The sequence below is a fragment of the Salinimicrobium oceani genome (genome assembly GCF_012037645.1).
Window position 1 is genome coordinate 1 of record NZ_JAAVJR010000009.1, and the last position, 57,671, is coordinate 57,671.

The 57,671-nt window shown below is 42.1% G+C and carries 40 protein-coding genes, 2 tRNA genes and 1 rRNA gene (1 of these 43 running past the window's edge); 27 read left to right on the plus strand and 16 right to left on the minus strand.

Features of this window, described 5'->3' with window-relative positions:
- The 4 genes from rrf to HC175_RS13315 form a co-directional block, all read left to right on the plus strand.
- Positions 1 to 102 (plus strand): 5S ribosomal RNA (gene rrf / locus HC175_RS13300); the annotation flags it as partial.
- 807 nt (positions 103 to 909) lie between these two features.
- A complete protein-coding gene (locus HC175_RS13305) occupies positions 910 to 4,638 on the plus strand; it encodes a T9SS type A sorting domain-containing protein (protein ID WP_168138997.1) in 3,729 nt (1,242 codons plus the stop codon).
- 487 nt (positions 4,639 to 5,125) lie between these two features.
- Positions 5,126 to 10,840, plus strand: a complete 5,715-nt coding sequence (locus HC175_RS13310; protein WP_168138998.1) for a hypothetical protein — start codon at positions 5,126 to 5,128, stop codon at positions 10,838 to 10,840.
- Positions 10,841 to 11,352: 512 nt separating this feature from the next.
- Positions 11,353 to 14,328, plus strand: a complete 2,976-nt coding sequence (locus HC175_RS13315) for a T9SS type A sorting domain-containing protein (protein WP_168138999.1) — start codon at positions 11,353 to 11,355, stop codon at positions 14,326 to 14,328.
- A 118-nt stretch (positions 14,329 to 14,446) separates the two neighbouring features.
- On the opposite strand, the gene HC175_RS13320 is transcribed toward HC175_RS13315, so the two are convergent.
- Complete coding sequence (locus tag HC175_RS13320) at positions 14,447 to 15,589, minus strand: acyl-CoA dehydrogenase (RefSeq protein WP_168139000.1); 1,143 nt, start codon at positions 15,587 to 15,589, stop codon at positions 14,447 to 14,449.
- 90 nt (positions 15,590 to 15,679) lie between these two features.
- On the opposite strand from HC175_RS13320, the gene HC175_RS13325 reads away from it, so the two are divergent.
- From HC175_RS13325 to HC175_RS13365, 9 genes are all read left to right on the plus strand, one after another.
- Entirely contained in the window at positions 15,680 to 16,750 is a 1,071-nt protein-coding gene (locus HC175_RS13325) for an anhydro-N-acetylmuramic acid kinase (RefSeq protein WP_168139001.1), read from the plus strand.
- 83 nt (positions 16,751 to 16,833) lie between these two features.
- Positions 16,834 to 18,060, plus strand: coding sequence for a Glu/Leu/Phe/Val dehydrogenase dimerization domain-containing protein (locus HC175_RS13330; RefSeq protein WP_168139002.1), 1,227 nt, complete (start codon positions 16,834 to 16,836; stop codon positions 18,058 to 18,060).
- 279 nt (positions 18,061 to 18,339) lie between these two features.
- Positions 18,340 to 19,041, plus strand: coding sequence for a MotA/TolQ/ExbB proton channel family protein (locus HC175_RS13335; RefSeq protein ID WP_168139003.1), 702 nt, complete (start codon positions 18,340 to 18,342; stop codon positions 19,039 to 19,041).
- Position 19,042: 1 nt separating this feature from the next.
- Positions 19,043 to 19,435 carry an ExbD/TolR family protein gene (locus HC175_RS13340; protein WP_168139004.1) on the plus strand — a complete coding sequence of 131 codons (393 nt, stop codon included), beginning with the start codon at positions 19,043 to 19,045 and terminating at the stop codon, positions 19,433 to 19,435.
- Positions 19,436 to 19,498: 63 nt separating this feature from the next.
- A complete protein-coding gene (locus HC175_RS13345; RefSeq protein ID WP_168139005.1) occupies positions 19,499 to 20,317 on the plus strand; it encodes an energy transducer TonB in 819 nt (272 codons plus the stop codon).
- Positions 20,318 to 20,322: 5 nt separating this feature from the next.
- Complete coding sequence (locus HC175_RS13350) at positions 20,323 to 21,540, plus strand: bifunctional folylpolyglutamate synthase/dihydrofolate synthase (protein ID WP_168139006.1); 1,218 nt, start codon at positions 20,323 to 20,325, stop codon at positions 21,538 to 21,540.
- 105 nt (positions 21,541 to 21,645) lie between these two features.
- Positions 21,646 to 21,720: transfer RNA gene (locus HC175_RS13355), tRNA-Val, on the plus strand.
- Between the two features lie 46 nt (positions 21,721 to 21,766).
- Positions 21,767 to 21,841: transfer RNA gene (locus HC175_RS13360), tRNA-Val, on the plus strand.
- Between the two features lie 276 nt (positions 21,842 to 22,117).
- Positions 22,118 to 22,825, plus strand: coding sequence for a hypothetical protein (locus HC175_RS13365; protein ID WP_168139007.1), 708 nt, complete (start codon positions 22,118 to 22,120; stop codon positions 22,823 to 22,825).
- A 363-nt stretch (positions 22,826 to 23,188) separates the two neighbouring features.
- Here HC175_RS13365 and HC175_RS13370 read toward each other — a convergent pair whose 3' ends face one another.
- On the minus strand, positions 23,189 to 24,469 hold the full coding sequence (locus tag HC175_RS13370; protein ID WP_168139008.1) for a UDP-N-acetylmuramoyl-tripeptide--D-alanyl-D-alanine ligase: 1,281 nt from the start codon (positions 24,467 to 24,469) through the stop codon (positions 23,189 to 23,191).
- A gap of 62 nt (positions 24,470 to 24,531) precedes the next feature.
- Positions 24,532 to 26,193 carry a gliding motility lipoprotein GldJ gene (gene gldJ, locus HC175_RS13375; protein WP_168139009.1) on the minus strand — a complete coding sequence of 554 codons (1,662 nt, stop codon included), beginning with the start codon at positions 26,191 to 26,193 and terminating at the stop codon, positions 24,532 to 24,534.
- A 422-nt stretch (positions 26,194 to 26,615) separates the two neighbouring features.
- On the opposite strand from gldJ, the gene porV reads away from it, so the two are divergent.
- The 9 genes from porV (at position 26,616) to HC175_RS13420 (ending at position 35,998) form a co-directional block, all read left to right on the plus strand.
- Positions 26,616 to 27,773, plus strand: coding sequence for a type IX secretion system outer membrane channel protein PorV (gene porV, locus HC175_RS13380; protein WP_168139010.1), 1,158 nt, complete (start codon positions 26,616 to 26,618; stop codon positions 27,771 to 27,773).
- 121 nt (positions 27,774 to 27,894) lie between these two features.
- Entirely contained in the window at positions 27,895 to 28,377 is a 483-nt protein-coding gene (gene cdd / locus HC175_RS13385; protein ID WP_168139011.1) for a cytidine deaminase, read from the plus strand.
- Between the two features lie 107 nt (positions 28,378 to 28,484).
- Positions 28,485 to 29,483: a pyruvate dehydrogenase (acetyl-transferring) E1 component subunit alpha gene (pdhA, locus tag HC175_RS13390; RefSeq protein WP_168139012.1), complete on the plus strand. Its 999-nt coding sequence runs from the start codon at positions 28,485 to 28,487 to the stop codon at positions 29,481 to 29,483.
- A 6-nt stretch (positions 29,484 to 29,489) separates the two neighbouring features.
- Positions 29,490 to 31,145, plus strand: a complete 1,656-nt coding sequence (locus tag HC175_RS13395) for a pyruvate dehydrogenase complex dihydrolipoamide acetyltransferase (RefSeq protein ID WP_168139013.1) — start codon at positions 29,490 to 29,492, stop codon at positions 31,143 to 31,145.
- Positions 31,146 to 31,211: 66 nt separating this feature from the next.
- Positions 31,212 to 32,195, plus strand: a complete 984-nt coding sequence (locus tag HC175_RS13400) for a M20/M25/M40 family metallo-hydrolase (protein WP_168139067.1) — start codon at positions 31,212 to 31,214, stop codon at positions 32,193 to 32,195.
- Between the two features lies 1 nt (position 32,196).
- Complete coding sequence (locus HC175_RS13405) at positions 32,197 to 32,877, plus strand: SDR family NAD(P)-dependent oxidoreductase (protein WP_168139014.1); 681 nt, start codon at positions 32,197 to 32,199, stop codon at positions 32,875 to 32,877.
- Positions 32,878 to 32,880: 3 nt separating this feature from the next.
- Positions 32,881 to 33,486 (plus strand): SprT-like domain-containing protein, encoded by a 606-nt coding sequence (locus HC175_RS13410; protein WP_168139015.1) that lies wholly within the window; start codon positions 32,881 to 32,883, stop codon positions 33,484 to 33,486.
- Between the two features lies 1 nt (position 33,487).
- Entirely contained in the window at positions 33,488 to 34,570 is a 1,083-nt protein-coding gene (locus HC175_RS13415; RefSeq protein ID WP_168139016.1) for a mannose-1-phosphate guanylyltransferase, read from the plus strand.
- A gap of 3 nt (positions 34,571 to 34,573) precedes the next feature.
- Positions 34,574 to 35,998, plus strand: coding sequence for a DUF389 domain-containing protein (locus HC175_RS13420; RefSeq protein ID WP_168139017.1), 1,425 nt, complete (start codon positions 34,574 to 34,576; stop codon positions 35,996 to 35,998).
- Here the strand turns inward: HC175_RS13420 and HC175_RS13425 are convergent.
- Together HC175_RS13425 and HC175_RS13430 are read right to left on the minus strand one after the other, a co-directional pair.
- Positions 35,995 to 36,762, minus strand: a complete 768-nt coding sequence (locus HC175_RS13425) for an ABC transporter ATP-binding protein (RefSeq protein WP_168139018.1) — start codon at positions 36,760 to 36,762, stop codon at positions 35,995 to 35,997. The genes HC175_RS13420 and HC175_RS13425 overlap by 4 nt on opposite strands.
- Complete coding sequence (locus tag HC175_RS13430; protein WP_168139019.1) at positions 36,762 to 37,499, minus strand: MlaE family ABC transporter permease; 738 nt, start codon at positions 37,497 to 37,499, stop codon at positions 36,762 to 36,764. Before HC175_RS13430 ends, HC175_RS13425 begins: the two co-directional genes overlap by 1 nt.
- A 107-nt stretch (positions 37,500 to 37,606) precedes the next feature.
- Here HC175_RS13430 and pafA point away from each other — a divergent pair, with 107 nt between their 5' ends.
- Positions 37,607 to 39,271 carry an alkaline phosphatase PafA gene (gene pafA / locus HC175_RS13435; protein ID WP_168139020.1) on the plus strand — a complete coding sequence of 555 codons (1,665 nt, stop codon included), beginning with the start codon at positions 37,607 to 37,609 and terminating at the stop codon, positions 39,269 to 39,271.
- Position 39,272: 1 nt separating this feature from the next.
- Here the strand turns inward: pafA and HC175_RS13440 are convergent, their stop codons facing one another.
- From HC175_RS13440 to gcvP, 4 genes are all read right to left on the minus strand, one after another.
- A complete protein-coding gene (locus HC175_RS13440; RefSeq protein ID WP_168139021.1) occupies positions 39,273 to 40,121 on the minus strand; it encodes a glycosyltransferase family 2 protein in 849 nt (282 codons plus the stop codon).
- A gap of 121 nt (positions 40,122 to 40,242) precedes the next feature.
- Positions 40,243 to 40,770, minus strand: coding sequence for a class I SAM-dependent methyltransferase (locus tag HC175_RS13445; protein ID WP_168139022.1), 528 nt, complete (start codon positions 40,768 to 40,770; stop codon positions 40,243 to 40,245).
- A gap of 1 nt (position 40,771) precedes the next feature.
- Positions 40,772 to 41,830 carry a 3-oxoacyl-ACP synthase III family protein gene (locus HC175_RS13450; protein WP_168139023.1) on the minus strand — a complete coding sequence of 353 codons (1,059 nt, stop codon included), beginning with the start codon at positions 41,828 to 41,830 and terminating at the stop codon, positions 40,772 to 40,774.
- Between the two features lie 230 nt (positions 41,831 to 42,060).
- Entirely contained in the window at positions 42,061 to 44,910 is a 2,850-nt protein-coding gene (gene gcvP / locus HC175_RS13455; RefSeq protein WP_168139024.1) for an aminomethyl-transferring glycine dehydrogenase, read from the minus strand.
- A gap of 107 nt (positions 44,911 to 45,017) precedes the next feature.
- On the opposite strand from gcvP, the gene HC175_RS13460 reads away from it, so the two are divergent.
- Entirely contained in the window at positions 45,018 to 45,839 is an 822-nt protein-coding gene (locus HC175_RS13460; RefSeq protein WP_235942621.1) for a UbiA prenyltransferase family protein, read from the plus strand.
- Positions 45,840 to 46,087: 248 nt separating this feature from the next.
- On the opposite strand, the gene HC175_RS13465 is transcribed toward HC175_RS13460, so the two are convergent.
- The 4 genes from HC175_RS13465 to HC175_RS13480 form a co-directional block, all read right to left on the minus strand.
- On the minus strand, positions 46,088 to 46,636 hold the full coding sequence (locus HC175_RS13465; protein WP_168139025.1) for a sigma-70 family RNA polymerase sigma factor: 549 nt from the start codon (positions 46,634 to 46,636) through the stop codon (positions 46,088 to 46,090).
- A 107-nt stretch (positions 46,637 to 46,743) separates the two neighbouring features.
- Complete coding sequence (locus tag HC175_RS13470) at positions 46,744 to 48,777, minus strand: M3 family metallopeptidase (protein ID WP_168139026.1); 2,034 nt, start codon at positions 48,775 to 48,777, stop codon at positions 46,744 to 46,746.
- A 205-nt stretch (positions 48,778 to 48,982) separates the two neighbouring features.
- Entirely contained in the window at positions 48,983 to 49,468 is a 486-nt protein-coding gene (gene purE / locus HC175_RS13475; protein WP_168139027.1) for a 5-(carboxyamino)imidazole ribonucleotide mutase, read from the minus strand.
- 51 nt (positions 49,469 to 49,519) lie between these two features.
- Positions 49,520 to 50,677 (minus strand): 5-(carboxyamino)imidazole ribonucleotide synthase, encoded by a 1,158-nt coding sequence (locus tag HC175_RS13480; RefSeq protein WP_168139028.1) that lies wholly within the window; start codon positions 50,675 to 50,677, stop codon positions 49,520 to 49,522.
- Between the two features lie 128 nt (positions 50,678 to 50,805).
- On the opposite strand from HC175_RS13480, the gene HC175_RS13485 reads away from it, so the two are divergent.
- Genes HC175_RS13485 through HC175_RS13495 form a run of 3 tightly spaced genes read left to right on the plus strand, consistent with a single transcriptional unit; the run spans position 50,806 to position 53,536 of the window.
- Positions 50,806 to 51,915: an adenylate kinase gene (locus tag HC175_RS13485; RefSeq protein ID WP_168139029.1), complete on the plus strand. Its 1,110-nt coding sequence runs from the start codon at positions 50,806 to 50,808 to the stop codon at positions 51,913 to 51,915.
- A gap of 31 nt (positions 51,916 to 51,946) precedes the next feature.
- On the plus strand, positions 51,947 to 52,954 hold the full coding sequence (obgE, locus tag HC175_RS13490) for a GTPase ObgE (protein WP_168139030.1): 1,008 nt from the start codon (positions 51,947 to 51,949) through the stop codon (positions 52,952 to 52,954).
- A 60-nt stretch (positions 52,955 to 53,014) separates the two neighbouring features.
- Positions 53,015 to 53,536, plus strand: a complete 522-nt coding sequence (locus tag HC175_RS13495; protein ID WP_168139031.1) for a DUF4136 domain-containing protein — start codon at positions 53,015 to 53,017, stop codon at positions 53,534 to 53,536.
- Positions 53,537 to 53,636: 100 nt separating this feature from the next.
- Here the strand turns inward: HC175_RS13495 and HC175_RS13500 are convergent, their stop codons facing one another.
- The 3 genes in view from HC175_RS13500 to HC175_RS13510 are tightly spaced (at most 20 nt apart) and all read right to left on the minus strand, a layout consistent with a single transcriptional unit that may run on beyond the window.
- Positions 53,637 to 55,310: an OmpA family protein gene (locus HC175_RS13500; RefSeq protein WP_168139032.1), complete on the minus strand. Its 1,674-nt coding sequence runs from the start codon at positions 55,308 to 55,310 to the stop codon at positions 53,637 to 53,639.
- 12 nt (positions 55,311 to 55,322) lie between these two features.
- Positions 55,323 to 56,261, minus strand: coding sequence for a PorP/SprF family type IX secretion system membrane protein (locus HC175_RS13505; protein WP_168139033.1), 939 nt, complete (start codon positions 56,259 to 56,261; stop codon positions 55,323 to 55,325).
- Between the two features lie 20 nt (positions 56,262 to 56,281).
- On the minus strand, positions 56,282 to 57,671 hold the 3' portion of the coding sequence (locus HC175_RS13510) for a T9SS type B sorting domain-containing protein (RefSeq protein WP_168139034.1). It continues 3,425 nt past the right edge of the window; 1,390 of the gene's 4,815 nt are visible here — the last part of the coding sequence; its start codon lies off the right edge, out of view; its stop codon occupies positions 56,282 to 56,284.

Below are 57,671 nucleotides of genomic sequence, written 5' to 3' on the forward strand. Positions count from 1 at the left end.
GTTATAGCAACGGGGCTCACCTCTTCCCTTTCCGAACAGAGAAGTTAAGCCCGTTAGCGCAGATGGTACTGCATCTCGTGGGAGAGTATGTCGCCGCCTTTCTTTTAAAGCCTCAACAGCAATGTTGAGGCTTTTTTTATGCGCTAAAGTTAAACCTGGAAACACACCTCAGCTCCCCTCCCTGAAAGGGAGGGGAGCTATTCGTTTGAAAGTTTCACGTGTAAAAAGATGGTGCGGATTTGTAATCCGTGCCGCTCAAAAAAATTAGATCCTACTTCAAAGCACCACCCCGGCCTGCGTCCAGGGCTGGTTAAAGAAGCAGACAATTTTAATAAGCAGTAGTTCGGAAAAGTCTTTGTTCGAATGACAATCAAAATCTCTATCAATTTTGGCTGTCACGTTTAAGTCAGAATTTATTCACATTAAATTTGATGAAGGCAGATTAAAGGCAGGCTAATAGCTTTATCTTAGTATAGTTTTAGGATCCTATGTTAATGTTTCCTGCAGATTTCCCCATTTACGTTTCCCCTTTTAGTTTTTTTCATTTTTAACAACACTCCCTAAGTTGTTCTGACGGTTATCTTCTCACCCCCGGAAAAGCTTTTTCTCTTTCTTTTTAATTTCCCTTATTCAACGATTCGCCCGGATCTGCTATTTTTTTTCCACCTGTTCTGGTTTTTATTAACCAAAACATTATTAATTATGAAAAGTTTTTATTTTTTGGAAAAAGGGCTCAGCAAAGGCTTGCGCAGTCCCGTGGTCTTTAATGTCAGAAATAGATTCAAGATTCAATTTTGGCTGATTTCGATGATTTTTGCATTGGGATTTTTTTTAATTCCATCTAAGTTATCCTCTCAGACACCACCCTTACCCGATGAGAAGAGTTGTGTTTCAAAAGATTTAACGGTTTTGGGAGCTACACTCGAAATTGACGAATGTTTCACGTGTGAAATAGGTGATCCGGGTACACCCCTTCCTTTAGTTTTAACCATTTATAATAAAACGGGATCATTTAGACCTACCTTTGCATTTTTTGGGACGCTGGAAGTTACCGATGCTGAAGGAGATGTGACTACGTCCCAAATTTCTGGATGTGATGATCAGGAGGGGATACAGCCAATGTCAGCAGCCGAATTAACATTTCAAGACATTCTTTATGTTTGCGGTAGCACGTACAAATTAACGAATGTTTTTCTTGCCTGGACGGACGCCTCTAAACCGGAAGATAATAAAGGAAATTATGACCCTACCCACCCCAATAGTTGTCCTATATTAACAACAAAACCGAATTCAAAAGGTGTTCTTAATATCACTCCAAAATGTGGAACTGATGATGAAATAATAATTGACACACCTATTAATGTAATCATTGATGAACCCTTTATTATTTGCGAAGGAGAAACTGTTACTTTAACAGCTAATGCAACTGGTGGTGATGGTGCCTATAGTTATGAATGGAGTCCAGGAGGGGCAACTGGTCCAAGTATTGAGGTATCACCAACGGAAACTACTGATTATACTGTTACAGTATCCGCACCATCTATTTTTAATCCTAATATAAGATGTCACGATTCTTATACGGCTACAGTAACAGTAAACCCACCAAATGATGCCGGAGACGATGGTGAACTAACTGTTTGTTCCGATGATGTAACTGTTTATAATTTGTTTGATGAATTAACAGGCCTTCCCCAAACAGAGGGATCTTGGACAGATCCTGCGGGAGATCCATTTGATGGAAGTTTTAATGCTTCGGAAGATGGAGAAGGAACCTACACCTATACAGTAGATGCTGATGGAGCTGATGGCCCATGTGCTGCAGATTCAGCAGAAGTAGAAGTAACGATATCTCCTGCCAATAATGCAGGAATTGATGGTGAACTAACTGTTTGTTCCGATGATGTGACTGATTATAGCTTATTTGATGAATTAACAGGCAATCCACAAACAGGTGGATCCTGGACAGATCCTGCGGGAGATCCATTTGATGGAACCTTTAATGCTTCAGAAGATGGAGAAGGAACCTACACCTATACAGTAGATGCTGATGGAGCTGATGGTCCATGTGCTGCAGATTCAGCAGAAGTAGAAGTAACGATTTCTCCTGCCAATAATGCCGGAATTGATGGTGAACTAACTGTTTGTTCCGATGATGTGACTGATTATAGCTTATTTGATGAATTAACAGGCAATCCACAAACAGGTGGATCTTGGACAGATCCTGCGGGAGATCCATTTGATGGAACCTTTAATGCTTCAGAAGATGGAGAAGGAACCTACACGTATACAGTAGATGCTGATGGAGCTGAGGGTCCATGTCTTGCAGATTCAGCAGATGTGGAAGTATCGATCAATACTGCGAACTATGCCGGAGTAGACGGAGATCTTGCAGTTTGTTCAAACGATACTTCAGATTATAACTTGTTCTCTGAACTAACTGGAAGCCCACAAACCGGCGGAACCTGGACGGCACCTGGAGGAGGTGAGTTTGATGGCTCATTCAATGCTTCGTCAGATTCAGAAGGAACTTATACCTATACTGTAGACTCTGATGGCGAGGGTCCATGTCTTGCAGATTCAGCAGATGTGGAAGTAACGATCAATACTGCGAACTATGCCGGCGTAGACGGAGATCTTGCAGTTTGTTCGAATGACACTTCAGATTATAACTTGTTCTCTGAACTAACAGGAAGCCCACAAACCGGCGGAAGCTGGAGGGCACCTGGAGGAGGTGAGTTTGATGGCTCATTCAATGCTTCGTCAGATGCAGAAGGGACCTACACCTATACAGTAGATGCTGATGGAGCTGATGGCCCATGTGCTGCAGATTCAGCAGAAGTTGAAGTAACGATATCTCCTTCCAATAATGCAGGAATTGATGGTGAACTAACTGTTTGTTCCGATGATGTGACTGATTATAGCTTATTTGATGAATTAACAGGCAATCCACAAACAGGTGGATCCTGGACAGATCCTGCGGGAGATCCATTTGATGGAACCTTTAATGCTTCAGAAGATGGAGAAGGAACCTACACGTATACAGTAGATGCTGATGGAGCTGAGGGTCCATGTCTTGCAGATTCAGCAGATGTGGAAGTATCGATCAATACTGCGAACTATGCCGGAGTAGACGGAGATCTTGCAGTTTGTTCAAACGATACTTCAGATTATAACTTGTTCTCTGAACTAACTGGAAGCCCACAAACCGGCGGAACCTGGACGGCACCTGGAGGAGGTGAGTTTGATGGCTCATTCAATGCTTCGTCAGATTCAGAAGGAACTTATACCTATACTGTAGACTCTGATGACGAGGGTCCATGTCTTGCAGATTCAGCAGATGTGGAAGTAACGATCAATACTGCGAACTATGCCGGAGTAGACGGAGATCTTGCAGTTTGTTCGAACGATACTTCAGATTATAATTTGTTCTCTGAACTAACTGGAAGCCCACAAACCGGCGGAAAGTGGACGGCACCTGGAGGACGTGAGTTTGATGGCTCATTCAATGCTTCGTCAGATGCAGAAGGAACTTATACCTATACTGTAGACTCTGATGGCGAGGGTCCATGTCTTGCAGATTCAGCAGATGTGGAAGTATCGATCAATACTGCGAACTATGCCGGAGTAGACGGAGATCTTGCAGTTTGTTCAAACGATACTTCAGATTATAATTTGTTCTCTGAACTAACTGGAAGCCCACAAACCGGCGGAAGCTGGACGGCACCTGGAGGAGGTGAATTTGATGGCTCATTCAATGCTTCGTCAGATGCAGAAGGAACTTATACCTATACTGTAGATTCTGATGGTGAAGGACCATGTCTTGCAGATTCAGCAAATGTAGTTGTAACAGTTGAAAACTGTATCGTCGACCAGGGTTGTACTCCGGGCTACTGGAAGAATCACCTTGATGCATGGGCAGCTGCCGGGGTAGATCCAATGGCCGATTTCTTTGTCTTCTTTGATATTACAAATAAGAGAGGCTTGGATGCTTATGATCCCAACGGTGGTAATTTCACCTTACTGGATGCAATTTCTTCTGAGGTCAAAACCAGTGATAACAACGGTTGGTTTGCTGAATTGGCAAGACATGCAGTAGCAGCATATCTCAACGCCGCTCATCCTGGAGTTGGTTACGCCATGTCTCCGTCAGCAATTAAAGAGTTGACTGCCGACACTTTCAACTATAATTACGGCAACGGTAAGAAAGGCACTACCGCGGCTAACAATGAAGCCAAAAGAGTGGCTACGATCCTTAAAGGTTATAATGAATTGTATTGTCCTCTAGGAAATGAAATTCAATTAGCAAGCGCAAGCGTAATCTCCACAGACTCTATATCAGAACCTGTTGAAGTTCAACTTGTGGAAGCAATTGTAGAAAACGACGTGGCACTATATCCTAATCCCTTCCGTGATGTGATCCATGTGAAATATGATATCAATTATACCTCAGATGTGGTGATCGAGATCTTTAATTTAAGTGGAAATCTATTGAGAACAATTTCTGATCGTGGAGTTTCTTCCGGATCTGTGACCTCAATAAATGTCGACTTTTCGATAGGTACAAATCAAATGTATATTGTGAGGGTGAGCACAGACAGAGAAACATTTGTTAAACAAACTGTTTCTTCTAAAAGATAAAATCTAATTAACTTTTAAAGTAAAAGCAGCCGGGAACGGCTGCTTTTTTTATTGCACATACCAATAATCCTGGTATCGCTAATCTTTATGGTATTTATCCCTTCCTTCTAGGAAAGCTAGAAATTTAAAACGGAAAACCAAATTTTAACAAAAAGTTTGGATAATGTATGTAGTATGACTTCATTTTTGTTTTACATTTATTAAAAGGAGTTCCGGTTTTTTTCGTTCCAACTCTTTCCCTACGTGATCCATCCTCCAGGATCAGGACGTGTAACGGTAATTTCCTCCACCACCGTAATTTTATTTTCCCTTTTAGTAAGTAGGCCAGTTGTCTGCTCTTTATGTATTCTTTCTCCCATTCCCCTGTTGGAGAAACTTCCCTCATTTGTTTTCAGGATTCCCTCGTCTGAATGATTCGCCCGAATCTATTTTGTAGGACCTCTTCTTGTGTTTTGGTTAGTATTTATTAACCAAAAACTATTTAATTATGGAGAATTGTACATTGTCTGAGTCCACGAACAGCTGGTCTCAAATCGATCGAAAATGGTCGAGCCTGAAAGGAAATTCTTGGAAGATCTATCTTCTATTTCTTTTTTTTGGTCTTTTAAGTAGTCCGGGAATTTTCGCACAGAATTTTCCAACCCAATGTGTTTCTCAGGATCTAATTGTAGTAGATGCTGAATTAATTTTTGAGGACCCCTGTCTTAATTGTCAGGAAGGTGATATTTTATATCCTACCCTACAATTGGCAATCGACAACAAAACGGGATCCTTTCGCCCTACCTTTGCATTTTGGGGCACATTAATAATCTCTGATGCAGAAGGCATTGAAATAGGAAGACAAGCTATAACAGGTTGTAATAATACAACCGGTCTTCCTGCCAATACGATTACACCCATTCCATTTCAACAGATAGAATACGTTTGTGGGAATGGCATGAAACTTATTGACCTTCACCTTGCATGGACAGATGCATCACAGGGAAGTAAAAATGATTGTCCTCTCGATCCTGCCACCATTAATCCTAAATGTGGTACTCTTACAGAAATTGAAGTTCGACCACCCTTGTTTGTGAATGTTCTAGATAGCTCAAATGTGGTATGTAAAGGAGATGATAATGGAACTATAGAGCTGTATGTGAACGGTGGTGACCAGCCGTATTATTTCGATTGGGCAGATCTTCCCGGCACCAATGATGTTCAAGATCGTAACGGACTTGCACCAGGCTTTTATACAGTAACTGTGACCGACGCTAATGGTTGCTTTAGAAATATTGAAGATATTGAAATTACCGAACCTTTAGAAGAAGTCTCGGTTACTGCCTCAGGAGTCGACATTACTTGTTTTGAAGAAAACGATGGATATCTAAGTTTTTCAGGAAGTGGATATGAGAGACTTGAGCTCTGGAGAAATGGAGTTATAGTCTTAGGTGCAACCTTATCTGGAGATTCATATGTCGGCCTTGAACCAGGAACCTATGTTTTAAAGGCTTTCGCTGATGGTGGTAACGGTGAGGAGGATGCTTGTACAGATGAATCTGACCCTATTGTAATAGATGAGCCTGAAGAACTCGAAATCATTTTAGAAGCAGATCCTATTTTATGCTATGGTGATAAAACCTCTATTAATTTATCCATAAAGGGTGGAACATTACCTTACGCAGTTGACTGGGCAGATGTTTCCGGAGACGACGATCCTGAGGACAGAACAGAAGTTCCGAAAGGAGAATATTCAGTCACAGTCACAGATTTCAATGGCTGTATTGTAACAGGAAGCGTGGATATTACAGAACCAACAGAATTAGTTGCAGAAGTGATTAGTACTACCCCCGTACCCTGTTCCGGTGCTGCAGAAGGGGCTGTGGATATTTCGGTTTCTGGGGGAACGGAACCTTACACTTTTCTTTGGAGTAATAATTCATCTTCTGAAGATCTTTTAAATGTTAGCTCAGGCACCTATTCTGTTTCCGTTACAGATGATAACGGATGTAATGTGACCCTTACAAACATTAATGTAGTAGAACTGATTTCACCAATTGTAGATGCAGGTGAAGGTAAAGAATTAACTTGTTCAGAAACCAGTGTACAACTTAATGGAAGCGGAAGTTCGAATGATCCTGAAGCCAATTTGATCTTCGCCTGGAGTGGACCAGGTAATTTTAGTTCCTCTCTGGAGGAACCATCTGTAAGCATGCCTGGTACTTACACATTGAGAGTAACTGACGATAATAACAGCTGCTATACAGAAGATACTGTAGAAGTTGGCCAGGACATTACTGCGCCGGTAGCCGATGCGGGTATTGATGCCGAGATTACCTGTATTGCAGGATCTGTTACGCTTTCTGGTTCTGGCACATCAGATAATGTTGATGCTAACCTGGAATACTTATGGAGCGGTCCTGGAGAATTTGAATCATTAGATGCCGAGATCGAAGTTTCTGTTGCGGGTATCTATACCCTAAGGGTAACAGATCTTGATAACGGATGTTTTGATGAAGACGAAGTGGAAGTAGATCAAAATACCGATCGACCTTCAGCTGACGCTGGGGCTAATGTGGAGCTTACCTGTACAATGGTGGAAGTGACCTTAACAGGAGTTCCATCATCAGACAATCCCAGTGCAGATCTCGAGTATTCATGGACAGGCCCAGGAGAATTCACCTCTTCCAGTCTTGAAATAACGGTAGATGTTCCTGGAGATTATACCTTCAGGGTAACAGATAAAGACAATGGATGTTTTGCAGAGGATAGTGTAGAAGTAGGTCAGGATATTGAAAAACCTACTGCTGATGCAGGATCAAATGTAGAGCTTACCTGTTCTGCAGAAGAGATTACATTAACGGGAATAGGAGGATCGGCTAATGAGAACGCAGATATTGAGTATGCATGGACAGGTCCTGGAGGTTTTACTTCTTCCAGTCTTGAGATAACAGTAGATGTTCCTGGAGATTACACATTGAGAGTAACCGACAATGAAAACGGCTGCTATACAGAAGATACTGTAGAAGTTGGTCAGGACATTACTGCGCCGGTAGCCGATGCGGGAATTGATGCCGAGATTACCTGTGCTGCAGGATCTGTTACGCTTTCTGGCTCTGGCACATCAGATAATGTTGATGCTAACCTGGAATACTTATGGAGCGGTCCTGGAGAATTTGAATCATCAGATGCTGAGATCGAAGTTTCTGTTGCGGGTATCTATATCCTAAGGGTAACAGATCTTGATAACGGATGTTTTGATGAAGACGAAGTGGAAGTAGATCAAAATACCGATCGACCTTTAGCTGACGCCGGGGCTAATGTGGAGCTTACCTGTACAACGGTGAAAGTGACCTTAACAGGAGTTCCATCATCAGACAATCCCAGTGCAGATCTCGAATATTCATGGACAGGCCCAGGAGAATTCACCTCTTCCAGTCTTGAAATAACGGTAGATGTTCCTGGAGATTATACCTTCAGGGTAACAGATAGAGACAATGGATGTTTTGCAGAGGATAGTGTAGAAGTAGGTCAGGATATTGAAAAACCTACTGCTGATGCAGGATCAAATGTAGAGCTTACCTGTTCTGTAGAAGAGATTACATTAACGGGAATAGGAGGATCGCCTAATGAGAACGCAGATCTTGAGTATGCATGGACAGGTCCTGGAGGTTTTACTTCTTCCAGTCTTGAGATAACAGTAGATGTTCCTGGAGATTATACCCTTAGAGTAACCGACAATAATAACGGCTGCTATACAGAAGATACTGTAGAAGTTGGTCAGGACATTACTGCGCCGGTAGCCGATGCGGGTATTGATGCCGAGATTACCTGTGCTGCAGGATCTGTTACGCTTTCTGGTTCTGGCACATCAGATAATGTTGACGCTAACCTGGAATACTTATGGAGCGGTCCTGGAGAATTTGAATCATCAGATGCTGAGATCGAAGTTTCTGTTGCGGGTATCTATACCCTAAGGGTAACAGATCTTGATAATGGATGTTTTGATGAAGACGAAGTGGAAGTAGATCAAAATACCGATCGACCTTCAGCTGACGCCGGGGCTAATGTGGAGCTTACCTGTACAACGGTGGAAGTGACCTTAACAGGAGTTCCATCATCAGACAATCCCAGTGCAGATCTCGAGTATTCATGGACAGGCCCAGGAGAATTCACCTCTTCCAGTCTTGAAATAACGGTAGATGTTCCTGGAGATTATACCTTCAGGGTAACAGATAAAGACAATGGATGTTTTGCAGAGGATAGTGTAGAAGTAGGTCAGGATATTGAAAAACCTACTGCTGATGCAGGATCAAATGTAGAGCTTACCTGTTCTGTAGAAGAGATTACATTAACGGGAATAGGAGGATCGGCTAATGAGAATGCAGATCTTGAGTATGCATGGACAGGTCCTGGAGGTTTTACTTCTTCCACTCTTGAAATAACAGTAGATGTTCCTGGAGATTACACACTGAGAGTAACCGACAATGATAACGGCTGCTATACAGAAGATACTGTAGAAGTTGGTCAGGACATTACTGCGCCGGTAGCCGATGCGGGAATTGATGCCGAGATTACCTGTACTGCAGGATCTGTTACGCTTTCTGGTTCTGGCACATCAGATAATGTTGATGCTAACCTGGAATACTTATGGAGCGGTCCTGGAGAATTTGAATCATCAGATGCTGAGATCGAAGTTTCTGTTGCGGGTATCTATACCCTAAGGGTAACAGATCTTGATAATGGATGTTTTGATGAAGACGAAGTGGAGGTTTCAGAGGATGTGGAATTCCCTGGTATTGATATCGAGGTTGTGAACGAAAGTTGTCCTGGTGCAGGAGATGGTAGTATAACTATTACCGTTTCAGGAGGTACACCGCCCTATACAATTGAAGGGGAACTCTTAGAAGGAAATATTTACGTCCTATCAGATCTCTCCGCAGGAAATTACAGTTTCGTAATTATGGGAGCTAACGGATGTGGCATGGCCGTAGATGAAGTGGAAGTAGGTGTTTCACCCCGTCCAGATGCTCCAAGTATAATTATGCCTCCTCTGGAATGTTTTGCAGAACTTGGATCTATTGCAGTTACCTCTGATACAGAAGGACTTCAGTTCCGCATTGATGATGGGGAATGGTTCACTTATCTTGGACCAATTGATGTTGCACCTGGAAATCACATGCTTTTTGCACGTGATGCGGAGACTTTATGTGAATCGGCACCACTGGACTTTACCATATCACCATTGCCAGATTCCCCAGTGACCCCTACTTTGGAAGCAGTACAGCCAACCTGTGATGTCTTAACTGGAACTATTATAGTGACCTCTAGAACAGATCTGCAATTCTTCGTGATCTCTATAGAAGACCTACCATTTGTAGATCCGTTATTTGTAGATTATCCATCTGGAGGATTTAGCGGACTTGCTCCTGGAGAATATGCTGTATTTGCTATGAGTGCAGATGGCTGTGAATCTGGGATGGCAACCATAAGCCTTCTTGAAGCTACAGATTGTGAGCAATTTGAAGGCTGTACCCTTGGATACTGGAAAAACCATACCGATAGATGGTGTAGCGAATATCTCACTTGTACCATTTATGGCGAGATATTTCCAAATGCACCTTCACAACTTGCAGATTTGACTTTGCTTGAAGTACTGAATCTCGGTGGAGGAGGAATAAATAACCTGGGCCGCCAGTCTGTAGCAGCCTTGCTTAACGCTTGTGGTGATGGTGTAGATTATGAACTGGGGACTACAGGGGAGGTAATCGCATATGTAACTGCAAATTTTGACAATGCAGGTAATGCCGGTTCCTATTTGGATATGCTTAATAATGCCGGATGTACCATGGGTGGTTCAAAAGCCACTACCGCTGCTTCTGAAGACTGTGATGCCGACGTAGATGCAGGAAATGGAAACAATGGCAATGGCAAAGGAAGAAATAATAATGCTAAAACTCCTTTTGCTGTGAATGTTTTCCCGGTACCATTTAAGGAAACTCTTAATCTCAAATATGAGATGGACTATTTCTCAGATGTCGTTATTGAAATATATGATATGAGAGGAAAGCACTTAAGAACCTATAAAGAAAAGAACGTGGGCAAAGGTACGCTTACTAATTTAAGAGTAGATTTCGCTCTTCAGGCAAACCAAATGTATGTTCTTAAAATAATTACCGAAAGGGAAACTTTAGTGAAACAAATAGTTTCCTCTAAAAAGTAACTTGTAATAATTAATTAACTGGAAAGCAGCCGATAAAATCGGCTGCTTTTTTTTGCGGGAGAAAACCTTTTAAAATGACCATTTTGGCCCCTGGTGTTTTTAGGAAACCATAGAAGTATTTCTATTGCAAAGGTTCTATTTATGGCAATTGTTTACATTAATCTACATCTCCATTAATATTTAACATGCATTATGTCAGTTAATTGATTACATTTAGATGTTATTTCAAAAATTGATTCTTCCCTCTTTCCAATAATAATTGTGTTGGAAAAAAATGGTCCTTTCCCCCAGCTGAACTTTTAATTTTTCCTGTCTTTTAGGAAGAACATTTTTCATTACCGGCCACCCCCAACTGCACCTAACCTCAAGAGGTTTCCTATTTCCACTTTTGGAAAAGTTATTCAACGAATTTTTTGTAGCTGTCTAAGACAGAATGGATCGCCCTGATCTATTCAGAAATTAACCGCGCTTCTGTTTTTGGTTAAAAATCTTTAACTAAAAACCTTATTCTTATGAGACTCAATACGCTAATGGAGAGGAAGATCTCCATATTTTCGTGCCAACAAGAGAGAATAACCCATGGGAGGCCTCTCTTTTTAAAAGCCTTTGTCCTTTTTTTCATTTTCTCATTTTCTGTGACTAATGCGCAGGAGACTGTAGTTGACATTTTTGACTTGCCTGCACCACAAAGATGCGTCTCCAATGACCTGAGAGTGGTAGAAGCTTCACTGGAATATGACCAGTGTGGTCCATTATGTGACGAAGGTGAAATTATAGAATATCCTCTAACCCTGGCAATTTTTAATAATACCGGGTCCATGAGAACTTCATTTGCATTTTATGCAAGGCTGGAACAATACAATCCCGATGGCACACTTGCCAATACTTACTTCATAAGTGGCTGTAAAGGACCGGTACCTCCCAATACCACTACCTCTCTAACTTTTAGTGAATCATTGGTAATTCTTGACGAAAATGGAGATCCTACTTCCTTTGATGGTATTCCATATCTCTGCGGAGGCAGCCTGAAATTGATCAACCTATTTCAAGCCTGGACAGATGCTTCAGATAATGATAACAGGCAATGTCCTCTAGTAGCTAAAGATATAGCGCCTAAGTGCGATGTTCTGCCTTCTATTGAAGTTCAAACACCCATTGGAGCTTTTGTGGAGGATATAGCAGACGTAAGTTGCTTTGGGGGCTCAGATGGAGCTATAGATATTTCAGTTTCCGGAGGGGAAGCTCCTTATACCTTTGTCTGGTCCAAAACAGGTGGTGGATTCAGTGCCAGTACAGAGGATGTGAGCGGTCTTGAGGCAGGCACTTACAGCGTTACTATACGAGATGCTAAAAACTGTCCTTATACCTTAGAGGGAATTGTTGTTGGGGAGCCCGAAGAACTTGAAGTTTCTCAAGGTGATATCAGTAATGTAAGTTGTTTTGAAGGCGCGGATGGCGCTATTGATATCAGTGTTAGCGGAGGTACTCCGCCATATACCTTTTCATGGACAGGACCCGGTGAGTTTAGTTCAAGTGATGAAGATCTTACTGGTTTGGCAGCTGGATCATATTCAGTGACCGTAACAGATTCAAAGGATTGTACAGATGTGCTTTCCGGAATAATTGTGGGTGAGCCAGAGGAATTAACCGCGACTCCCACTTCTGTGGAAGGAGCGAGTTGTTATGGTTTTGCAGACGGTTCCATAAGCATAACTGTCGAAGGAGGTACTCCCGAATATACCTTCGATTGGTCCGGGCCAGGAGATTTTGATGCAGATACAAAAGATATTTCAGGATTAGCTGCGGGAGCCTATGCTGTAATTGTAACAGATGAGAATGGCTGTACCGCAGAGATCTCAGAAATTCTTGTAGGACAACCAGATGAACTGGATGTCACCCTGGGTCCAGTTACAGATGCTAGTTGTTTAGGCACCCCTACAGGCGCCATAGATATTGACGTCTCTGGCGGTACTGAACCTTATACTTACTTATGGAGTAATGGAGCTACAACACAGGATATTTCTGGTATAGGGGCAGGATTATATTCTGTAACCGTGACAGACGCCCGCGACTGTGAGGCTGTTTTGGAGAACATTGAAGTTAAAGATCCTTCGGCACTTGAAGCTGAAGCTGTTACTATAACTGAGGTGAGTTGTTTTGGATTTGAAGACGGGGCTATTGACCTAGAAGTTTCTGGCGGTACTTCTCCTTATACCTTCCTATGGAGTAACGGAGAGACCACCGAATATATATCTGATCTTGACGCAGGAATTTATTCTGTAACTGTGACCGATGCAAAGGGATGTGAATATACATTAAGTGACATTGCGGTAGGTGAGCCAGAACAGGTTCCATCTCCTCAGGTTCAGGTTGGACCAGCCGACTGCTTTGAAACATCAGGTTCCTTTTCAATAGTCAACGCTCCAGCTGGTTTTGAATACAGGCTGGATGATGGAGACTGGTTCTCTTACACCGGAACCATTACTGGAGTTGAACCGGGAGAACATTCCCTGGTCGCCAGGAATGCAGACCATTGTGAATCTTTACCCGTGCTCTTTGATGTACCTCAACCTTTTGATACTCCCACTGCACCTATACTATCGGCCGTACAACCAGATTGTGAAAGCCTGCAGGGAACCATTCTTGTCACTTCTGGAACCACTGGTTTTACCTTCAGTCTCAATGGAGCAGATTTTGTTGCCTATCCTGTCAATGGTTTTGAAAATCTCGCCCCTGGAGATTATGAGGTGAGAATAAGAAGTAATGACCTCTGTATTTCAGAAATTGCTTTAATTACTTTAGAGGAACCAATTTGCGACGACTTTGAAGGATGTACCCTTGGTTATTGGAAAAATCATACCGACAGATGGTGCGATGCCTTTGACACCTGTACTCTTTACGGTGCAGTCTTTAGCAATGCCCCTTCAAAACTTGCTGGTTTAACTTTGCTTGAAGTTCTGAACCTTGGTGGTGGCGGATTAAATAATCTTGGACGTCAATCTGTAGCTGCATTACTTAACGCTTGTAGCAATGATGTAAATTTCGAACTTGCCACAACTGCTGAAGTAATTGCTTACGTGAATGCCAACTTCGGAAACGCTGGCCCGGCAGGAAGTTATTTGGATATGCTCAATAATGCAGGTTGTCCACTAGGAGGTTCTGCTGCTACTACGGCCCCATCTGATGGTTGTTCTACTGCCTCGACTTCCTCTTCATCCTCGATCGATGTTTCGGCTGGAATAAGTTTATCTCCTGTACCTTTTAGAGATCATCTTAATATCAAGTATGAATTCGATTATAATTCAGATGTGACCATTCAGATCTTTGATCTAAGAGGTAATCTTGTGAAAACTCAGAAGGAGAGGAATGCTGGTTTTGGAAGAATCACCAGTATAAGTACCGAATTCGTTAGAGGAGAACAGATGTATATCGTAAAAGTTATTACCGATAGAAATTCTTATACTAAGAATGTAGTGTCAGGTAAGTAAGATCTAATATTGAACTAAAAAAGCAGCCGGAAACGGCTGCTTTCTTTTTTACTTTCATTCAGCTGAAAGAATTTCAGCTTTTATAGACCCTGAATTAATCCAGGATGATCGTATATTTTTAGTCTCTTAAAATGCTTCGGGAGATAACGATCTTCTGAATTTCGGAAGTTCCTTCGTAGATCTGAGTGATCTTAGCATCCCGCATCAGTCTTTCCACATGATATTCCTTCACATACCCGTTTCCGCCGTGAACCTGAACAGCTTCCACACTAACGTCCATTGCCGTTTTTGATGCAAAAAGTTTTGCCATAGCACCACTTAGATCATAGTTTTCGCCATTGTCTTTGTCGCAGGCAGCCTTCATAACAAGGTGGCGGGCAGCTTCAATTGAAGTATGCATGTCTGCAAGTTTAAAAGCAATAGCCTGGTGGTTCATGATCTCTGTACCAAACGCCTTTCTTACCTTAGAATATTCTCGAGCCAGTTCATAAGCTCCGGCTGCAATTCCTAAAGCCTGGGCAGCAATACCAATACGGCCACCAGAGAGGGTTTTCATCGCAAATTTAAATCCAAAACCATCTTCGCCGATCCTGTTCTCTTTCGGCACCTTTACATCATTGAAGTTAAGAGAGTGTGTGTCACTACCACGAATCCCCAGTTTCTGTTCCTTTGGGCCAATCTCAAAACCATCCCAGCCTTTTTCAACAATAAAAGCATTGATTCCTTTGTGCTTCTTTTCTGGATGAGTTTGTGCAATTACAATATAAAAATCGGCAGTGCTGCCGTTAGTGATCCAGTTCTTGGTCCCATTTAGGACATAGTGATCATCTTTCTCTATTGCGGTAGTCTTTTGTGAAGTGGCATCACTTCCTGCTTCCGGTTCAGAAAGACAAAAGGCGCCAATTGATTCCCCGGCTGCAAGTTTGGTGAGATATTTTTGTTTTTGTTCTTCATTTCCGAAGGTGTCAAGTCCCCAGCACACAAGAGAATTATTAACCGACATTACTACAGAGGCCGAAGCATCGATCTTGGAGATCTCCTCCATCGCCAGGACATAAGAAACCGTGTCCATGCCGCCACCGCCATATTCAGGAGAAACCATCATGCCCAAAAAGCCCAATTCTCCCATTTTTTTTATCTGCTCCTTAGGAAATTCCTGCTTTTCATCTCGTTCAATTACTCCTGGTAACAATTCATTCTTAGCAAAATCACGAGCCGCATCGCGAATCATGATATGCTCTTCGGTTAACTTAAAATCCATTAGGTATAAAGTTTAAAAATGTTGAATTTTGGAAGCCAAAGATACCGTTTTACCTGCATTTTTTCAATCCAGATGGCTATTTTTACAGGAATGAAAGAAAATAACTATAACGTTATAGGAGTGATGTCTGGCACTTCTCTTGATGGCATTGACCTGGCACATGTCGAATTGACCTTTTCCGGTACCTGGAAGTATAAAATAATCACTTCGGAAACAATACCTTATTCCGCACAATGGCAGAAACTGCTTTCTGAAGCCATAAACTTTAGCAGTGAGAAGCTGAACCAGTTGAATGAGGATTATACCGAATATCTTGCGGAAGTCATTTCTGAATTTCTCTCCAAAAATGGCATTTTTGACACCAATGCAATTTGCAGTCATGGCCATACGATCAAACATGAACCAGAAAAAGGGATTACGCTGCAAATTGGAAACCTTCCTAAACTCGCTGATCTTTTGCAGCAAACGGTGGTTTGTGATTTCAGGAGCGAGGATGTAGAGTACGGTGGGCAAGGAGCGCCACTTGTTCCTATTGGAGATGAATTACTTTTTGGAAAGTATGATTACTGTCTCAACCTGGGGGGATTTGCAAATATCTCCACCTCCAAAGAGGGAAAAAGAATAGCTTATGACATTTGTGCTGTGAATACTGTTCTCAACTGGCTCTCTCAAAAGTTGAACCTGGAATATGACAGCGGCGGAAAGGTCGCAGCTTCCGGAAATCTTGATCATGAGCTTTTGAAACAACTCGAAAAAATACCATTTTACGAACAGGAGCCGCCAAAGTCTTTAGGAATGGAATGGGTCAATGAACAGATCCTTCCTTTGCTGATGCCGAAAATAGATATTCCTTCTGCCTTGCACACTTATGTAGTGCACATTGGCAGGCAAATTGGGAAGCAGGTAAAGAATGGAAATTTGGTGGTTACGGGAGGTGGGGCGTTCAATTCCTTTCTCATTTCCCAGATCAGGGAGCATACGAATGCGAAGATAATTATTCCGTCGGCAGATACGGTGAATTATAAGGAGGCTTTAATTTTTGCATTTTTGGGAGTCCTGAAATTGAGAGGGGAGATCAATGTCTACAGTTCTGTTACAGGGGCATCACATGACCATAGTTCTGGTAAAATTTATTATCCCGGACAGACTAATAACTTCTGAATTTCATCATCGTTAAATTCCAGAGGTATTTCTGACTTCTGGTTGATAGTTTTTTATATTTGCGCATCATTTTTTTAACTATTATGAAAGAATTACTCGATTTATATCAAAATAAGGCTCCCGAAATTGTTTTTAACTGGAAAGATCCCGAAACCGAAGCTGAAGGCTGGACCGTGATCAATTCTTTACGCGGAGGTGCAGCCGGTGGAGGTACCAGGATGAGAAAAGGTCTTGACATGAATGAAGTGCTATCCCTGGCCAAGACAATGGAAGTCAAGTTCACAGTGTCGGGCCCTGCCATAGGAGGCGCTAAATCGGGTATTAACTTTGATCCTAATGATCCTCGCAAAAAAGGGGTTCTGGAGCGCTGGTATAAGGCTGTTTCCCCACTGCTAAAAAGCTACTATGGAACTGGCGGTGACCTGAATGTAGATGAAATTCATGAGGTTATTCCTATTACCGAAGATTCCGGAGTTTGGCATCCGCAGGAGGGGGTCTTCAACGGACATTTTAGACCTACTGAAGCAGATAAGATCAACCGAATTGGCCAGTTGAGACATGGGGTGATCAAGGTGCTCGAGAATCCGAAATTCTCACCAGATGTTTCCCGGAAATATACAGTCGCCGATATGATCACCGGATTTGGAGTGGCTGAAGCTGTAAAACATTACTACGAGATCTATGGAGGAGATGTTAAAGGCAAGAGAGCTATAGTTCAGGGCTTCGGGAATGTAGGTTCAGCTGCTGCATATTATTTGGCCGAAATGGGCGCCAAAGTTGTCGGAATTCTTGATCGTGCGGGAGGTGTTATCAATAAAGATGGTTTTACATTTGAAGAGATAAGGGAAATGTTCCTTAACAAGGAGGGAAACACCTTGAAGAGCAGTAAGATGATCCCTTTTGAAGAAATAAATGAAAAAATATGGTCTCTTGAGGCCGAAATATTTGCTCCTTGTGCAGCATCACGCTTAATAACGAGAGAACAAGTCGACAAAATGATAGCCTCTGGGCTGGAGGTAATTTCCAGTGGAGCAAATGTTCCCTTTGCAGATAAGGAGATCTTTTTCGGACCCATCATGGAATACACCGATGAGCGAGTGAGTGTAATCCCCGATTTTATTGCCAATTGCGGAATGGCAAGAGTATTTGCATATTTCATGGAAAGAAGAGTGCAAATGACAGATGAGGCCATTTTCACAGATACATCTATCACGATAAGGAGTGCCATTCAGAATACCTTTAACAATAACAGCAATAAGACCAATATCAGTAAAACTGCTTTCGAGGTAGCGCTGAAAAAGCTGGTTTAACAGGTGAAGTCTGGTTTACAGCTGCTTTTTTGGCCTTTGTAAGGTTTTATCTGTCTTTTTGGAGCGTTGGAAATTGTTAGGATGTTCCGAAATAATGTCTATCACCTAAGGTAATATTTTGCACCTTTGGAGTGCGCTTACAGAGGTGAATTGCGATGGTAAATTCTTTCGGGCTGCTGTAGTGGTAGAAATAACTGGTTACAGTTGCAAAAAATCAAAGGCTGCTTATCTTTACAATTAAAATACGATTCTCACGTTACATAAAAAACCAGAAATACAATGCTAAACTTTTTTCAGGAGGACGGTCTTGCCCAGGCGGCTCAGGAGGCAGAACCAATTGTAGAGGAGAAAACCCTCTCATTATTTGATCTGTTTCTAAGCGGGGGAGTTGGAGGCCAGGTAATTATTCTCATTCTCTTTATCTTACTGTTTGCTGCAATTTACATTTACTTCGAAAGATTGTTTGCTATTAAAGCAGCTTCTGAAACCGACAGTAATTTTATGCACCAGATCAAGGACAGTGTCTTGAACGGCAACATTGAATCTGCTCGCATTCGCTGTGCTCAGGCGAATTCACCTGTTGCACGCTTAACGGCAAAAGGTCTGGATAGAATTGGAAGTCCGTTGGAAGATATCAATACAGCTATTGAAAATGCTGGCCGACTCGAGGTTTATAAACTGGAAAAGAACGTAAGCGTTCTGGCTACCATAGCGGGTGCTGCACCTATGATCGGGTTCCTGGGAACGGTAATTGGAATGGTGATCGCCTTCCATGAACTGGCGACCAGTAGCGGCCAGGCAGAAATGGGAGCATTAGCCGAAGGTATCTATACGGCAATGACTACTACGGTGGCCGGATTGATCGTGGGGATTATTGCCTACATTGGTTACAACCACCTGGTGGTGAAGACAGATAAGGTAGTGCATCAAATGGAAGCAACTGCAGTAGATTTCCTTGACCTTCTAAACGAACCTGCATAATATGAACTTACGAGGAAGAAATAAGATCAGTCCCGAATTCAGTATGAGTTCCATGACCGATATTGTATTCCTGTTGTTGATCTTTTTCATGCTTACTTCGCCAGCAATAACTCCCGAAGCTCTTGATCTTATTCTTCCCAAAGCAAAGGGAAAGACCACTACCAAGCAGAACGTGGCTGTAAGTATAACTAAAGATTTACAGGTCTATATCGATAAGGAGCGTGTAAGTAACAGCGCCCTTGAAGCGCGGCTTAAAGAAGCTCTGGCGGGGGTAGAAGACCCCACCATTATACTTCGTGCAGAAGAAGGGGTGCCTATTGAAAAGGCAGTGAGCGTAATGGATATTGCAAACAGAAACCGATATAAGATCGTTTTGGCAGTCAAACCTGAATAATTTTGGGTTTTCCATTCAATTGTGGAACTATGTTTGCTAAATGAATTCTAGAACAAGATCAACGTGAAGTACCTCGAGACAGAACATGAAAGAAAATCTATGGCGATTACAGTAGTACTACATGTATTGCTGATCTTGTTATTGCTTTTCTTTGGGTTCACTTATCTTGATCCTCCTCCAGAAAATGGAATTGCCATCAACTTTGGAACTTCCGATGTTGGTTCTGGTAATGAACAACCCTTGGAGCCTGTAAAATCTTCTCCGCAGCAAACCAGCACTCCTGTTACTCCTGTAGAAACGAATATCAAGGAAGAAGTAGTTACCCAGGAAGTTGACGAAGCCCCGGTTGTAGAAAAGAAAAAAGAACAGAAAGTAGTTCAAAAAGTAGAGGAGCCGGTAAAGAAGAAAGAGGAGCCTGTAAAAAAGCCCAATCCGCAACCATCAAAGTCTACAACAGATGCATTGAGCAGTATTCTTAATGGTCCGGTAAGTGATGGACAGGCAAGAGGTGGAGAAGGTAATGACGAAGCCGCAGGTGATAAGGGCAGCCCCGATGGCGATCCTAATGCAAAATCTTACTACGGTACCGGAATGGGGCTTGACGGAGATGGAAATTATCGTCTTGGAGGGCGTAAAGCACTCAATAAAGAGAAATTCGTTCAGGATTGTAATGAATCTGGAATTGTCGTAGTACAAATTGAGGTAGATCGCAGCGGGAGAGTGACCCGAGCCATTCCCGGCGTGAAGGGAACAACAAATAATGCTACCTGCTTAACAGATCCGGCTAAAAGAGCTGCGTTGGCCACAAGGTTTAATAGTGATTCCGATGCGCCTGCAAAACAAGTAGGAACCATCATTTATAATTTTAAACTTTCCGAATAATCCGAATGACCTATTCAGAAACTGTGGAATGGATGTTCCGGCAGTTGCCCATGTACCAGCAGGTAGGGAGCAAAGCTTACAAAGTTGATCTTTCCAATATAAACAAGTTAGTTACTCATCTTGACCATCCACACGAGCTTTTCAGGAGCATTCATGTTGCAGGGACAAATGGGAAGGGTTCCGTTTCTCACATGCTCGCTTCGGTACTTCAGGAAGCAGGATACAAAGTTGGGCTCTATACCTCTCCCCATCTCAAGGATTTCAGAGAGCGCATAAGGTTGAATGGTGAGATGATCTCAGAAGAGGCAGTAACCAATTTTATTCATACGAACCGATCTTTTTTTGAGCAGGAGCAGCTTTCATTTTTCGAGATGACCGTAGGAATGGCTTTCCAATTCTTTGCTGAAGAGAAGGTGGATATTGCTGTTATTGAAGTTGGCCTCGGCGGAAGGTTGGATTCAACAAATATTATCTCTCCTGAAGTTTCGGTGATCACAAACATAGGTTTTGACCACGTAAGCATCTTGGGAAACACTCTTGCTGAAATTGCTTCAGAAAAAGGAGGTATTATAAAACCTGAAATCCCAGTGGTCATTGGCGAATATCAGGAGGAGACGATGCCCGTTTTCAGGAGGCTCGCCCAAGAGAAGGAGGCTCCGCTTTTTGTAGCGGAAGAATTCAGCGGTAAGATTTATGGATCAGATTTAAAGGGCAGCTATCAGCAGAAAAATATTCGTACGGTATTACAGACTCTGGAGATACTTCGGCACAAAGGTTGGGAAATAGACGCTTTCGTAACTGAAAGAGGTCTCAAAAATGTCATTTTTAACACCGGACTAAGAGGAAGATGGGAAGTTATACATGAGCTGCCAAAAGTAATTTGCGATACTGCACATAATAAAGAAGGTTTAATATATGCCATGAAGCAGTTGCAGGAGTTGAAGTATGACAAGCTGCATCTGGTTATTGGAATGGTTAACGACAAAGATCTGGAGGCTGTTTTACCGTTATTCCCCAAATTTGGACATTATTACTTTTCAAAACCAAATGTTCCCAGAGGTCTCGATGCAGGGGTCCTTCAAGAAAGGGCGGCTGAAAAAGGCCTTTTTGGAACCGCATTTATTTCTGTTTCTGTTGCTTATGCTGCAGCTCTTTCTAATGCTTCCCACAGGGATGTGATCTATGTGGGAGGAAGTACTTTTACAGTAGCAGAAATTATTTAATTTTTTTGAAAATTTTCTTTGTGTAATTGAAATTGTGGTCTATATTTGCATCCGCATTCAGAGAGAGACATACACTTGAAGAAAGCGACGTTCTTAAAGAGATTAGGGCAATTAGCTCAGTTGGTTCAGAGCACCTCGTTTACACCGAGGGGGTCGGGGGTTCGAATCCCTCATTGCCCACAGAAATTCAGGCTTCCTCTAGGAGGCCTTTTTTGATTTAAAGAAAGGGTGATTAGCTCAGCTGGTTCAGAGCACTACCTCGACAAGGTAGGGGTCACTGGTTCGAACCCAGTATCACCCACAAGTAAAACATAAGAAGCCTTATAGACACTAAGTTTATAAGGCTTTTCTATTTTCAGGGGTGGAAAAGGGGCGGAATGAAGCCTGTTATATTTTTAGAAATCATTAATAACATGTTATTATCCTCAGAAATTTACCGGTAAAATATACATCAGTTATTATAATAAGTTAACCATAATCTGCAAATCAGCGCTTTACATAAATGAACTGAAATACAATTAATGATGAAATTTTTGTATACTTACCTATTATATTAAATCAACCTAAATCAATTGAAATGAGCTTTTTAAAGAAATACAATCTATTTGCTTTTGCCCTATTTTTGGCAATTCTGATTACCACGATAAGTTGTAGTAATAGTGATGATGCTGAATCACCTACGACAAATGCAACAATTCGATTAAAGGCCACAACAACTAGTTCCAGTACAGCCAGTAAGACAGCCAATAAGTCAAGTTTGGAAACTAATGACCTTGTGTTTAATTCTGGTTATATTGTAATAAGGGAGATTGTTTTTGACGGACAAAATGGATCAAATTCGGTTTCAAGAACAAAGGAACAAATTGCAACAATTAATTATGCAACTGGGGTTGTTTCACCAATAGTAGAAATAACAGTTCCAGCTGGTTCTTACACAGGTGTGAACCTTGGCATAGAATTGCAAGATGAAAATGATAGGCCAACAGTAGTGATTGAGGGAACATATACGAATTCAAGCGAGGACATATTACCTATTCGTTTTGAATTCAATAGCGGCGAAGTATTTGAGGCAAATGCCTCAAGTGTGGAAATTGAGCCTGGTGCAGATCTTATTGGAAAAGTAACTTTTGATGCATTAAGTTGGTTTAGTACAGTCAGTGCTAATCAATTAGATAATGCAAATTTAACCGATGGTGTTATTGTTATAAGCGAAACAAGCAATTCGGCTATATTTGACATAGTTGCTGACCGTTTAGATGTTGAAACTGAGGCAGTTTTCGAATAAGATTTTTATTTTTAAATCAAGGCTGAATAGTAAATTCAGCCTTTTTTATTTTAATATAGGATGTCAGTGGACAAAAAGCCAGTGGCTAACAACGCATATTTGCAATTGTGACTATGGAGCTAAAAGAAAATTTAATATAAATCAGGAACTAAAATACTAAATCGGACAAATCCGTTTTTCACTACCACACCTGACGAATATACGAGACGGATCTAATATTTCTTGAGTTTAGTTGCTTCACATCAAAGGCTGAAGTGTCCCTTCGGTCTCGGCTTCAAAGGAACTTTAGGAAATAGAAAAACCCTGCAGGTCGTTGACCGTGAAGGGTTTTTCTTTGTAAAAGCTAACGTACTCCGGTTCGAATTATATTAATTCTAAAACTCTCTCCAGCGCCATTCCTCTTGAGCCTTTAATGAGGATGATTCCTGCATTAAATTCTGAAGGTTGAAACCACTTTTGAAACTCTTCAAAAGTGGCAAATTTCTTCACCTTTTCTGAGGAAGTAGCAGTCGTGCTAAAATTGGCTCCAATTACAAAAGCTTTACTGATGGTCGATTCCTCGATATTTTTAATCACCTGCTCATGTTCTTCTCTGGCGACAAGACCCAATTCAAACATATCTCCCAAAATGGCGATTTTTGGAGCCAGGTCCATGTTGTTCAAATTCTCCAGGGCGGCCGCCATACTCGAAGGGTTGGCATTATAGGCGTCCATGATGATCTTCCGGTTGTCTTTCAGGATGATCTGGGACCTATTGTTCCGCGGTAAATATTCTTCCAGCGCCTTAGAGATTTGATCTTCGGGTACTTTAAAGCGCGTAGCGATAGTATAGGCTGCAGCCATATTAATGCTGTTATACGCCCCTGTAAGATTTCCGGTAATCTCTTTTCCGTTTACTTTAATTCCGGCAAAGGAATCGCGGCTGCAGAGCTCCAGTTCGACGTCGGCACCGCAATTGGTCCCGAAGGTGAACGTATGCATGTAATTTTCCTCCATTTTCTGCAAAGGATCATTTAGGTTTAAAAAGAGGAGCTTTTCTCTTTCTTTTAGATGCGTGTACAACTCTTTTTTTCCTTTGATCACTCCTTCGACACTACCGAAACCTTCAAGGTGAGCTTTTCCGAAGTTTGTAATATATCCATAGTCGGGTTCTGCAATACCGCATAAGAAAGATATTTCCTGTTGATGGTTGGCGCCCATTTCAACTATGCCCATTTCGGTATCCCGGGTCATGGAAAGGAGGGTGAGAGGCACTCCTATGTGGTTATTCAGATTGCCGGAGGTGGCAACGGTTCTAAATTTTTTTGAGAGTACGGCATTGATCAATTCCTTGGTGGTGGTCTTCCCATTGCTGCCGGTAAGGGCAAGGATTGGTATATCCAGATATCTTCTGTGATAGGCAGCGAGTTGTTGCAGTGCCTTTAAGGCGTCCTCGACTTTTATGAATTTTTCATTTTTATTTCTGCGTGTTTCGTCTACTACCGCAAATGCGGCTCCTTTTTGAAGTGCGTCTTCCGCAAAATCGTTGGCATTAAATTTCTCCCCTTTTAAAGCAAAGAAGATGCTGTTCTCTTTGATTTTCCTGGTGTCGGTGCTAATACCCGAACTTGCTAGAAACAAGTTATGTAAATGTGATATGTCCATTAGAATTTTGATATAAAAAAAGCCCTAATAAAATTAGGGCCTTTACATTTATGTTTAGGGAATTAATCCTTTGCAGTTTTGTTCTTTTTGAGGGATTTTGAACCAACTCTTGACATAGCATTTCTAAAGCCAATATAGTCTGTCGCCATATCCTGGGGGAAGAATCTTCTTTGAGCAGGATCCAACCAGTAGGCACGGTCTCTCCAGGAACCTCCTTTATATACTCTTACATTGTCATCTACTAAGGTGGTACGTCCGGTAGACTGGTCATATTGGAGGCTCTGACCGCCAAGACTATCTACAGTAGCTGTGTGTACAGGAGAATTATACATACGTTTGGTAGGATCTGCCTCAGCTTCATCTCCAAAAGTACTGTAATATCTGGTAGATCTTTGATCTCCATCCCTGAAGTTACGGTTATCACTTTCGTTGAAATTTGAACGTAAATAAGTGTCTTCTGGAGTAATTGGTACTGTCTTTATTTCTCCCGGAAGATTTCTGGCTACAATTCTACCATTGCTTAGCGTGTCGTATTCAATCTCATCTACTCCTAAAACCTTTACAGAACCATCTTCAGTAATAGCGTGTTTGGTGTAGACATTTCCGCGGTAGTAGTTAAAGTCGTTGAATTCATCATCTACGATAGGACGATATACGTCAGCAACCCATTCTGCTACGTTTCCGGCCATATCGTAAAGGCCAAAATCATTTGGTTCATAAGATTTGACTTCTGCAGTAATATCTGCTCCGTCATCGCTCCATCCGGCAATTCCGCCGTAATCTCCGTCCCCTTGTTTAAAGTTAGCCATTTGATCGCCGCGGCTTCTTGCATCTCCACTTCGGGTGTACTGGCTATCCCATGGATATTTTTTTCTTCCACGGTAAACGTTATAATTTCTAATTCCTACAAGTGCTAATGCTGCATATTCCCATTCGGCTTCGGTAGGAAGGCGATATTCGGGAAGTAAGACTCCGTGCTTTCTCTGAACGAATAAGTTTGTACTGTCGGCAGTCATAAATCTATCAGCTTTGTTTCCGCCGCGAAGAATACTATCATTACCTCCGTAAGCCTGTGTTGGGGCATTCAAATAAGTTTCGGTACTGAAACCTTGTCCCGGTTCGGCAGCAAACCTGGCGCCTTTCAATGTAAAGCCTTCTTTTTCCAGCCTAAGTTCATTTACTCTGTCGGTTCTCCACTTGCTAAACTCTACTGCCTGAATCCAGCTTACTCCCACTACCGGGTAATTAGCGTATGCCGGGTGGCGCAGGTAATTATTGGTCATGGTTTCATTATAGCCCAGTCTGTTCCTCCATACAAGAGTATCTGGTAAGGCACCATTGTAGATGTTGCGATATCTTTCTTCGCTTGGAGGATATACTCTTTTAAGATAATCCAGATATTCCAGATACATAAGGTTTGTTACCTCGGTCTCATCCATGTAAAACGACTGTACGTGCTGCTGGGTAGGAGTATTATTCCAATCATGCATCACATCATCCTGGACGCGGCCCATAGTAAATGTGCCTCCTTCAACAAAGACCAGTCCGGGACCGGCCTCCTGCTCATCATAATCGGCGTTATAGTTGAAACCGCCTTCTTTGGAATTTATATCCCATCCTGTGGCGCGGGAATTGTCTTTATAATCCCTTGAGTTGTTACAGCTGAATAAACCTACGCTAACAGCGATGGTAAAAAGAGCTTTTACAGCAACCTTATTTCTCATATTCACAATGTCTTTTGTAGCAATTTTGGCTTTGCAATATAGTAATTAACGCAAAACTATCAAGTTTATTTCAGTAGAAACAAGAACCTGTAGTTTGCTGTAAATCTTTATGATAACGCAGGTGATGAGAATTTATTTCTTAAGGGGTAGAGAATACTTTCTTTTCCTGGTTTGCGGCAAAAGTAATAGTTTTTCCAATATAATCTATCTGTTTTAAAAGGTGATGCCGTCCATCTTCTTCCTTAATATAAAGAATGTCAAAATCAATTCGAGCCCCAGGATTTAGGTAATTTAAATGAAAATCTGAGATTTGATATAAGCTTCTGTTAAACTATACGTTATGTTAGAAGAAAAAGGAGAAATTCGAGAAACTGAATATTTTTTAAACTTTTCGGGTATATTTGTTAATTATTACCAGTCTTATGAAAAAATTATCACTCTTAATGTTATCGGCGATCTTACTATTTTCAGGGCAAGTTGAGGCCCAGGAGGAGCAGGATCGGGTAATAACGACGGCTGTCCCCTTTTTATTAATAGCTGCAGATGCCCGTGCAGCAGGAATGGGTGACCAGGGAGTAGCGACACCTGTTGATGCCTTTTCTCAACAGTGGAATCCCGCCAAATATGTTTTTGCAGAAAATCAACAGGGATTCGGAGTGACTTATACGCCTTACCTCAGCGAACTGGTAAATGACATATTTCTTGGAAACATTACCTACTTTAACAGGATAAGTGAAAGAAGTGCCTTTGGTGCCAGCTTTAAATACTTTAGTCTTGGAAATATAGAAGCTCGTGAAGCTCCAGATGACCTGCCATTAATTTTAAGCCCTAATGAATTCACATTAGATCTTTCTTACTCCTTAAGATTAAGTGAGCGCTTTTCTATGGCAGTAGCTGGAAGGTATCTTCGGTCCGATTTGAAGTTAGCTCCTGTAGATGCAGATGCTACGGCAGCAAGTACTTTTGGAGTTGATGTAACTGCTTATTACCAAAGTGGCTTGATCGACTTCACTCAGTTCGACGGAAGATGGAGAGGAGGGCTTGCCATTTCTAATGTTGGTCCAAAAATAAAATATGATGAAGGTGGTCAGGAAAATTTTATTCCTACTAACCTAAAAGCAGGTGCAGGGTTTGATTTCATTTTAGACCTTCAGAACCGAATAGGAACCTACGTGGAGTTTAATAAACTGCTTGTTCCTACACCACAGGATTTTGACGGCGATGGACAAATAGGGCCAGAGGATAATGAAGAATATAATTCCATTGGAGCTATTGAAGGTATCTTTAAATCTTTTGGAGATGCGCCCAACGGTTTTAATGAGGAGGTGAAAGAAGTCACTTACGCTCTGGGTGCGGAATATGTTTATGATGATGTTTTTGCGCTTAGAACAGGATATTTTCATGAAAGTCCCGAAAAAGGCTCCAGGGAATTCATCTCCTTTGGTGCCGGATTTAAATACACGGTCGTAAATATTGATATTTCCTATTTATTTTCCACCTCTCAGGTTGTAAGTCCTCTTGAAGGCACCTTGAGGTTTGGACTTACCTTTAATTTTGGCGGACAGTATAACGAATTCTAATCCAGATTTTAAAGTGTAAACCTGTTCTGGTAAAATTATTAACTTTACGGCTGTTAACAGCAAATATTCACTCCCGGGCTTTTCGAAGTTGCGGGAGCTTTTATCTAGAGAAATAACCTAAATGAAAAAAATAACAATTAGTGCCGATCTTGAGGTCTACGATTCAGAAAATGAATTGCCACAAGATGTTCAAAGTCTAATGACACAAGCTATAGAGGCTCGGGAAAAATCATACTCTCCATATTCGAAATTTAAAGTTGGAGCTGCTCTTTTTCTTGAAAATGGCGAAGTAATTACCGGAAGTAATCAGGAAAATGCTTCTTATCCGGCAGGACTTTGCGCCGAAAGAACTGCAATCTTCTACGCGGGCGCAAAATATCCAGGGATAAAGATCGAGAAAATAGCAATTAGTGCACGGTCTGAAAATCATCATGTAGAAATTCCAACACCTCCCTGCGGGTCCTGCAGGCAGGCAATTGCCGAGTATGAAGTGAAGCAGGAGGAACCTATAGAGATCTATTTTATGGGAGAAAAAGGCAAGGTAGTTAAGGCTAATTCCATATCAGATCTTCTGCCTCTTATTTTCGACAATTCCTATCTATAACGTTTTCGCGGTTTTTAGAGAGAAACTGTTTTCAGATCATAATGAAAATAGTATTTTTGTGTTTCGCTTGGCACAAGCATTGCTTAGCCGTAAAAATAAGTAGTTAAATGAAGAAAATTACAAAAGCCACTTACCTTAAGTGGTACGAGGAGATGCTGTTTTGGCGCAAGTTCGAAGATAAACTTGCCCAGGTCTATATCCAGCAAAAAGTAAGAGGGTTTTTACACCTTTACAATGGGCAGGAAGCAATTCTTGCGGGAGCTTTACATGTAATGGACCTTTCTAAGGATAAAATGATCACCGCTTATCGAAACCACGTTCAGCCAATTGGAATGGGTGTTGACCCAAGAAAAGTAATGGCCGAGCTTTATGGAAAGAAGACGGGGACATCTATGGGAATGGGTGGTTCAATGCACATCTTCTCAAAAGAACACCGTTTTTACGGCGGGCATGGAATCGTAGGAGGACAGATCCCTCTTGGTGCCGGTTTGGCTTTTGCCGACAAATATTTTAAAAGAGATGCGGTAACACTAACCTTTTTAGGAGATGGGGCAGCAAGACAAGGTTCTCTTCATGAGACCTTTACTATGGCTGTAAAATGGAATTTACCTGTAGTTTTCTGTGTTGAAAACAACGGTTATGCAATGGGAACTTCAGTGGCTCGTACTTCTAAAAACACAGAGATATGGAAGCTTGGTTTAGGTTATGACATGCCATGTGGTCCTGTTGATGCGATGAACCCCGAAAAGGTTGCCGAAGCACTTGATGAGGCCATTGTGCGCGCCCGTAAGGGAGAAGGCCCAACCTTTCTGGAACTTAAGACCTATCGTTACAGAGGTCACTCTATGAGTGATGCTCAACAGTATCGAACCAAAGAAGAAGTGGCCGAGTATCAGAAAATTGATCCTATTACGCAGGTGAAGGATATCATTAAGAAGAACAAATACGCTACAGATAAGGAGATCAAGGAGATGGACAAGCGGGTGAAAGATCTCGTTGCAGAATGCGAAAAATTTGCTGAAGATTCTGATTTTCCTGAAGTACAGACCATGTATGATGTGGTTTATGAGCAAAAAGATTATCCGTTTTTACCCCATAAATTATAATTTATTATGGCTGAAGTAATTAAAATGCCACGGCTTAGTGACACCATGGAAGAAGGGGTGGTAGCTAAGTGGCTTAAGCAAAAGGGAGACAAAATAGAAGAAGGAGATATCCTGGCCGAGATCGAGACTGACAAGGCTACCATGGAATTCGAATCTTTCTATGAAGGAACCTTGTTGCATATAGGAATTGAAGAAGGAGAAACCGCACCGGTAGATGCACTTTTAGCCATTGTTGGAGAAGAAGGGGAGGATATTTCCTCACTTTTGGATGGTGCCGGTGAAACAACTTCGGAAAAGTCAACTTCTGAAAAAGAAGGAGCCGCAGAAAGTACAGCACCTTCTGAAGCAGAGAATACTTCCGAAGAAAGTGAAATTCCTGAAGATGTTGAGGTGGTGAGAATGCCTCGCCTTAGTGATACAATGGAAGAAGGAACTGTAGCCACCTGGATCAAAAAAGAAGGGGATGAGGTTGAAGAAGGTGAAATTCTGGCAGAGATAGAAACAGACAAAGCTACCATGGAATTTGAATCATTCTATTCCGGGACTTTGTTACACATAGGAATTCAGGAGGGAGAGACTGCCCCTGTAGATGCAGTACTTGCTATCATTGGCCCAAAAGGTACCGATGTTTCGTCAATAGTTAAAGGAGGTGGAACGGCCAAGCCGGCAGCCCCTAAGAAATCTGAAGAAAAGAAAGAAGAGAAAACTGAAGAATCCTCAAGTGCTTCGGAGGCTGCATCAGGTTCAGCTTCAGACGGAGGAAGGATCTTTGCTTCCCCTCTTGCAAAAAAGATGGCCGATGACCTTGGGATCAACCTTGCTGAGGTTAAAGGTTCTGGTGAAAATAATCGTATTGTTAAGAAAGACATCGAGAATTATAAGCCTTCAGGAAAAACTGCAGAGGCTAAACCTGCTGCTCAACAACTTGCACAAGAGGCTCCGTCTTCAGCACCAGTACAATCCTACACTCCTGTAGGAGAAGAGAGCTTTGAGGAGATTAAGAATTCTCAAATGCGCAAGACTATTGCAAAAAGACTAGGAGAATCCAAATACAGTGCACCTCATTATTATCTTACTGTTGAAGTAGACATGGCCAATGCAATGGCTAATAGAAAACAGATCAATGAAATTCCAGATGTAAAAGTGTCTTTTAATGATCTTGTTATTAAAGCTTCGGCGATGGCCTTGAGAAAGCACCCAAAAGTGAATTCGCAATGGACAGGTGATACAACAAAGATTGCTAGACACATCCATATGGGCGTTGCAGTAGCAGTAGATGAAGGGCTTGTGGTTCCTGTTCTAAAATTTGCAGATCAAATGTCGCTTACCCAAATAGGCGGGCAGGTGAAAGAGCTTGCAGGTAAAGCAAGAAATAAGAAACTTCAGCCGCAGGAAATGGAGGGCAGTACTTTTACCGTTTCTAACCTTGGAATGTTTGGGATCACGGAATTTACCAGCATCATTAATCAGCCGAATTCTGCTATTCTTTCAGTAGGAGCGATTGTTGAAAAGCCAGTAGTAAGAAATGGGCAGATCGTAGTTGGGAATACTATGAAACTTACTCTCGCCTGTGACCATAGAACTGTAGATGGGGCAACCGGCGCACAGTTCCTGCAAACCTTGAAAACTTATATCGAAAATCCGGTAACTATGCTCGCATAAGAACCGGTTTAAGCATATTAGGAAAAATCCCGCTTCTCGCGGGATTTTTTTATCTTTAGCCACATGATGAAAAAAACCTTTTCCTGGCTTTTAGCCTTAAGTTTTCTACTCCACTTGGGCTGTGGGCAATCAAAAGATGTCTCCAATGAAGCAGTAGTTCCTTCCGAAAATAAATTAACTCCCGAAAACAGCATTTTAGAGGAGGAAGTTGCAGCTAGCTTGAAGTACCTTTCTTCAGATGAACTGCAGGGAAGGGAAACCGGTACAGCTGGGATTGAACTGGCTGCCCAATATATTGAACAGGTGTTTGAAACTCATGCTGTAAAACCCTTTTTTGAGACCTATCGGGATTCTTTTGAAGTAAAGGAAGTTACCGGATATAACATTGTTGGCGTGGTTGAGGGAACAGATCCCGATCTTAAGGATGAATTCATCATTATTGGGGCTCATTATGATCATGTTGGACAGGCAAAAGTGGTAGAGGGAGACAGTTTGGCTAACGGGGCGAATGATAATGCGTCTGGAACGACTGCTGTACTGGAACTGGCGAAATATTTTGCTGCAAGGGCTCCAAAAAGGTCAATTTTGTTCACTCTTTTTTCTGCGGAAGAAATGGGACTTGTTGGAGCAAAAGAACTTGCAGGAAGGTTAAAGGCCCAGGGTATTGACCTTTACGCGATGTTCAACATAGAGATGATTGGTGTGCCAATGACGGGAAGAGACTACCAGGCTTATATTACCGGCTATGAGATCTCCAATATGGCCGAAAAGTTCAATGAATATTCTCAGGCACAGGTGCTTGGTTTTCTGCCAGAGGCTAAACAATACAGTTTATTTCAAAGAAGCGATAACTATTCCTTTTACCAGGAATTTAATGTTCCGGCACAGACAATATCTACTTTTGACTTTCAGAATTATCCTTATTATCATCATGTGGATGATGAGTTTGAATTTATGGATGTCAACCATATGGAAGAGTTGATAGAAAATCTAATTCCTGGTTTAACAGCTATGGCCAACACTGCCGAAAAGGAGATTAAACTCAATTAGGATGAAGAATGTGATCATCACAGGAACCAGCAGGGGGATTGGTCTGGAACTGGTAAAGATTTTTTCTGAAATGGGCCATAGGGTCCTGGCTCTTTCACGAAAAGCTGAAACAGTGAAAGATCTGCTGCTTGAGAATGTAGAAGCGTTCCCCTTTGATATTACCAAGGAAGAAGATTTACGGCTAACTGATGATTTTGTAAAAGAAAACTGGGGGCATGTGGATATCCTGATTCACAATGCGGGACTGCTTGTGAATAAGGAGTTTGAGAAGCTTACTGCTGAAGATTTCGAAAATGTTTATAAGGTCAATGTTCTTGGTGTGGCTGCGCTTACGAAAAAAATACTGCCGTTCATGCCAGGGAATGGTCATGTTCTAACCATTAGCAGCATGGGAGGAGTACAGGGTAGTATGAAGTTTCCAGGGCTCGCGGCTTACAGCTCCAGTAAGGGAGCTGTTATAACCCTAACCGAGATCCTGGCAGAAGAGTACAAGGAAACCGGACCTTCCTTTAACGTTCTGGCTTTAGGCGCTGTACAGACTGAAATGCTGGAGGAGGCCTTTCCAGGTTATAAGGCTCCGTTGCAACCACAAGAAATGGCCAAATACATAGCCGATTTTTCTCTTGAGGGAAATAAATTCTATAATGGTAAATTGTTACAGGTCTCCAGCAGCACTCCGTAATTAATGAAGAATATTCTAGAAAAATATATTCCTACACATGCAGTTGAGCCGGTCTTTGGGTTGATTGAAGCTAATCATATTCATTTAAAGATCGTCAATGAGAGGAAGACGCGACATGGAGATTACAGGCGTATGCCTGGTGGCGCACATCAGATCACGGTGAATGCCAATCTCAATAAGTACAGGTTCCTTATTACCCTTATCCACGAAATAGCCCATCTGCTGGCATTTGAAAAATTCGGAAGGTGGATAAAACCTCATGGCGAAGAGTGGAAAAAGACATTTCAGAGATTAATGCTGCCTTTTATTCGTCCAGAGATCTTTCCGGCGCAATTGCTCCCCGTGATCGCAAGACATTTCAGAAATCCTAAAGCCAGTAGTGATACAGACGCACACCTTTCTGTAGCCCTAAAACAATTTGATGAAGAGAACGACAAAAATTACATATTTGAGATCCCGGCCGGAGGTATCTTCAGGATATATAATGGGAAGATATTTAAAAAAGGAGAACGTCGTATAAAAAGGTACGAATGTGTGGAGGTGAAAACTGGAAGGATCTATTTATTTCAGCCCAATGCAGAAGTTGAACTTTTAAAGGCAGCCAATTAGTATGAGGGAGAATAACTATGCAGTGATAATGGCAGGTGGCGTGGGTTCCAGGTTCTGGCCAGTAAGTACAGCTGCTCATCCAAAGCAATTCCGCGATCTTCTTGGAAAAGGGGAGACCTTGATCCAAACTACGTTTAAACGTCTTTCTATTGTTGTGCCTGCACAGAATATTTATATCCTCACCAATGAAGCCTATGAGGATCTTGTAAGGGAACAACTGCCTCAGATTAATGAAGAACAGGTGCTCCTCGAACCGGTTATGAGAAACACGGCACCTGCTGTTTTACTGGCGGCGTTAAAGATCAGGAAAAAGAACAAGGACGCTGTAATGATCATGGCTCCAAGTGACCATTGGATCGAAGATGAATCTGCCTTTGCTTTAGATGTTGAGACTGCTTTTGAAGCGGCACGAGATGAGCCAAAGATCATTACCCTTGGAGTTACCCCTACATTTCCTAATACCGGATATGGTTACATTAAGTACGATCCAAAGGAAAAGGGAGAGGTGAAGTCAGTCAAAACATTTACCGAAAAACCGGGTTATGAACAGGCCAGGCATTTTATTAGCGGTGGAGATCACCTTTGGAACGCCGGGATCTTTATATGGAACGTCGACTTTATTGTGCGGGCCTTCAGGAAAAATCTTCCCGAAATGTTCCGGATCTTTACCAGAGACACCGATATTCTGAATACTTCGGAAGAAAAGAAGTTTGTCAAGGATACCTATCCGGCGGCAGAAAATATCTCAATAGATTACGGAATTCTCGAAAGGGAAAAAGGAACGGTTTACGTCATCCCGGCTTCCTTTGACTGGAACGATCTTGGAACCTGGGGTTCTGTTCATTCTGAAAGTCTGAAGGATGAGCACGAAAACGTAGCGCTAAACGTGCGCCTGTTAGCTGAAAACAGCAGCGGAAATATCATTACCTCCGATAAGAACAAGGTGGTCATTATTGATGGCCTTAACGATCATATCGTGGTCGATGAAAACGAAATATTATTAATTGTGCCAAAGAGCAAGGAACAAGAGATCAAAGATATCAGGAAAAAGGTGCAGCAAAAATTTGGGGAGAACCTGGGGTAACTAATGGAAAACAGTAATGATAACAGTGCCACAATACCTTCAGAAGAAGGAAACAGGGGGCAGACCGTCTTAAGGGAGATCAAGAACTTTTTTAGAGAACTCCTTGACATCCATGACGATACCGACAGAGAGACTACTCTGGAAACTGTAAAACGGGATATCTCCTTCAAAGGGCATAATGCCTGGATCCTCATCTTTTCCATTTTTGTTGCCTCTATAGGTCTTAACGTGAGCAGCACTGCAGTGGTCATTGGAGCGATGTTGATTTCTCCTTTAATGGGTCCAATTGTAGGCATAGGCTTTTCGGTGGCTATCAATGATATTGATACTTTGAAGCGTAGTCTTGTGAATCTTGGAGTTATGGTTTTTCTAAGTGTGCTCACAGCATATCTCTATTTTTTGATCTCTCCAATAAAAGAGGAAACCCCAGAACTTGTCGCACGAACTTATCCTACTATTCTAGATGTGCTGGTGGCTATCTTTGGTGGAATGGCGCTTATCGTAGCTAAGACTAAGAAAGGAGCTATTGCCAGTGTGATCATGGGCGTTGCCATTGCAACAGCTCTTATGCCGCCGCTCTGCACTGTGGGATATGGTCTGGCTACTGCCCAATGGGAGTACGCAGGAGGTGCGCTTTACTTGTTTTCAATAAATTCAGTCTTTATTGCGCTTTCTACTTTTTTAGTGGCTAAACTTCTAAGGTTTCCGCTGGTGAAATATGTTAACAGCAAACACCGCAGAAATACTGCCCGTCTTGCTTCTCTTATCGCTGTTCTGGTGATGATTCCCAGTATCGTTCTTTTTGTTAACCTCTTGAGAGAGCAGGTATTTGTGAGCAAGACCAAAGAGTTTGTTCATGAGGTGATCAACTTTCCCGGTGCCGAGGTCGTAAAATTTAGTCAGGATTATAAAACGAAGATCATTGAGATCTACCTTATCGGAAAAACGGTGCCTCAAGATCAAATAGAGAAGTGGTCGGAAGAGATCAATGACATTCCTAATCTAGAAGATGTGGTGCTGGAAGTGCATCAGGGTTCAGATCAAAGTTCTGAACTGGCAACGAGACTTTCATCTGAAGTCCGGGCTGGTATTCTTGAAGATCTCTATGTTAGGAATCAGCAGGTGGTAGAAGATAAGGATGCCCGAATAAAACTGCTGGAACAGGAGCTCGTGAAGTATCGAAATACTGGGATTCCTTTTGCAGCTATTGCACGGGAAGCCAAGATCAATTATTCGGGTATTGAGGAAATGAGCTATGCAAATAATCTTACCACTAACTTTTCAAAGATAGATACAATTCCCACTTTCAATATCCGTTGGGCATCTAACGTGAGAAATTCAGCACGGAAAGCTGAAATGCAAAAACTTGAACAGTGGCTGCAGGTAAGGCTGCCTTTAGATACTTTGGTAATACGGTCATTAAACTAAAACCCCTGATTCTGAGCCTTACGAACCTTCTGAAAAAGATCTGAAGAATAGACGAACTCAGTCACCGATTCATTATCGGTCTTGAAAATGACATTTTTGTCACCTTCCCATTCCAGCTTTCCGCCTTTTAGAAAGACGATCTTTTCTCCTATTTCAAGAACGGAATTCATGTCATGGGTGTTGATCACTGTAGTAATATCGTATTCCCGGGTAAGTTCAAGGATAAGGTTATCGATAACTGTTGCTGTTTGAGGGTCAAGACCCGAATTGGGTTCATCACAGAACAAATACTTAGGTTTGTTAACTATTGCACGTGCAATGGAAACACGCTTTTGCATCCCTCCGCTTATTTCGACAGGAAATTTTTTATGCTGGGCTTCGGCAAGGTTTACACGGTCCAGCACCTCCTTTACTCTTTTGATCATTACAGACCTTCTTTGGCGGGTAAACATACGCAGGGGAAACATCACGTTCTCCTCTACGGTCATAGAATCAAAAAGTGCACCTCCCTGAAAAACCATTCCCATTTGCTGCCTTAGCTCCCTTTGCTCTTCGTCTGAAAAGGAGGAATATGGACTTCCATCATACAGGATCTTGCCTTTATCGGGCCTGAAAAGACCTAAAAGGCATTTCAGAAAAACTGTCTTTCCTGCCCCAGATTGTCCAATGATAAGATTCGTTTGGCCCTTAGGAAATGTGGTTGTAATTCCCTTCAGGATCTCTTCTCCATCAAATGCCTTTCTTATGTCCTGTACTTCTATCATTAGCTTAGCAGTAATTGGGTTACAATGTAATTGGTGATGATGATCACGACACTCGTCCACACGAAGGAGGTGGTACTGGCCTGTCCAACCTCAAGTGCGCCTCCTTTCATGTAATAGCCATGATACGAAGGAATCGTAGCGAGGATCATTGCAAAAAGGAAAGTCTTGATAAAAGCATAAACAAGGTGGAATCCCTGGAAATCCTCCTGCAGGCCTGTGATAAAATCTTCAGAAGAAACAAAGCCGCCAAGCACTCCGGCTGTATAGGCCCCAAAGATCCCGAGGAACATTGAAATCGCGATCACAAAGGGATAGGTAAGCATTGCAATAAGCTTTGGAAAAACCAGGTAGTTCAGCGAGTTAATTCCCATGACTTCGAGGGCGTCAATTTGCTGAGTTACCCGCATACTTCCTATACTCGACGTAATGTAAGAACCTACCTTTCCTGCCATAATAATAGAAATGAAAGTGGGAGCAAATTCCAGGATCACCGACTGTCTTGCAGCAAATGCGATCAAGGTTCTGGGAATAAGAGGGTTGTTGAGGTTTAAGGCCGTTTGGATCGCAACTACTCCACCTATAAAGAAGGAAATAAAAGCTACAATTCCCAAAGAACCAATAATGAGATCATCTATTTCTTTAAAGATCAGATTCGTGAGAACCGATCTTTTTGTCATTCGTCCGAAGACTCCTTTTAACATCAAAAAATATTCCCCAATAGACTGCAGGTATCTCATTTTATGCTTTTGTAGGGGCTAAAATACTAATTTTTTGAACCAATGTATTTAAGCTTAACTTAATCTTTAAACTCGTCAAACTTCGTATTTTTGTCCAAAATTTCAAGATGAAGTATTTTTTTCAAGCCCTATTCTTACTTTCTTTTTTTACAGGCGCTTTTGGACAGGAAAAAGCTCCGGATTCCTTTGATTCGGAAAAGGATCTCATGGCAACTCCAAAACTTGTGGTTGGCGTTGTAGTAGATCAAATGCGATATGACTACCTCACCAGGTTCTGGAATAGATTTGGGGAGGGTGGATTTAAAAGATTGATCTCTGAAGGATTCAACCTGCGCAACAATCATTTCAATTATATTCCTACATATACGGGTCCCGGTCATGCTTCAGTTTATACAGGTACTGCGCCAGGAGATCATGGCATCATTGGGAATGACTGGTATGATAAGTTCACTGGACAGTATGTTTATTGTGTAGGAGATTCCCTAGTTACTTCCGTAGGGACAAACAGTACCGCGGGGCAAATGTCTCCACATAGATTGATCACCACCACTGTGGCCGATGAGAACAGGCTGCACACCCAAATGAGAGGTAAGACCATAGGAATTGCCTTGAAAGATCGGGGCGCCATTCTTCCGGCTGGTCATACAGCCAATGCGGCTTACTGGTTTCACGGCAGGGATGAAGGGAAATGGATTACCAGCTCTTTTTATGCCAGTAAACTGCCCCAATGGGTTGAGAAATTCAATGCTTCCGGGAAAGCAAAATCCTATTTGAAGGAGTGGAAAACTTTGGGAGAAGTAGATTCCTATATCGAAAGCGGAACAGACGTAAACGAATTTGAAGGTGGTTTTACAGGAAAATCTAATACCGGATTTCCATATGACCTTGCGGCTTTAAAGGATCTTAACGGAGGGTATGAAATTTTAAAAGCAACACCCTTTGGCAACAACATCACCACAGATTTTGCGATCGCGGCCATAGATGGAGAGGAGCTTGGAAAAGATGAAAATACAGATTTCTTAACTGTCAGCTATTCTTCAACAGATTATATTGGTCATAATTTTGGAGTGAACTCTAAAGAGGTGCAGGATGCCTACCTGCGTCTCGATAAGGATCTGGCTCATTTACTCAAGGCCTTAGATCAAAAAGTAGGGGAGGGAAATTATACGCTCTTCTTAACTTCAGACCATGGAGGTGTTCATGTACCGGCTTATCTTGAATCTGTAAAGATCCCGTCAGGGTATTTCAGCTTTCCGAAGCTTAGAGAGGACCTCAATTCCTTCCTTTTCAGTAAATACGAGACGAACAACCTTGTCGAAAATATTTCGAATAACCAGATCTTCTTTGATTATGATGAGGTTCTGAAAATGGAGGTGCAGGCAGAAACACTTCAGGAAGAAGTCGCACATTTCCTGTTACAGTATGACATGATCAACAAGGTATTTACCAGAGATCAATTACAGGCGGCGAGTTTTTCAGAAAAAATAGCTTCGGCAGTAGATAATGGTTTCAATCAAAAGCGCAGTGGAGATGTGGTGCTGGTTCTCGACCCTTCTGTGATTTCCTATTCCCGAACCGGATCTACGCATGGTACCGGAAATAACTATGACACTCATGCTCCGCTAATTTTCTTCGGAAAGGGCATAAAAGCAGGGAACAGCCTTGAACGAACAGAAATTGTAGACATTGCGCCTACCATCTCGGCTTTGTTAGGTATTCCATTTCCCAATGGCGCTACGGGAAAACCTTTATACATGGTGTTTAAAGAATAGATCAAAAGAATTTTGACAGCATTTTTTTATAGCGGAGCCTTCTAATGAAGGCTCCTTCTTTTTCACTCACCAAAAATGGCATTTTTGAAGCCTTTGCTTTTTGAAAACCCTGGAGATAATCCAGCACCAACCTAGGCTCCTTCTTTTTAAGAGCGAGCTTGACTGAAGCAATTATAGTGATCAACCAGCCATAGCGGAGTTTGTAAAATGCTTCTCCCTGTTTCCACTTCGCCGTCTTGTTATATGTAAAACCGGTAGGGCGCAGATGTTTTACTAACAAATTGGGATCGGTCTTTATCTTCCAGCCATGATATTGCGCCAGTAGTTCATCAACGGTATCCCAGCCCATTGAGGCCTTGAGTCCGCCAATATCCTTATAACAGGCTTTTCTATAAGCCTTCAGGGCACCCCGGATATGATCCTTACCAGTGAGGCTTTCGAGAACCCATTTTCCCCGAACCTGAACCTGGCAAAATCCGCCGCACATGCCAAGACTTTTATCAGCTTCAAAGTGGGCCGCAAGAGAAGCCAAATAGTGCTTCGGAAAAATAAGATCGGCATCGAACTTACAGATAACATCGTACTCTTCATCCAGCTGCTTCAGTCCCTTATGGAATGCGTTGATCACCTTACTTCCCGGAAGATGAGCTTCAGAGGAAAGGCTTTTGACCAGTCTTACAAAAGGAAACTTTTCTGAAAAGCGCTCAACAATAGAGGCGGTACTGTCGGTACTCTGATCATCTACTACAACCAGCTTCTTCGGAAGTAAGGACTGGCTGGTCAGAGATTCAAGGGTTCTGAAGATATTTTCGGCTTCGTTGTGTGCAGGAATTACAATGTATATTTTCAAAGCCTCGGAAAGTTTTTGCTAAAATAATCGAATTTGTAGAACTGCTTCAGGATGAAGTTTCTATTTCAGGTAAATGAAAAGAAGAAATACTTCAGAAGTATAGGTGTCAAAAAAGGTATTTTCAGGGCTTCTTTCTTTCAGCATAAACGGCGTAATAACGCGGCATAAATTTCCGAAGCAAGGGCCTCAATCCAACTTTTTTTACAGGATTTGTCCACTTGTGCCGATCCTTAATTTCCCACCCGGCCTTTTCCAGTAACCAGTCGAACTGCCAGTCTTCAAATTCGTGATAATGCCTGTCCCATTGATCTGTCTTACTGCGATAGGCGGGAGAAAACCATAGTCTAAGCGGTACACTGGCAACAAGTTTCTCTGCCTTGATCTCCCGTAACACATTGAACGGGGCAACCAGGTGTTCAAAAATTTCAAATGCAGTCACAATTTCAGCAGAAGAATTTCGAACGACCTCTGTTTTAAGATCAAGATCTTCTCCCTTAGTGTTGGCAACGTCATAACCCCGTGCCTCCATTACTTCCGAAAAAGGGTTTCTTACCCCAAGATCCAGAACTGATGCAGGAGCAGGAGCTACTTTCTCTAAAAATTGTATGGTTTCTTTATATCTTTTGTTCGGAAAGCTGTTTTCGTACATTCTAGAATTGGTAAACAATAGCATTAATGTTCATCCCTGCGCCAACACTGGCAAGGATTACAACATCACCTTTATTAATGCTCTGATCTTCCATTTTTCCTTTAAGAATAAGATCCAGCAGAGTTGGTACAGTAGCGACCGAACTATTCCCGAGTTTTTCAATGGTCATAGGCATAACTCCTTCGGGAGGAGTAGTCTGGTAAAGTCTGTAGAACCTTTTAATAATAGCCTCGTCCATTTTTTCATTGGCCTGGTGGATAAGGATCTTTTTCACATCTTCAATATTTTTTCCACTCTTCTCCAAACAGGATTTCATAGCATCTGGCACACGGCTTAGAGCAAATTCATAAATCTTGCGGCCGTGCATTTTGATGTAACGCCGGGAATCATTTTTTTCCCGATTATTAGATTTGCCAAAGAAAATAAAATTTGCTTCTTCAAATGTGTAGGAAGCCGTTTCATGTGCGAGAATTCCTCCTTCTTCCTCGGTGGCCTCAACGATCACTGCCCCGGCACCATCTGAATAGATCATGGAGTCCCGGTCATGCTTATCAACAACTCTCGACAGGGTTTCAGATCCAATTACAAGGCACTTCTTGGCGAGACCACTTTGAATAAAAGCTTTTGCCTGGATCACCGCTTCGACCCACCCGGGGCAGCCAAAGAGAATATCATAGGCTACACAACGTGGATTCTTGATGCGGAGCTTGTGTTTTACGCGTGCGGCAAGACTGGGCACTGTATCACTCTGTACATCGTTATGCAGTACATCGCCGTAATTATGAGCGACGATAAGATAATCCAGCTCCTCTGGATCAATCCCGGCATCTTCAATGGCTGTATTGGCAGCCAGATAAGCAATGTCAGAATTGTTCAATTCGGAATGGATGTATCTTCTTTCTGCAATCCCGGTGATGGCCTTGAATTTTTCAATGATCACCGAATTTGATTGTTCAAAAGAAGAACCATCTTCATACAAAAATTCGTGCTCCTGAAAGTCCGAATTTTTTTCTACTTGATTTGGGATGTAACTTCCTACCCCGGTAATTTTTATGCTCATTCTGTGTCTGTTAAACGATCGACATCTTCCAAAATTAGTAAATGTATACCCGGTTTTCCCACATTTTTCACGTTAAAATTTGAGATTTGCGGCATCCTCAATAGAAGGATGCAATAACTCGCATATAATTAAAAATTGTCCTAAAATGAGGTTCTAAGTTAAGAAGATGTTAAAGGTGCGGACTCGGCAAAAACAAAATGTCCGAAGAGATAAGCCTTCGGACATTAAATTTAATCCTCCATATATTCCTCAATAGGAGCACAGGTACAAATGAGGTTTCTGTCTCCAAAGGCTTCGTCCACTCGCCTTATGGAAGGCCAGAACTTGTTCTCTGCAAGGTAAGTTAATGGATAAGCAGCCTTTTCACGGGAATATGGAAAATCCCATTCGTTTGCTGTAAGCATTCCTAAAGTATGGGGAGAGTTCTTAAGCACGTTATTAGGTTCATCTACAGTTGCTTCGTCGATTTCCTTTCTAATCGAGATCAATGCGTCACAAAATCTGTCAAGTTCTGCTTTGCTTTCACTTTCTGTAGGTTCGATCATTAAAGTTCCTGCGACTGGGAAAGATACCGTTGGTGCATGGAATCCGTAATCGATCAATCTCTTAGCAATGTCTGTAACTTCTATTCCTTTAGCTTTAAAGGGGCGACAATCCACGATCATTTCATGTGCAGCTCGTCCTCGTTCTCCACTGTAAAGGGTTTTATAATGTTCCCCGATCCTGGCTTTAATATAATTTGCATTTAAAATGGCAAATTGCGTAGACCTTTTAAGACCCTCTGCTCCCAGCATTTTGATATATCCATAGGAAATAAGGCAAACCAGAGCCGAGCCCCAGGGCGCTGCAGAAATTGCGGTAATTGCTTCCTCGCCACCTGTCTTCACAACCGGATTTCCTGGTAAGAAGGGAACAAGCTGTTTGGCCACACATATTGGGCCAACTCCAGGGCCTCCGCCTCCATGAGGAATGGCAAAGGTCTTATGCAGGTTAAGGTGACAAACGTCTGCGCCAATTGCTCCCGGACTGGTAAGACCAACCTGGGCGTTCATGTTCGCGCCGTCCATGTATACCTGCCCGCCGAATTCATGAATAATATCTATAATTTCAATAATGGCAGATTCAAATACCCCGTGTGTAGAAGGATAAGTCACCATTAAAGCTGCAAGATTGTCCTTGTGCTTCAGGGCTTTTTCTCTTAGATCATCTACATCAATATTTCCAGATTCTGTTGACTTGGTTACAACTACTTTCATTCCTGCCATTACTGCCGATGCCGGATTAGTTCCGTGGGCAGAGGAAGGAATAAGGCAGATATTTCGATGCGATTCTCCTCTTGATTCATGGTAAGCACGAATGACCATAAGACCCGCATATTCTCCCTGGGCACCAGAATTAGGCTGAAGTGAAGTTCCCGCAAAACCGGTTATTTCATTTAGTTGTTCTTCCAGTCTTTTTAGAACGATCTGGTAACCTTCTGCCTGCTCAACAGGTGCAAAAGGGTGAATATTCCCCCACTGCGGATAACTGATTGGCAGCATTTCGGCAGCGGCATTCAGCTTCATAGTGCAGGAACCAAGAGAGATCATGGAATGATTAAGCGAAAGATCCTTGCGTTCCAGTTTCTTGATGTATCGCATCAATTCTGTTTCTGAATGATACGAGTTAAAAACCTCATTTTTCAGAAACTCCGTTTTACGTTCTACTGAAGCCGGAATATGATTATTTTCTGAAAGCTTTGAAGCAGTGATGGCCTCTTTACCTACAGCTTCAGCAAAAATTGCCAGAATTGTATTAACATCATCCAGGTTTACAGTTTCATTGAGAGAAATTGCAACAACATCTGAAGCCGGATAATAAAAGTTCACCTCATTTCTTTCAGCAATGGGTTTGATCTTAGCGGCATCGGCCTGGATCAAAACAGTGTCGAAGAAAGAAGAGTTGAGTTGAGAGTAACCGAGTTTTTCCACATTTTCGGCAACTGTGGCCGCGAGGCTATGGACTCTGTTTGCGATAAATTTTAAACCGCGTGGGCCGTGGTAGACAGCGTACATTCCGGCCATTACAGCCAGAAGAACCTGGGCAGTACAAATGTTGGAAGTGGCTTTATCTCTCTTAATGTGCTGCTCCCTTGTTTGCAGCGCCATTCTTAGGGCAAAATTTCCGTCGGTATCTTTAGTGACACCAATGATCCTTCCTGGAATGCTGCGTTTGTATTCTTCACGAGTCGCAAAATATGCCGCATGCGGACCACCGTAGCCAAGAGGTATTCCAAATCTTTGGGTGGTTCCCACAACAACGTCAACCCCAAATTCTCCCGGAGCACGAAGTTTTACAAGACTTAGAATATCTGCAGCAACTGCAGTTTTTATATTATTTTCTTTTGCTTTGGCAACGAACCGGGAGTAATCATACACATGTCCCATACGGCCGGGATACTGAAGAAATGCCCCGAAGAATTCCGAAGAAAAATCGAATTCCTCATGATCGCCTATTACCAGCTCGATCCCTAAAGGAATAGCGCGGGTTTCCAGGACATCAATGGTTTGAGGAAGTACAAGTTCAGAAACAAAGAATTTCTTTACGTCCTGTTTCTTCTGGTCACGATCTCTCACCTCATATAGAAGTGACATGGCCTCGGCTGCTGCCGTAGCTTCGTCAAGGAGAGAAGCATTGGCAAGTTCCATTCCGGTCAAATCGGCAACAACAGTCTGGAAATTCAGTAATGCCTCCAGTCTTCCCTGCGCAATCTCTGCCTGGTAAGGAGTATAAGCCGTATACCATCCCGGATTTTCCAGAATATTTCTCTGGATCACCGGCGGAGTGATAGATTGATGATAACCAAGACCTATGTATGTTCTAAAAACTTTATTTTTGGCAGCCAGGCTAATGCTATGGGCAAGATATTCATGCTCACTCATGGCAGGGGCAAGCTCTAGATCTTTTTTCAGGCGGATGTCGTCCGGCAGAGTTTCGTAAATTAATTGATCTATAGAATCAACTCCAACCGTCTCTAACATGTCCTGAAGATCATGTTCCCGGGGGCCTATATGACGTGAGGCAAAAGAATAAGTATTCATTAAATAAAAGTTGTGTTTCGTGGGGCGAAATTACGGAATTTCAACCTAATTTTTCATGATTTAAAAGAGCAAGATTTGTTAAGTTTTATAAGCCTGTTTTCAACACTATGACCCTTGTGAGGAAGCTTCTGGATTTCTACGTGAACAGTAGTGTACACGTATCTTTGGCAGTGGTTGCCCTGAGTCTGGTCACGGCATTGCACTTCGAGGCTAAGGTTCAAATAAGCCTGCTCTTTTTTACCTTTTTTGGAACGGCAACGGGTTATAATTTCGTGAAGTATGCCGGGGTCGCCAAACTTCATCATCGCAGTCTCGCATCTGGTCTTAAAATGATTCAGGTATTTTCTTTCTTCTGCTTTCTTGGGCTTCTTGCTACTGCATTTCTTGTTTCCGAAGAGGTTCTTTGCTGGACCCTTGGCCTTGGCCTGCTCACCTTGCTTTATGCACTGCCCGTTTTTAGCAACCGCCGCAATCTCAGAAGTTTTTCAGGATTGAAAATTTTCATTATTGCGCTTGTGTGGACTGGAGTTACAGTAATACTCCCGTTATTACCTCTCAAAAATGTCATTTTTGAAGACCTTTTTTTTGAATGCTTTCAACGATTTCTACTCGTGCTTGTCTTAATACTGCCTTTTGAAATTAGGGATTTAAAGTATGACCTGGAGCAACTTGGAACTATTCCACAACGAGTAGGAATTACCGCTACAAAGGTCCTTGGGCTGGGTCTTCTTCTTGTGATCATTGGCCTGGAATTTTTTAAGACCACTGCTACAATAGAATCTGAATTTGCAATTGGATGTATGGCTGTGATCACTGCCGTTTTTGTATGGAGATCAAAAGAGAATCAAAGCCAATATTTTGCCGCACTTTGGGTAGAAGCTATTCCTATACTATGGCTGGCGATGTTGTGGGTGCTGCTAAGCGCTTGAATTTTCATTTTTTATAACCTCCTTAAATTGCTCTTTTTGGGTCGAAGAGCAGGATCTTAATTCGGCCTTTTTTAGCAGGTCTGTAAGTTTTTTATTGCTTTGGTGATATGCCTTACAGGTATTACAAAAAAATAGATGAAGCTTAAGTCTCAACTTTTCCTGAAGATTTGCCTCCTTATATTCGGCTTTGGTACAAAGGCTGGCTGCCTCTGCACAACTTAACTTCATTATTGATATTCCTTTCATGTTTAGAACCAGTTTTTCTCCAGGCACTTTGCCAGAGATGTTCTGGCTCTGTGAATGATCACCCAAAGGTTAGACGGACTTATATTAAATTCATTACAAATGGTATCGGTATCTATACCATCAATAGTTTTCATTTTAAAGATCGCTGCCTGCTTTTCATTGAGCTGGTCAAGGCATTCCAGAATTGCTAATCCCAATTCCCTGTTTTCCATCCGGTCTTCGGCAGTCATGTCTGAGAGGTCTGCAACTCGTTCCTCCAGCCAGTCGCCTTCTTTTTCGCTATCGGGGAAATTCATCTTTACCTCCGCCTGGCCTTTGGAAGAATTGATCTTTCTATAATGGTCAATGATCTTCCTTTTAAGTATGGAGATGAGCCAGGTTCTTTCTGATGCTTCGCCTTTAAAATTCTTCATGGATTTTAATCCTGCCAAAAAAGTTTCAGAAACAAGATCGTTTGCCACCTCCCGATCATTTACTCTGGAGATGCTGTAGTTGAACAGGTAGTCTGCATAGCGGTCAACCCATTTATCTGGATTCAGGCTCTCTTTCATCTGTGGCAGTTGGCGTCACTCAAAAATAGGAAAAGATTTAGTTAATACTTTCTCAAGTTTCACTAAAGCTTTTCCTTTCCCTGCGGAAGGAGCAAAGTCCCAGACGGTCAATTCTTCGGAAGTAAACCTGCGCGTCTCAGTAAGGCTTCCGGGGCAGCTTCTCTCCCTCTGAAGCGTTTGTACAGCACCAAAGGATGCTCTGTGCCTCCCTGTGAAAGAACGGTATCCCTAAATTTTCGAGCTGTTTCACTGTCAAAAATGCCATTTTCAGTAAAGAATTCAAACGCATCGGCATCCAGAACTTCAGCCCATTTGTACGAGTAATAACCAGCAGCATAGCCACCCTGGAAAATATGTGAGAAAGAGGTGCTCATGCAGTTTTCCTTAACTTCAGGATAAAGCTGCGTTGATTCAAAAGCTTTCTCTTCATGGGCCTTCACATCTTCAATTCCTGAAGGATCCTGCCCATGCCAGCTCATATCGAGCATTCCGAAGCTTAGTTGCCTTAAAGTAGCCATACCCTCATGAAAGGTAGCCGATTCTTTGATCTTTTGAATGAGTTCATCTGGAATCACTTCGCCGGTCTCAAAATGTTTGGCAAAGAGTTTAAGTGCTTCCTTCTCATAGCACCAGTTTTCCAGTACCTGACTCGGTAATTCGACGAAATCCCAGTAAACATTGGTCCCCGAAGTGCTTGGATAAGTAGTATTTGCGAGCATCCCGTGGAGGGCATGACCAAATTCGTGAAAAAGCGTAGTGACTTCATTGAAAGTGAGAAGAGATGGTTCCTCGTCTGTAGGTTTCGTAAAATTACAAACAATAGATATGTGCGGGCGCTCGTCCTGCCCATTCTGCCGGTATTGAGATTTATAAGAGGTCATCCAGGCGCCACCGCGTTTTCCTTCCCGAGGATGGAAGTCGGCATAAAATAAAGCGATCTCCTTCCCGTCTTCATTAGTCACGGTATAAGTGGTTACTTCAGGATGATAAACTTCTACCTCAAAAACCTGCTGAAATTTTAGGCCGTACAGTTTTTCTGCCACTAAGAACACACCGTTGATCACGTTATTGAGCTCAAAATATGGTTTCAGCTGCTCGTCGTCGAAATCAAAAAGTTTTTGTTTCAGTTTTTCAGAGTAATAAGCTGCATCCCATTTTTGCAGCTGGTCGATCTGGTCCAGATCTCTGGCAAAAGCTTCTAATTCTTTAAATTCCTTTTCGGCCGCAGGCTTTGCCTTTTCCAGAAGCTCCTCCATAAAAGAATTTACTTTTTCGGGGGTTTCTGCCATTCGCTCCTCCAGTTTATAATGTGCGTAAGTGGGGTAGCCTAGTAGATTAGCTTTTTGGTGGCGTAATTTTACTATTTGAAGAACGTTCTCTCTATTGTCCAATTGATCTCCATGGAAACCCTTTGCGCCAAAAGCAATGGCCAGCTCTTTTCGCAACTCCCTTTTTTTTGCATACTTCATAAAAGGAATATAGCTGGGATAATGAAGATTGAAGATCCAGCCTTCTTTGTTTTTTTCTTTGGCCAGCATCCTGGCTGCAGTTTTTACTCCTTTGGGTAAGCCTTCCAGGTCCCTCTCATTTGTAATATGGAGTTCGTATTTATTGGTCTCTGCAAGGACATTTTCTCCAAAATTGAGGCTCAAAGCTGCAAGTTTTTTATCCAATGCCCTCAATTCCTGCTTTTGTTCTGCGCTGAGGTTTGCTCCATTACGCGTGAACATTTTGTACTTTTTATCAAGCAGTGTTTGTTGCTCAACGTTTAGGTCTAGGGCATCCTTTGTAAGGTAAACTTCTTTTACTCTCTTAAAAAGCTCAGCATTTTGAATGACGTCGTTCTTGAAATCTGTAAGTGCAGGAGAGATCTCCTGTGCCAGCTTCTGGATCTCATCATTCGTTTCGGCTGAATTTATGTTAAAGAAAATACTTGTAATGCGATCAAGCTTTTCTCCCGCAAATTCCAGCTTTTCAATAGTGTTTTCAAAAGTTGGAGCTTCAGTTGCAGCGGTGATCTCTGCGATATCTTTTCGGGCGAGTTCAATGGCTTGCTCAATTGCAGGTTTATAGTGTTCCGTTTTTATCTTCATGAAAGGAGCAGTATCGAACGGCTCCAAAAGTGGATTTCCCTGTTTCATATTCTATTTTATTTTGCCTGAAATCGAAGTTATTTAACTGAATATTTAGAAAAGATTGGGATAATTCTAAAATTCTTCTTTACTTCACATTTCGAAAAACATTAAAGACAGTAGCTTTTAGGTTTTTGATTAATATATTTAGAATGGTTAATAAATACTATTAAAACAACAAAATGCTACTTCAAAGCCACGCGAGAGCGTGGCTTTACTTTTTTATATTCTTTGCGCCTTCTTCTACTTTTTGCTTCAGGCTTTCTTTGTAATCTACAACTTTTTGAAGTATTTCAGGGGAAGAGCTGCCAAGAATTTGGGCAGCGAGAATGCCTGCATTTTTCGCACCATTCAGAGCAACTGTGGCTACAGGTACTCCTCCTGGCATTTGCAAAATGGAGAGTACAGAATCCCAGCCATCTATGGAATTACTCGACTTAACGGGTACTCCAATTACAGGTAATGGCGAAAGAGAAGCGATCATTCCCGGGAGATGCGCTGCGCCGCCAGCACCTGCAATGATGACACTGATGTCCCGTAAATGCGCATTCTTACCGTAATCAAAGAGCTTATCGGGGGTGCGGTGGGCAGAAACTATGTCGACTTCAGTTTCAATTCCAAAAGTTGCCAGGATGTCAATTGCTTCCTGCATTACCGGCAAATCGCTGGTGCTGCCCATAATAATTCCGATTTTACTCATATTTCAAGATTTAAACCTCAAAGCTTGTTCAAAGCTTTGAGGCCTGTTTGATCATTTACTAATTACTCTAATGGTCTTTTTAACTTCTTCGGCGATCTTTCTCGCTTCAGCAAGATTGGCATTTACAATGGTAACATGGCCCATTTTTCTAAAAGGGCGGGTGATCTTTTTTCCGTAGATGTGAGGAGTCACTCCTTTGAGTTGAAGAATCGCAGTAATATTTTCATACACCACCTCACCTGTAAAACCTTCTTCGCCAACAAGATTCACCATCACTCCGCCCACCTTACTTTCGGTGGCTCCCAGGGGCAGGTCGAGAATAGCTCTCAAATGCTGCTCAAATTGGTTGGTGTATGCGCCTTCAATGCTGTAATGCCCGCTGTTGTGCGGTCTCGGTGCTACTTCGTTCACCAAAATTTCATCTTCGTGGGTCTGAAACATTTCTACCGCCAGCAACCCGACATGTTCATAAGCTTCGGAAACTTTTTCGGCCACTTTTCGGGCTTTTTCTGCTACTGAATTTTCAATACGGGCCGGACAGATCACATACTCTACCTGATTGGCCTCCGGATGAAATTCCATCTCCACCACGGGATAAGTTTTTACCTCTCCTGAAGGATTTCGTGCCACGATTACCGCTAATTCATTCTTGAACGGTATCAGGGTTTCTGCTATACAGGGCGTTTCGGGTAAATTTTCGGCTGTTTCGGTGGTTCTAACCACTGAGACTCCCTTTCCGTCGTAGCCACCTTGAGTGCTCTTCCAAACTAAAGGAAGTGAAATTTCACCTTTTTGAAGACCTTCCAAAAATGCCTTTTTTGAAGGGTATTTTTGGTAAGCAGCAGTTGGTATGTCATGACTTTGGTAAAAATCCTTCTGCACACCCTTATTTTGAATATGCCTCAAGGTCTTTGAAGAAGGAAAAACTTTTTTGCCTTCCTGTTCCAATTGCTCGAGTGCTTCTATGTTAACGCCTTCAATTTCAAAAGTAAGGACATCGGCTTTTCTTCCGAAGTTGACAACTGTTTCAAAATTCATGAGGTCGCCCTGAACAAATTCGTCACAGGAAATGCGGCAGGGAGCTTCAGCACTAGGATCGAGAACAAGAGTTCTAATGTCGTATTTACGAGTTTCATAAAGCAGCATTTTTCCTAATTGGCCTCCACCCAGAATTCCGAGAGTGAAATTTGAAGAAAAGTAGTTGGTCATTTCTGCGGTATTTCAGCAAAAATAATTTTAAAATTCTGAAATGCCGCAAGATTCATTTAGAAATGCGCAGGGAGCACCTTTCGAGTTGATTGGAATATGTATCTTTGCTTCCCAAAAATATTTTTGTTTTGGTACAATTACACGATCTACAATTTACACCTTTTATATCTGAAGAAGAGATCAACACAGGCATTGAAAAAGTGGCTGCGCAGATCAATGTCGAATTCGGAGATAAAAATCCTGTTTTTCTAGGAGTTTTAAACGGCGCATTTCTTTTTGCGGCCGAATTAATAAAAAGGTTCAAGGGAGATTGTGAAGTGAATTTTGTGAAACTGAGTTCATACGAAGGCACGGGTACCACTGGAAATGTTGAGTCACTTATGGGCTTAACAGCGCCTTTAAAAGGCCGGAATGTGGTGGTGATAGAAGATATTGTCGATACTGGAAATACTTTGGAGAGTATTGACAGGATTCTGAAGAAAGAAGAAGTGAACCAGTATAAGATCGCGACCTTGTTTTACAAGCCTGCATCTTATAAAAAAGATCTGCATATTGATTATGTAGGCATGGAAATTCCTAATGACTTCATTGTAGGATACGGATTAGATTACAACGGGCTGGGAAGAAATCTTACCCAGGTGTATAAACTTAAAAAGAGTAAAATGACCAATTTAGTGCTGTTTGGACCTCCCGGAGCAGGAAAAGGGACCCAGGCAACCATTCTTAAAGATCACTATAATCTCAAACATATTTCTACAGGAGACGTTTTTAGGTTCAATATTAAAAATGAAACCGATTTAGGAAAACTGGCTAAAGCCTACATGGATAAAGGTCAGTTGGTGCCCGATACCGTGACTATAGAAATGCTGAAGGCAGAAGTGCGTCAGGCTTCCGAAGGAAATGGGTTCATCTTTGACGGTTTTCCCCGTACCGTTGCACAGGCCGAAGCGCTTGAGGAATTTTTAAATGAGGAAGGAACACAAGTGAGCGCTATGATCGCACTTGAAGTAGATGATGAAATTCTTGTGCAACGTTTACTGGAACGCGGAAAGACTTCTGGAAGACCAGATGATGCTAATGAGCTGGTAATTCGCAAGCGAATCAAGGTTTATTACGAAGAAACTGCTATCTTAAAGCAGTTTTACCTGAAAGAAGATAAATATTATGGCGTAGACGGGGTTGGATCCATTCAGGAGATCACCAGCCGTTTAAAAGAAGTTATAGACCAACTGGTTTAAATTCACTTCTTCTCCCGATTAAAAGAAAAATATGACTGAAGGAAATTTTGTTGATTACGTGAAGATCCATGTCTCTTCCGGAAATGGAGGAAAGGGATCTGCCCACTTACACAGGGAAAAATATGTGGCTAAGGGTGGACCAGATGGTGGCGACGGTGGTCGCGGAGGTCACGTGATCCTTAAAGGCAATAAAAATCTTTGGACATTATTCCATTTGAAATTTAAACGCCATATCAAAGCTGGTCATGGAGAACATGGGAGCAAGCAAAGAAGTACTGGCGCCGATGGGGAAGATCAATACATAGATGTTCCCCTGGGAACTGTTATTCGAGATACGGAAACTCAACAGATCCTGCACGAGATCACAGAAGATGGCCAGGAAATCGTGGTAGCTGAAGGTGGGAAGGGAGGCCTGGGTAACTGGCACTTTAAATCTTCTACAAATCAGACTCCACGCTATGCGCAACCTGGCATTCCTGGAGAGGAACACGACATCACTCTTGAATTAAAGATCTTAGCTGATGTAGGACTGGTTGGTTTTCCAAATGCTGGTAAATCCACTTTACTTTCTGTGATCACAGCTGCCAAGCCTAAGATTGCAGATTATGAGTTTACCACCCTAAAACCAAACCTGGGGATTGTAGAATACCGCGATTTCAAAACTTTTGTAGTAGCCGATATTCCTGGAATCATTGAAGGAGCTGCTGAAGGCAAAGGAATTGGACATCGTTTCTTAAGACATATAGAACGTAATTCCACGCTGTTGTTTCTTATTCCGGCAGATGCCAAAAACATTAAAAAACAATACGAGATCCTTGTTGATGAGTTAAGAAGGTATAATCCAGAAATGCTCGATAAAGACAGGCTTGTAGCGATTTCCAAAAGTGATATGCTTGACCGGGAATTAAAGGACGAGCTGAAGGCTGAGCTAGATCAGGACCTGGATACTCCATATCTTTTTATTTCTTCTGTAGCCCAACAGGGCCTTACTGAGCTAAAGGATAAGCTCTGGGAAATGCTCAACAGGGAGGCTGTTTAATTCATGTTAATCTCTCAGTTATGAGCTGTGTTTTCTCTAAATTTAGGAAAAACACCTCATATGAAGATCCTAAAAATCCTTTGTCTGATCCTATTTTGCGCCTCCTGCAATAGCACGAGAGCTGTATATGATTATGATGAACAGGCAAATTTCCCGTCTTACAAGTCTATTGGAATTTACCCCGAATTACGGTCGGGACTAAGTCAGCTGGATGAAGATCGGCTGTTGAAGAGCGTTGAAAAAATTCTTTCTGAAAGAGAACTTTTTGCATCCTCCTCTCCTGACCTTTACCTCAATATTTATACCGAACAATATCAGGAACAAAGCAGGAATACATTAGGTGTTGGTGTGGGTGGTACTGGTAGAAATGTTGGGGTGGGAGTGAGCGGAGGAATCCCTCTTGGAGGCCCTGAGACCTTCTTACGTCTTACCTTCGATCTAATTGATGTTTCTACAGATGCCTTAGTGTGGCAGGCAGTGGTGGACAGCAAATTTAATTTTAATGCATCTCCAGAGGAGCGCCAAAATCGCTTTGATAAAATCGTAAAAGAAGCATTAAATGCCTACCCTCCAAAAAGGTGATTTCAAATTACTTTTTTTGGAAAATAAAAAGGCCCCGATTCCTCGGGGCCTTTTCTTGGTTGGTTAGCTAGCAGCATCTGCTCGAGGAGCAGATCACTGGTTAGTTTCCTGTAGATTCCTCAGGGGTTGTGGTATTTGTTCCACCAGTAACCTCTGTAAATTCACTTCTTCTGTTTCTTGCATATTGCTCGTTTGTACAGCCCGTTGGTTTTGTACAATCGTTAAGAGGTTTGGTCTCCCCAAATCCAATCGCAGTAAGTCTGCTTCTGTCGATTCCTTTATTAACTAGGTACTCAAGAGTTGCTTCAGCTCTTCTTTGAGAAAGTTTCATGTTATAGGAATCGCTTCCGCGGGCATCCGCATGAGAACCTATCTCGATCCTAAGAGTAGGGAAGTTCTTCATGATCTCCGCTACCTTGTTTAGAGTTGGTTCAGATTCAGCCTTAATTGTAGCTTTATCAAAATCAAAATAGATGTTACCTACACCGGCAATTTGTCTTCTTCCTGTGTCGGGGTTGATCTCGCTAATTTCTTTTGGAAGTACCGGAGGTGTATACTCTTCTCTTGAGAAGGCGTAAAGATTGTCAGAACCTCTTCTGTTGGAAGCAAGGTATCCTTTTTCTTCTCCTTCTTTTAATACAAAGGCGAAATCATCAAACTCACTGTTAATGGTATTACCTAAGTTTTGAGCCATTCCAAAAGTACCATTATTCTGTTCACTCTTGAAGATATCAAGATTTCCAAAACCTACATGCCCATCTGAAGTAAAGTAAAGCGTACCATCATTGGCGATGTATGGGAATTGCTCACGATTTGCTGTGTTCACATTGGACCCAAGATTCACAGGTTCTCCAAAAGTACCATCTTCATTTACAGCTACACTGTAGATATCGAATGAACCTAATGAGCCAGGCATATCACTTGCAAAATAAAGTGTTGAGCCATCTGCACTCAAAGTAGGATGTTCTGTAGAGAATTGGTCACTGGTAAAAGGTAAAGCTTCAATATTTGTCCATTGACCATCGACTAGTTCTGCACGATAGATTCTAATAGTTGCTACAGGAACTTCAGACCATTCTACTTTCACTCTCCTGGAGTTAGTACGATCAAAGTACATGGTTTTACCGTCTCTTGAAAAGGCGGCAGAACTCTCGTGAGTATCGGTATTGATCTTGTCATTGAAAAGTGCAATGTTGCTTAATTTTCCTTCATCATCAATATCGGCCACGTAAAGATCCAAATATGGTTTTTTATTCCACGCATAGATAGGTCTGTCCTGGTTACGGGTAGAAGCGAAAACAATGCGATCTCCCATAAAGGTAATTCCGAAATCGGATGATGCAGCATTTTGCATTACCTGATTTGTAGTGTACGTATGAGATACTGTAGTATCCATTTTAGTAGACCACTCTTCGAAATTCACTTCTTTTCCGAGGTATTCGCTTAGGTATTTATCTGCTTCTTCATGTTCTCCTGTTGCGCGAAGGGCATGGGCAAACCTGAATTTATATTCGGGTGCAATGTTGCCTTCATTTCTTAGGAATAGCAGTCTGTAAGTTTCAGCCGCATTGCCCATTCTGTTTGTAAAGAAATAGGAATCGGCAAGATTTTGTAGCACTTTCTGATCCTTATCCTGTACCAAACGGTATTCTTCAGAAGCATCCATAAAGGCTCTTTGGTTAAAGAGCCTATCGGCTTTTTTTATCTGTGAACTCTGGGCAAAAGCCGAGAATCCAACAAGGATCGTGAAAAGTATGGTATAAAGTTTTTTCATGTGTCTTAGGTTTTAGAAGAATCTTGGGGATACGTTATAACCTTTAGAAAGGCCTAGCAGGTCGAGGTCAAATAAAACCATGATCTCGTGAGTACCATCGTTAAAATCACCCAGGTTTCCTGTGGTATAATCATAAGCATAACCAATACGAAGCTCTGGCGTTACTCTGAAATTCACGAGCCCACTCACAGTTTCATCAAAACGGTATGCAACTCCAGCTTCAAAACGATTGTATAGAAGGAAGTTTGCTGTTACATCAACTGAAAGCGGAGCCCCCTCTACGGCACGTGCCATAAAAGCAGGTTTTAACTTCAGGTTTGGGTTAAGGTCGAATACATACCCTCCAGTTAGGAAGTAGTGGATATTTTCCTCTCCCAGACGCGCAAGTCCGGTTTCGTTTTCAAGGTGCTTAGAAGTAAAAATGTTTGGAGCAGAAAGACCAAGATAGTATTTGTCACCAAACCAGTAGGCACCTACACCGAAGTTAGGAAATGCTTCACTGATGTTCTGCATCGCAGGATCATTTGGAGTGGCTGTTCTAAGTTTTGAAAGATCTGCATCAAAGAAGGTAACTCCGGCTTTTACTCCAAAAGATAATTTTGAAGTTTCAGACACAGGGAGTACATAGGCTACATCTGCATAAAGGTTATTTTCTTTAACGATATCGCCAATCTCGTCATGAACAATAGAGATACCAGCTTCCAGCCTCTCACTAAGCCCAGTATGGGCAAAGAAGTTTGCTGTTTCTGGAGCTCCGTCCAATCCGGCCCATTGGTTCCTGTAGAGGCCACCAACGTTTAGCATGCCCAGATCATCTATTGCATAAGCGGGATTGATCACGCTCATGTTATACATATACTGAGTATACATTGGATCTTGTTGTGCATTACCCTTTAGTGAAAAAAGGGTAATACAAACAACTGTAAAAATTTTTATAAATGAATTTCTCATGTGTTTCGAATATTTCAAAATTATCTGCTTAAGTACAATCTACCTTGAGTAGGTGCGGTTTGTCCGTCGTTGAAATACAGGATGTAAAAATAGACACCTGCAGGTAGTACTCCGCTTCCTAAAGATCCTTCAGTTGAAACTCCATCCCAACCAGGATTTTCTCCTTTTCCTACAAACACTGGTTCTCCCCATCTATTGTAGATCTCAAGTCTGTGGTTTGGATATTCTGAAGAAACGTTAGCTATAACAAACGTATCGTTCATCTGGTCTCCATTAGGAGAGAAGGCTTCAGGTATCACTATTTCACAAACTTCAAGAGTAACAGTTACTGGAAGCCTTTCAGAACTTTCACATCCAGAGGTTGCATCTGTAGATGCCGCGTAGTATGTGGTGTTGTTCTGTAGTACAGTCGACTGAGGAACGGTTTGAGTTCCTGTTGCCGTAGAGTACCAGGTGATACTTCCTGTTCCAGTGATATTCTCCTGAAGGTCGGCAATTGTAGCGCCGTCAAATTCACAGAAAACATTTCCGTTAGTAGAAAGAGTAGGAGCATCACTATCTGAAAGTGTTACAGTTATAGTGGCTGCATCTTCAGACTCACATCCTGCAGCGTTGGTTTGAGTAACGTAATATGTTCCTTCAACCAATACTTCTGTTTCTGCTACTGGAGTGTCTCTTTCTTCATCTGAGAATACTGTAAAGGTGTTTCCTTCCTCAACAGTGATATCAAGATCGGCAACGGTAGCAGCTTCAACAACACATCCATCAAAGTTGGAAACGGTTGGAGTGGCTGGGTTATCATCTACTGTGATCGTATATCTTGCTGTGCTTGTTCCCTCACAAGTCCCTGACGCAGTCACTGTATACTCTATCTCAAATTCTCCAGTTTCAGAAGGGGTGAATAATCCATCTGTTAATCCTTCAAAACTACCAGTACCAGATACTCCGTCAGGAAGGAAATCAAAAAGGTTTTGCTCACCTTCAGAAATACAGAAAGAAAGCTCAACATCTGTTCCTGCGCTAGGTGCCTCAGTAAAAGAGATAGTAATAACCGCTGAGTCTGCAGGGCATACGTCGTTAGTACTTTCAACTCTATATGTGTAGGTTCCAGGTGCGTCTTCAGCAGGGTTGAACATAGTAGTTCCACTTGCAAGTGCGGGAGTAAAGGTTCCGCCTGCATCTGGGGCTCCTAAAATTGAAGGTTTTATAAAAGATACCAGGTCCACAACATCTCCATTCGCACAAAAGGTGACCTGCGTGGTAGCTCCTGCATTAGGTGAATCATCAAGCGTTACTGTAACACCATCTCTGTTTTCACAGGTTCCATTCGCATTTCCTGCAAAATAGGTTTCTCCATCTACCAGTACTGTTGTGGATGGTAGAGCCTCATTACTATCAGCGGTGGCATAC

What these genes read in the sequence shown, in the direction of transcription:
- HC175_RS13310 (WP_168138998.1), top strand. Translation starts at nt 5,126, where the DNA reads ATGGAGAATTGTACATTGTCTGAGTCCACGAACAGCTGGTCTCAAATC.
- HC175_RS13315 (WP_168138999.1), top strand. Translation starts at nt 11,353, where the DNA reads ATGAGACTCAATACGCTAATGGAGAGGAAGATCTCCATATTTTCGTGC.
- HC175_RS13320 (WP_168139000.1), bottom strand. Translation starts at nt 15,589, where the DNA reads ATGGATTTTAAGTTAACCGAAGAGCATATCATGATTCGCGATGCGGCT.
- HC175_RS13325 (WP_168139001.1), top strand. Translation starts at nt 15,680, where the DNA reads ATGAAAGAAAATAACTATAACGTTATAGGAGTGATGTCTGGCACTTCT.
- HC175_RS13330 (WP_168139002.1), top strand. Translation starts at nt 16,834, where the DNA reads ATGAAAGAATTACTCGATTTATATCAAAATAAGGCTCCCGAAATTGTT.
- HC175_RS13335 (WP_168139003.1), top strand. Translation starts at nt 18,340, where the DNA reads ATGCTAAACTTTTTTCAGGAGGACGGTCTTGCCCAGGCGGCTCAGGAG.
- HC175_RS13340 (WP_168139004.1), top strand. Translation starts at nt 19,043, where the DNA reads ATGAACTTACGAGGAAGAAATAAGATCAGTCCCGAATTCAGTATGAGT.
- HC175_RS13350 (WP_168139006.1), top strand. Translation starts at nt 20,323, where the DNA reads ATGACCTATTCAGAAACTGTGGAATGGATGTTCCGGCAGTTGCCCATG.
- HC175_RS13365 (WP_168139007.1), top strand. Translation starts at nt 22,118, where the DNA reads ATGAGCTTTTTAAAGAAATACAATCTATTTGCTTTTGCCCTATTTTTG.
- HC175_RS13370 (WP_168139008.1), bottom strand. Translation starts at nt 24,469, where the DNA reads ATGGACATATCACATTTACATAACTTGTTTCTAGCAAGTTCGGGTATT.
- gldJ (WP_168139009.1), bottom strand. Translation starts at nt 26,193, where the DNA reads ATGAGAAATAAGGTTGCTGTAAAAGCTCTTTTTACCATCGCTGTTAGC.
- porV (WP_168139010.1), top strand. Translation starts at nt 26,616, where the DNA reads ATGAAAAAATTATCACTCTTAATGTTATCGGCGATCTTACTATTTTCA.
- cdd (WP_168139011.1), top strand. Translation starts at nt 27,895, where the DNA reads ATGAAAAAAATAACAATTAGTGCCGATCTTGAGGTCTACGATTCAGAA.
- pdhA (WP_168139012.1), top strand. Translation starts at nt 28,485, where the DNA reads ATGAAGAAAATTACAAAAGCCACTTACCTTAAGTGGTACGAGGAGATG.
- HC175_RS13395 (WP_168139013.1), top strand. Translation starts at nt 29,490, where the DNA reads ATGGCTGAAGTAATTAAAATGCCACGGCTTAGTGACACCATGGAAGAA.
- HC175_RS13400 (WP_168139067.1), top strand. Translation starts at nt 31,212, where the DNA reads ATGAAAAAAACCTTTTCCTGGCTTTTAGCCTTAAGTTTTCTACTCCAC.
- HC175_RS13405 (WP_168139014.1), top strand. Translation starts at nt 32,197, where the DNA reads ATGAAGAATGTGATCATCACAGGAACCAGCAGGGGGATTGGTCTGGAA.
- HC175_RS13410 (WP_168139015.1), top strand. Translation starts at nt 32,881, where the DNA reads ATGAAGAATATTCTAGAAAAATATATTCCTACACATGCAGTTGAGCCG.
- HC175_RS13415 (WP_168139016.1), top strand. Translation starts at nt 33,488, where the DNA reads ATGAGGGAGAATAACTATGCAGTGATAATGGCAGGTGGCGTGGGTTCC.
- HC175_RS13420 (WP_168139017.1), top strand. Translation starts at nt 34,574, where the DNA reads ATGGAAAACAGTAATGATAACAGTGCCACAATACCTTCAGAAGAAGGA.
- HC175_RS13425 (WP_168139018.1), bottom strand. Translation starts at nt 36,762, where the DNA reads ATGATAGAAGTACAGGACATAAGAAAGGCATTTGATGGAGAAGAGATC.
- HC175_RS13430 (WP_168139019.1), bottom strand. Translation starts at nt 37,499, where the DNA reads ATGAGATACCTGCAGTCTATTGGGGAATATTTTTTGATGTTAAAAGGA.
- pafA (WP_168139020.1), top strand. Translation starts at nt 37,607, where the DNA reads ATGAAGTATTTTTTTCAAGCCCTATTCTTACTTTCTTTTTTTACAGGC.
- HC175_RS13445 (WP_168139022.1), bottom strand. Translation starts at nt 40,770, where the DNA reads ATGTACGAAAACAGCTTTCCGAACAAAAGATATAAAGAAACCATACAA.
- HC175_RS13450 (WP_168139023.1), bottom strand. Translation starts at nt 41,830, where the DNA reads ATGAGCATAAAAATTACCGGGGTAGGAAGTTACATCCCAAATCAAGTA.
- gcvP (WP_168139024.1), bottom strand. Translation starts at nt 44,910, where the DNA reads ATGAATACTTATTCTTTTGCCTCACGTCATATAGGCCCCCGGGAACAT.
- HC175_RS13460 (WP_235942621.1), top strand. Translation starts at nt 45,018, where the DNA reads ATGACCCTTGTGAGGAAGCTTCTGGATTTCTACGTGAACAGTAGTGTA.
- HC175_RS13465 (WP_168139025.1), bottom strand. Translation starts at nt 46,636, where the DNA reads ATGAAAGAGAGCCTGAATCCAGATAAATGGGTTGACCGCTATGCAGAC.
- HC175_RS13470 (WP_168139026.1), bottom strand. Translation starts at nt 48,777, where the DNA reads ATGAAACAGGGAAATCCACTTTTGGAGCCGTTCGATACTGCTCCTTTC.
- purE (WP_168139027.1), bottom strand. Translation starts at nt 49,468, where the DNA reads ATGAGTAAAATCGGAATTATTATGGGCAGCACCAGCGATTTGCCGGTA.
- HC175_RS13480 (WP_168139028.1), bottom strand. Translation starts at nt 50,677, where the DNA reads ATGACCAACTACTTTTCTTCAAATTTCACTCTCGGAATTCTGGGTGGA.
- obgE (WP_168139030.1), top strand. Translation starts at nt 51,947, where the DNA reads ATGACTGAAGGAAATTTTGTTGATTACGTGAAGATCCATGTCTCTTCC.
- HC175_RS13495 (WP_168139031.1), top strand. Translation starts at nt 53,015, where the DNA reads ATGAAGATCCTAAAAATCCTTTGTCTGATCCTATTTTGCGCCTCCTGC.
- HC175_RS13500 (WP_168139032.1), bottom strand. Translation starts at nt 55,310, where the DNA reads ATGAAAAAACTTTATACCATACTTTTCACGATCCTTGTTGGATTCTCG.
- HC175_RS13505 (WP_168139033.1), bottom strand. Translation starts at nt 56,261, where the DNA reads ATGAGAAATTCATTTATAAAAATTTTTACAGTTGTTTGTATTACCCTT.